Annotated in this window: 56 protein-coding genes, 12 tRNA genes and 1 riboswitch (2 of these 69 only partly in view); of the genes, 42 read left to right on the top strand and 26 right to left on the bottom strand. The window is 38.0% G+C overall.

Annotation, left to right across the window (positions count from 1 at the left end; genetic code table 11):
• From GVV22_RS04345 to GVV22_RS04325, 5 genes are all read left to right on the top strand, one after another.
• Positions 1-32, top strand: partial view of a hypothetical protein gene (locus GVV22_RS04345; protein ID WP_159648928.1) — the 3' portion only. The gene continues 304 nt to the left of window position 1, outside the view; only the last 32 of its 336 coding nucleotides appear in the window; the start codon falls outside the window, past its left edge; its stop codon occupies positions 30-32.
• 85 nt (positions 33-117) lie between these two features.
• The gene (locus GVV22_RS04340; protein ID WP_159648927.1) at positions 118-870 is read left to right on the top strand and encodes a type III pantothenate kinase; all 753 of its coding nucleotides are present in this window, start codon (positions 118-120) and stop codon (positions 868-870) included.
• On the top strand, positions 867-1,442 hold the full coding sequence (locus tag GVV22_RS04335; RefSeq protein WP_159648926.1) for an ECF transporter S component: 576 nt from the start codon (positions 867-869) through the stop codon (positions 1,440-1,442). The genes GVV22_RS04340 and GVV22_RS04335 overlap by 4 nt, the downstream gene beginning before the upstream one ends.
• Positions 1,439-2,224: a metallophosphoesterase gene (locus GVV22_RS04330; protein ID WP_159648925.1), complete on the top strand. Its 786-nt coding sequence runs from the start codon at positions 1,439-1,441 to the stop codon at positions 2,222-2,224. Before GVV22_RS04335 ends, GVV22_RS04330 begins: the two co-directional genes overlap by 4 nt.
• Positions 2,225-2,381: 157 nt before the next feature.
• Positions 2,382-2,729, top strand: a complete 348-nt coding sequence (locus GVV22_RS04325; protein WP_159648924.1) for an InlB B-repeat-containing protein — start codon at positions 2,382-2,384, stop codon at positions 2,727-2,729.
• Positions 2,730-2,760: 31 nt separating this feature from the next.
• Here the strand turns inward: GVV22_RS04325 and GVV22_RS04320 are convergent, their stop codons facing one another.
• On the bottom strand, positions 2,761-3,468 hold the full coding sequence (locus tag GVV22_RS04320; RefSeq protein ID WP_159648923.1) for an LrgB family protein: 708 nt from the start codon (positions 3,466-3,468) through the stop codon (positions 2,761-2,763).
• A complete protein-coding gene (locus tag GVV22_RS04315; protein WP_159648922.1) occupies positions 3,469-3,813 on the bottom strand; it encodes a CidA/LrgA family protein in 345 nt (114 codons plus the stop codon).
• A gap of 118 nt (positions 3,814-3,931) precedes the next feature.
• On the opposite strand from GVV22_RS04315, the gene GVV22_RS04310 reads away from it, so the two are divergent.
• The 3 genes from GVV22_RS04310 (at position 3,932) to GVV22_RS04300 (ending at position 7,017) form a co-directional block, all read left to right on the top strand.
• Positions 3,932-4,606 carry a response regulator transcription factor gene (locus tag GVV22_RS04310; protein ID WP_159648921.1) on the top strand — a complete coding sequence of 225 codons (675 nt, stop codon included), beginning with the start codon at positions 3,932-3,934 and terminating at the stop codon, positions 4,604-4,606.
• Between the two features lie 333 nt (positions 4,607-4,939).
• Positions 4,940-5,743, top strand: a complete 804-nt coding sequence (locus GVV22_RS04305; protein WP_159648920.1) for an alpha/beta fold hydrolase — start codon at positions 4,940-4,942, stop codon at positions 5,741-5,743.
• Between the two features lie 83 nt (positions 5,744-5,826).
• Positions 5,827-7,017: an acyltransferase family protein gene (locus GVV22_RS04300; protein WP_159648919.1), complete on the top strand. Its 1,191-nt coding sequence runs from the start codon at positions 5,827-5,829 to the stop codon at positions 7,015-7,017.
• Positions 7,018-7,026: 9 nt separating this feature from the next.
• On the opposite strand, the gene GVV22_RS04295 is transcribed toward GVV22_RS04300, so the two are convergent.
• Entirely contained in the window at positions 7,027-8,214 is a 1,188-nt protein-coding gene (locus GVV22_RS04295; protein ID WP_159648918.1) for an MFS transporter, read from the bottom strand.
• A gap of 362 nt (positions 8,215-8,576) precedes the next feature.
• On the opposite strand from GVV22_RS04295, the gene typA reads away from it, so the two are divergent.
• Together typA and GVV22_RS04285 are read left to right on the top strand one after the other, a co-directional pair.
• Complete coding sequence (gene typA / locus GVV22_RS04290) at positions 8,577-10,361, top strand: translational GTPase TypA (RefSeq protein WP_159648917.1); 1,785 nt, start codon at positions 8,577-8,579, stop codon at positions 10,359-10,361.
• A gap of 290 nt (positions 10,362-10,651) precedes the next feature.
• Positions 10,652-11,452, top strand: coding sequence for a Cof-type HAD-IIB family hydrolase (locus tag GVV22_RS04285; protein ID WP_159648916.1), 801 nt, complete (start codon positions 10,652-10,654; stop codon positions 11,450-11,452).
• A gap of 142 nt (positions 11,453-11,594) precedes the next feature.
• Here GVV22_RS04285 and GVV22_RS04280 read toward each other — a convergent pair.
• The 13 genes from GVV22_RS04280 to GVV22_RS04220 all read right to left on the bottom strand — a co-directional run bounded on the left by GVV22_RS04280 (position 11,595) and on the right by GVV22_RS04220 (position 14,931).
• Positions 11,595-11,668, bottom strand: a tRNA-Gly gene (locus tag GVV22_RS04280).
• A 17-nt stretch (positions 11,669-11,685) separates the two neighbouring features.
• Positions 11,686-11,761 (bottom strand) — tRNA-Lys (locus GVV22_RS04275).
• A 4-nt stretch (positions 11,762-11,765) separates the two neighbouring features.
• A tRNA-Thr gene (locus tag GVV22_RS04270) sits at positions 11,766-11,841 on the bottom strand.
• Position 11,842: 1 nt separating this feature from the next.
• A tRNA-Val gene (locus GVV22_RS04265) sits at positions 11,843-11,918 on the bottom strand.
• Positions 11,919-12,133: 215 nt separating this feature from the next.
• Positions 12,134-12,207: transfer RNA gene (locus GVV22_RS04260), tRNA-Gly, on the bottom strand.
• A 1-nt stretch (position 12,208) separates the two neighbouring features.
• Positions 12,209-12,284, bottom strand: a tRNA-Val gene (locus GVV22_RS04255).
• Between the two features lie 130 nt (positions 12,285-12,414).
• Positions 12,415-12,488 (bottom strand) — tRNA-Gly (locus GVV22_RS04250).
• Positions 12,489-12,511: 23 nt separating this feature from the next.
• Positions 12,512-12,587: transfer RNA gene (locus GVV22_RS04245), tRNA-Lys, on the bottom strand.
• A gap of 5 nt (positions 12,588-12,592) precedes the next feature.
• Positions 12,593-12,676: transfer RNA gene (locus GVV22_RS04240), tRNA-Tyr, on the bottom strand.
• 17 nt (positions 12,677-12,693) lie between these two features.
• A tRNA-Thr gene (locus tag GVV22_RS04235) sits at positions 12,694-12,769 on the bottom strand.
• Between the two features lies 1 nt (position 12,770).
• A tRNA-Val gene (locus tag GVV22_RS04230) sits at positions 12,771-12,846 on the bottom strand.
• 178 nt (positions 12,847-13,024) lie between these two features.
• Positions 13,025-13,999 (bottom strand): phosphate acetyltransferase, encoded by a 975-nt coding sequence (gene pta / locus GVV22_RS04225; protein ID WP_159636056.1) that lies wholly within the window; start codon positions 13,997-13,999, stop codon positions 13,025-13,027.
• 104 nt (positions 14,000-14,103) lie between these two features.
• Positions 14,104-14,931: a helix-turn-helix domain-containing protein gene (locus GVV22_RS04220; protein WP_159648915.1), complete on the bottom strand. Its 828-nt coding sequence runs from the start codon at positions 14,929-14,931 to the stop codon at positions 14,104-14,106.
• A 102-nt stretch (positions 14,932-15,033) separates the two neighbouring features.
• Between GVV22_RS04220 and GVV22_RS04215 the strand changes: the two genes are divergently transcribed.
• The 7 genes from GVV22_RS04215 (at position 15,034) to GVV22_RS04190 (ending at position 20,108) form a co-directional block, all read left to right on the top strand.
• Complete coding sequence (locus tag GVV22_RS04215; protein ID WP_159648914.1) at positions 15,034-16,134, top strand: ABC transporter ATP-binding protein; 1,101 nt, start codon at positions 15,034-15,036, stop codon at positions 16,132-16,134.
• A 187-nt stretch (positions 16,135-16,321) separates the two neighbouring features.
• A tRNA-Gln gene (locus GVV22_RS04210) sits at positions 16,322-16,396 on the top strand.
• 524 nt (positions 16,397-16,920) lie between these two features.
• Positions 16,921-17,358, top strand: a complete 438-nt coding sequence (locus tag GVV22_RS04205) for a hypothetical protein (protein ID WP_159648913.1) — start codon at positions 16,921-16,923, stop codon at positions 17,356-17,358.
• Positions 17,359-17,369: 11 nt separating this feature from the next.
• A complete protein-coding gene (locus GVV22_RS11110) occupies positions 17,370-17,504 on the top strand; it encodes a hypothetical protein (RefSeq protein ID WP_268890710.1) in 135 nt (44 codons plus the stop codon).
• 63 nt (positions 17,505-17,567) lie between these two features.
• Complete coding sequence (locus GVV22_RS04200; RefSeq protein WP_159648912.1) at positions 17,568-18,275, top strand: hypothetical protein; 708 nt, start codon at positions 17,568-17,570, stop codon at positions 18,273-18,275.
• Between the two features lie 375 nt (positions 18,276-18,650).
• On the top strand, positions 18,651-19,043 hold the full coding sequence (locus tag GVV22_RS04195; protein WP_159648911.1) for a hypothetical protein: 393 nt from the start codon (positions 18,651-18,653) through the stop codon (positions 19,041-19,043).
• A gap of 18 nt (positions 19,044-19,061) precedes the next feature.
• Complete coding sequence (locus tag GVV22_RS04190) at positions 19,062-20,108, top strand: DNA-processing protein DprA (protein WP_159648910.1); 1,047 nt, start codon at positions 19,062-19,064, stop codon at positions 20,106-20,108.
• A 19-nt stretch (positions 20,109-20,127) separates the two neighbouring features.
• On the opposite strand, the gene GVV22_RS04185 is transcribed toward GVV22_RS04190, so the two are convergent.
• Positions 20,128-21,174, bottom strand: a complete 1,047-nt coding sequence (locus GVV22_RS04185) for a hypothetical protein (RefSeq protein ID WP_159648909.1) — start codon at positions 21,172-21,174, stop codon at positions 20,128-20,130.
• Positions 21,175-21,363: 189 nt separating this feature from the next.
• On the opposite strand from GVV22_RS04185, the gene relB reads away from it, so the two are divergent.
• The 6 genes from relB to GVV22_RS04155 all read left to right on the top strand — a co-directional run bounded on the left by relB (position 21,364) and on the right by GVV22_RS04155 (position 27,338).
• Positions 21,364-21,585, top strand: a complete 222-nt coding sequence (relB, locus tag GVV22_RS04180) for a type II toxin-antitoxin system RelB family antitoxin (RefSeq protein WP_159648908.1) — start codon at positions 21,364-21,366, stop codon at positions 21,583-21,585.
• Positions 21,586-21,869: 284 nt separating this feature from the next.
• Positions 21,870-22,466, top strand: a complete 597-nt coding sequence (locus GVV22_RS04175; protein WP_159648907.1) for an RNA polymerase sigma factor — start codon at positions 21,870-21,872, stop codon at positions 22,464-22,466.
• A gap of 11 nt (positions 22,467-22,477) precedes the next feature.
• On the top strand, positions 22,478-22,873 hold the full coding sequence (locus tag GVV22_RS04170) for a recombinase family protein (protein WP_159648906.1): 396 nt from the start codon (positions 22,478-22,480) through the stop codon (positions 22,871-22,873).
• A gap of 191 nt (positions 22,874-23,064) precedes the next feature.
• The gene (locus tag GVV22_RS04165; protein WP_159648905.1) at positions 23,065-24,804 is read left to right on the top strand and encodes an ABC transporter ATP-binding protein; all 1,740 of its coding nucleotides are present in this window, start codon (positions 23,065-23,067) and stop codon (positions 24,802-24,804) included.
• A complete protein-coding gene (locus GVV22_RS04160; RefSeq protein ID WP_419178507.1) occupies positions 24,785-26,545 on the top strand; it encodes an ABC transporter ATP-binding protein in 1,761 nt (586 codons plus the stop codon). The genes GVV22_RS04165 and GVV22_RS04160 overlap by 20 nt, the downstream gene beginning before the upstream one ends.
• Positions 26,546-26,609: 64 nt before the next feature.
• Positions 26,610-27,338, top strand: a complete 729-nt coding sequence (locus GVV22_RS04155) for a class I SAM-dependent methyltransferase (RefSeq protein WP_159648904.1) — start codon at positions 26,610-26,612, stop codon at positions 27,336-27,338.
• A gap of 108 nt (positions 27,339-27,446) precedes the next feature.
• Here the strand turns inward: GVV22_RS04155 and GVV22_RS04150 are convergent, their stop codons facing one another.
• The 7 genes from GVV22_RS04150 to GVV22_RS04120 all read right to left on the bottom strand — a co-directional run bounded on the left by GVV22_RS04150 (position 27,447) and on the right by GVV22_RS04120 (position 35,188).
• Positions 27,447-28,433, bottom strand: coding sequence for a dimethylarginine dimethylaminohydrolase family protein (locus GVV22_RS04150; RefSeq protein WP_159648903.1), 987 nt, complete (start codon positions 28,431-28,433; stop codon positions 27,447-27,449).
• 248 nt (positions 28,434-28,681) lie between these two features.
• Complete coding sequence (locus GVV22_RS04145; RefSeq protein WP_159648902.1) at positions 28,682-29,212, bottom strand: GrpB family protein; 531 nt, start codon at positions 29,210-29,212, stop codon at positions 28,682-28,684.
• Positions 29,213-29,387: 175 nt separating this feature from the next.
• Positions 29,388-30,413 (bottom strand): alpha/beta hydrolase, encoded by a 1,026-nt coding sequence (locus GVV22_RS04140; RefSeq protein ID WP_159648901.1) that lies wholly within the window; start codon positions 30,411-30,413, stop codon positions 29,388-29,390.
• A 1,327-nt stretch (positions 30,414-31,740) separates the two neighbouring features.
• Positions 31,741-32,403, bottom strand: coding sequence for a hypothetical protein (locus GVV22_RS04135; protein WP_159648900.1), 663 nt, complete (start codon positions 32,401-32,403; stop codon positions 31,741-31,743).
• On the bottom strand, positions 32,384-33,763 hold the full coding sequence (locus tag GVV22_RS04130; protein ID WP_159648899.1) for a sensor histidine kinase: 1,380 nt from the start codon (positions 33,761-33,763) through the stop codon (positions 32,384-32,386). The genes GVV22_RS04135 and GVV22_RS04130 overlap by 20 nt, the downstream gene beginning before the upstream one ends.
• Position 33,764: 1 nt before the next feature.
• Positions 33,765-34,412, bottom strand: a complete 648-nt coding sequence (locus tag GVV22_RS04125; protein WP_159648898.1) for a response regulator transcription factor — start codon at positions 34,410-34,412, stop codon at positions 33,765-33,767.
• 8 nt (positions 34,413-34,420) lie between these two features.
• Positions 34,421-35,188 (bottom strand): polysaccharide deacetylase family protein, encoded by a 768-nt coding sequence (locus GVV22_RS04120; RefSeq protein ID WP_159648897.1) that lies wholly within the window; start codon positions 35,186-35,188, stop codon positions 34,421-34,423.
• A gap of 997 nt (positions 35,189-36,185) precedes the next feature.
• Between GVV22_RS04120 and GVV22_RS04115 the strand changes: the two genes are divergently transcribed.
• The 6 genes from GVV22_RS04115 to GVV22_RS04090 all read left to right on the top strand — a co-directional run bounded on the left by GVV22_RS04115 (position 36,186) and on the right by GVV22_RS04090 (position 41,773).
• The gene (locus GVV22_RS04115; RefSeq protein WP_159648896.1) at positions 36,186-36,719 is read left to right on the top strand and encodes a ClbS/DfsB family four-helix bundle protein; all 534 of its coding nucleotides are present in this window, start codon (positions 36,186-36,188) and stop codon (positions 36,717-36,719) included.
• 85 nt (positions 36,720-36,804) lie between these two features.
• Positions 36,805-36,901, top strand: a riboswitch (purine riboswitch).
• 416 nt (positions 36,902-37,317) lie between these two features.
• Positions 37,318-39,084, top strand: coding sequence for an adenine deaminase (gene ade, locus GVV22_RS04110; protein WP_159648895.1), 1,767 nt, complete (start codon positions 37,318-37,320; stop codon positions 39,082-39,084).
• 18 nt (positions 39,085-39,102) lie between these two features.
• Entirely contained in the window at positions 39,103-39,534 is a 432-nt protein-coding gene (locus GVV22_RS04105) for a GNAT family N-acetyltransferase (protein WP_159648894.1), read from the top strand.
• 12 nt (positions 39,535-39,546) lie between these two features.
• Positions 39,547-40,344, top strand: a complete 798-nt coding sequence (locus GVV22_RS04100) for a DUF3100 domain-containing protein (RefSeq protein WP_159648893.1) — start codon at positions 39,547-39,549, stop codon at positions 40,342-40,344.
• Between the two features lie 10 nt (positions 40,345-40,354).
• Positions 40,355-40,837 carry a hypothetical protein gene (locus GVV22_RS04095; protein WP_159636023.1) on the top strand — a complete coding sequence of 161 codons (483 nt, stop codon included), beginning with the start codon at positions 40,355-40,357 and terminating at the stop codon, positions 40,835-40,837.
• A gap of 3 nt (positions 40,838-40,840) precedes the next feature.
• Entirely contained in the window at positions 40,841-41,773 is a 933-nt protein-coding gene (locus GVV22_RS04090; RefSeq protein ID WP_159648892.1) for a nucleoside hydrolase, read from the top strand.
• 55 nt (positions 41,774-41,828) lie between these two features.
• Here the strand turns inward: GVV22_RS04090 and pbp4b are convergent, their stop codons facing one another.
• Complete coding sequence (gene pbp4b, locus GVV22_RS04085) at positions 41,829-43,985, bottom strand: penicillin binding protein PBP4B (RefSeq protein ID WP_159648891.1); 2,157 nt, start codon at positions 43,983-43,985, stop codon at positions 41,829-41,831.
• Between the two features lie 297 nt (positions 43,986-44,282).
• On the opposite strand from pbp4b, the gene GVV22_RS04080 reads away from it, so the two are divergent.
• From GVV22_RS04080 to yhfZ, 13 genes are all read left to right on the top strand, one after another.
• On the top strand, positions 44,283-44,492 hold the full coding sequence (locus GVV22_RS04080) for a hypothetical protein (protein WP_159648890.1): 210 nt from the start codon (positions 44,283-44,285) through the stop codon (positions 44,490-44,492).
• Positions 44,493-44,882: 390 nt separating this feature from the next.
• Entirely contained in the window at positions 44,883-46,355 is a 1,473-nt protein-coding gene (locus GVV22_RS04075; RefSeq protein ID WP_159648889.1) for an ABC transporter permease, read from the top strand.
• A 12-nt stretch (positions 46,356-46,367) separates the two neighbouring features.
• Complete coding sequence (locus GVV22_RS04070) at positions 46,368-47,057, top strand: ABC transporter ATP-binding protein (protein WP_159648888.1); 690 nt, start codon at positions 46,368-46,370, stop codon at positions 47,055-47,057.
• A gap of 198 nt (positions 47,058-47,255) precedes the next feature.
• Positions 47,256-48,476 (top strand): PASTA domain-containing protein, encoded by a 1,221-nt coding sequence (locus GVV22_RS04065; RefSeq protein ID WP_159648887.1) that lies wholly within the window; start codon positions 47,256-47,258, stop codon positions 48,474-48,476.
• A 196-nt stretch (positions 48,477-48,672) separates the two neighbouring features.
• Entirely contained in the window at positions 48,673-49,026 is a 354-nt protein-coding gene (locus GVV22_RS04060; RefSeq protein WP_159648886.1) for a PRD domain-containing protein, read from the top strand.
• A gap of 2 nt (positions 49,027-49,028) precedes the next feature.
• A complete protein-coding gene (locus GVV22_RS04055) occupies positions 49,029-49,388 on the top strand; it encodes a DUF2620 domain-containing protein (RefSeq protein WP_159648885.1) in 360 nt (119 codons plus the stop codon).
• Between the two features lie 17 nt (positions 49,389-49,405).
• The gene (locus GVV22_RS04050) at positions 49,406-50,701 is read left to right on the top strand and encodes a YhfT family protein (RefSeq protein WP_159648884.1); all 1,296 of its coding nucleotides are present in this window, start codon (positions 49,406-49,408) and stop codon (positions 50,699-50,701) included.
• A gap of 1 nt (position 50,702) precedes the next feature.
• Positions 50,703-51,716, top strand: coding sequence for an amidase family protein (locus GVV22_RS04045; RefSeq protein WP_159648883.1), 1,014 nt, complete (start codon positions 50,703-50,705; stop codon positions 51,714-51,716).
• A 10-nt stretch (positions 51,717-51,726) separates the two neighbouring features.
• Entirely contained in the window at positions 51,727-52,611 is an 885-nt protein-coding gene (locus tag GVV22_RS04040) for a phosphotriesterase family protein (RefSeq protein ID WP_159648882.1), read from the top strand.
• 1 nt (position 52,612) lies between these two features.
• Positions 52,613-53,719 carry an aminotransferase class V-fold PLP-dependent enzyme gene (locus GVV22_RS04035; RefSeq protein ID WP_159648881.1) on the top strand — a complete coding sequence of 369 codons (1,107 nt, stop codon included), beginning with the start codon at positions 52,613-52,615 and terminating at the stop codon, positions 53,717-53,719.
• The gene (locus GVV22_RS04030; RefSeq protein WP_159648880.1) at positions 53,710-54,864 is read left to right on the top strand and encodes an alanine racemase; all 1,155 of its coding nucleotides are present in this window, start codon (positions 53,710-53,712) and stop codon (positions 54,862-54,864) included. Before GVV22_RS04035 ends, GVV22_RS04030 begins: the two co-directional genes overlap by 10 nt.
• Positions 54,857-56,074, top strand: a complete 1,218-nt coding sequence (locus GVV22_RS04025) for a phosphopentomutase (protein WP_159648879.1) — start codon at positions 54,857-54,859, stop codon at positions 56,072-56,074. Before GVV22_RS04030 ends, GVV22_RS04025 begins: the two co-directional genes overlap by 8 nt.
• Positions 56,075-56,143: 69 nt before the next feature.
• Positions 56,144-57,067 carry a GntR family transcriptional regulator YhfZ gene (gene yhfZ / locus GVV22_RS04020; RefSeq protein WP_159648878.1) on the top strand — a complete coding sequence of 308 codons (924 nt, stop codon included), beginning with the start codon at positions 56,144-56,146 and terminating at the stop codon, positions 57,065-57,067.
• A gap of 25 nt (positions 57,068-57,092) precedes the next feature.
• Here yhfZ and GVV22_RS04015 read toward each other — a convergent pair whose 3' ends face one another.
• Positions 57,093-57,671 carry the 3' portion of a MurR/RpiR family transcriptional regulator gene (locus GVV22_RS04015; protein WP_159648877.1) on the bottom strand. It continues 210 nt past the right edge of the window, so 579 of the gene's 789 nt are visible here — the last part of the coding sequence; its start codon lies off the right edge, out of view; its stop codon occupies positions 57,093-57,095.

Here is a 57,671-nt window from a genome sequence, read left to right as displayed (position 1 = left end):
GGTACGCATATAACAGTCATGAGGCGCAATGAGCGCCTCTCCATAAATGTCGTATTAGTGGTAAAAAAGTGAAATATCGTGTATTGTAATATTGCAACAAACGCTAGGAGTGAATGTATGATTATTACGATAGACATCGGTAATTCCAATACGGTCATTGTCGGTTATAAAGATAACAAGCGAGTTTTAGAAGCGCGTATTGACACTTACAAAAAAGATGTAATTAAAAACTATACCATTAAATTTAAAGAAATTATCAAAGAAATTCCGGAGGATATCATCGTATCCTGCGTTGTCCCCATGATCAAAGATCAGTTTATTGAAATAATTGAATTACTATATCAAAAGAAACCAATTATGATTGACGCAACTTCCATTGATGGACTAACGATTAAGTTGGATAATCCAAATGATATTGGGGCGGATTTCATTGCAACATCATGGGGTGCAATTCAAAAGTACCAAACACCAGCGATTATTGCGGATGTCGGAAGTGCGACAAAATTAACGGTTGTTGATGAAACGGGTTCTTTTTTAGGAGGTGCCATTATACCAGGGATTGGGACATCCATGCGAGCTTTCGCTGAATATATTCCTCACCTACCAGAAGTTGCATTAGAATTTCCAAAAACAGTGATTGGCTCAGGGACTATTGATGCAATTCAATCGGGTGCCTTATATGGACTTGTTTCGCAAATCGAAGGATTGGCGATGCGAATGGAAAAAGAACTGGGAACATCTTGTACAAAAATTATAACAGGCGGTTATGCTTCAATTATTCATGGAGCAACAGAATCGTTTATATATGATGAATTTTTACTAAATGATGGACTCTACGAGATCTATCAGAAAGGAGCGTTTAAACGATGAAAGTTAGAGACATAACAATGAACGCAATGTTCATTGCAATCACACTTATCTTGGCATTAGTACCAGGTTTAGGTATGATCAATATTGGTTTTGTTTCGATAACTATAATGCATATTCCAGTTATTATTGCTGGGCTTGTGCTCGGAGCAAAAGCAGCGTTAATAAACGCAACTGCATTTGGTGTCGCTGCGATGTTTATTGCTGCAACACGGCCAGTAGGAGTCTTCGATGTATTGTTCGTGAACCCTTTAGTATCGGTTCTGCCGCGAATTATCTTTGGACTTAGTATCGTAGTGGTAGCTAGTTTGATGAAGCGGCTCACAAAAAACTTTGTGGTGGTAGCTTCTGTTACCTCAGTTGTGGCTACTCTTGTTCATACGGTCGCAGTATTGCTTGCGATGTATATTGCGGCAACAGGTTCTGCAAGTCCAGAAATTTTAGCTGCAGCACCAACAAGCGCACTTGTATTGATTGGATCTGTTCTCTTATCAAATGGTATATTCGAAATCATTGCCAGCGTGGTTATTGCAGTACCGACTTCAGTTGCTCTGAATAAGGTCAAAAACCATTGATTAAATATCTACTAATTGCGTTACTGGGAATATTCATTTATTCGTTTATCGAATATCGTTGGCTCAAGAATATATATTTGAAACCCATAGACTTTGATACAAAGCATAAGATTCCAGATGGATTAAAGGGAAAGCGAATTATTTTCATTTCCGATTTACAGTTTGATCACAAGAGACGTCCATTTTTGCATGGAGCTTCCCGAAATCTTGTTCGCAGAGTAAATGCTCTCAAACCGGATTTAGTGCTATTAGGTGGAGATTATATCCATCAAGAAGGGAAACAGAATACCCCTATCTTTGAATATATCAACAGTATCAATGCACCCAAGGTTGCAGTTCTCGGAAATCATGATTATCGAGAGTATGAAAAATCGGTCACGATGCTACAAGATATTGGTGTAACAGTGCTCGTTAACGAAATCTATAATTATCACGGTCTCGATATTATCGGGGTTGATGATGCAATTAAAGGTGTCCCAGTGTTTCCGATTCATGAAGACAATTTGTCAATTTTACTAACACATAATCCCGATTACTTTGAAAAATTGCCGAAGTCCACTTACGTCGATATGGCATTAGCTGGTCATCTACATGCGGGTCAGGTAACACTATTTGGCTTATATGCGCCAATTACAAATTCTGAATTTGACCAAACACTCGTTCATGGCATGATTCGTCGACCACAGGGTTCAATGTACGTATCGTCGGGCGTGGGAGGGACTGTTGGAATGTTACCCATCCGATTCTTTGCTCGTCCAGAAATTGTGATTTTAGATTTTTAAAAGGATACAACGTATCCTTTTAATTTGGTTATTATCATTCATAGTTTAATAAAAAGTTTATATTCATGACATGAATGCCATACTTAATGACAATATCCCCATCAAAAAACTACTTCGTGAGATAGTAAAATCACCAAGAACAGATGGAGGCTAAACTATGAATGATTATAAAGTTAAATTTGACGCAGGTAATGCTGTAACGCAAATATCGAGTATTCTTGTCACAGATGGAAATTATCTTCCAGAACCACAACGTCCGACACGTAATGACGCTATCTTCAAGGGATGGTTCCACGATGAAGCACTGAAATACCCTTGGAACTTTGAAAGTGACATTGTTATTGAAGATGTAACTTTGCACGCGAAGTGGGATCAAAAAGACATGTTCGCTGCAAACAAACAATCCTCAGTTCAAAGAGTAACTCACAATGATGAAAAATATATATACGCGGGTGGCATTCTTGCTGATTTAGATGAAAGTATCAATTATATCCATAAAAAATAAACAATGAAAAAGGTCGACATAAGTCGACCTTTTAGATACCAAGTAGTCCAAAAATTATAATCTTGGTAATCGGGGAAATGATAACCGTAAAAATTCCAGTCAATATTAAAGCGAGGGTAGACATAATTCCCTGCTCTTTTCCCATTTCAATAGCCTTCGACGTTCCAACAGCATGTGCAGCTGTTCCGAGTGCTAAGCCTTGAGCAATTGGGCTATCAATGCGGAATATTTTATTAAGCAATGGTGCAAGTGCAGCACCAAAGATTCCAGTAATAATAACAATGCAGACAGTAAGTGTTGAAATGCCACCTAGTGAGACTGCAACATCAGCAGCAATCGCCGTTGTTACAGATTTGGGGATTACTGTAGCAATCATCTGAGGTGATAGTTTTAAGATTGATGCTAGAACACCGATTGTAATGGCGTGAGCCAAGACCCCTGCGCTGATTGAAACGAGGATAACGCGTTTATACTTTGCGAGCATTCCAAGGTTCATATAAAGTGGAATTGCGAGTGCGACTGTCGCAGGGCCAATGAGTGCAGAGACAAATTGGCCACCAATATTGTATGATTCATACGAAATATTAAAAATCATGAGGAAAGCGATAATAAAGATACTCGACATGAGTAGTGGGTTGAACAAGTCTGACTTTAGAATTTTTTGTACTTTCGTCATCAGTACATATACTCCCATCGATAAAACTAATCCAAACAGTGGGCTTGTAAATATTTTATCCATCTATTTATCTCCTTGAACCCTGGTTGCTGTATAGGCACTCACAACATAGGTGACGAGGGTTGAGATAATTAAGATAATCACGAACTCTACCCATGTTGCTTGTAAGACATCAAAATAGATCATGATGCCTACAGTAACAGGAACAAAGAAAAACGCGAGATTATTTTTGAGCCAAGTGCCGACCATTTCGACTGATGAGACTTTAATGAGTTTAAATTGCAGTGCAGCAAATAACAAACATAATCCGATAATGCTACCCGGAATCGGAAGTTTGAATAATGCTGTAATGCTATCGCCGATAAACGTAAAACCAGCGATAATTAGAAATTGAGATACAATTTTCACAGACTTTTCCTCCAACAAACGTAGATATTTTACCATATAAACGTCAAAAACCCCAATATAGGAGCTTAATAATCACTTAATTAAATTTACGTGATATACTAGTGCAAAGGGGGAAAGCATGAAAACAATACTTATTGTCGAAGACAATCGTATGTTAGGCGTAGAATTATCACAAACTTTACGAGACCACTACCATACGATTAACGCATTCAGCGGCTATGAAGCGATCAATATTCTTGAAGCGCATACTGCAGATTTGATTTTACTCGATATGAGTCTTCCTGATTTGCCAAGTGCAAAGATTTTGGAAATGGTTCGAGACGAGAGTCCTGTTCCTATAATTGTTTTGACTGACGGGTTAGATCCGAGTCGGGTAATGGGGATGCTTTTAGCTGGGGCTAATGATTATTATGTTTATCCAATCGAAAATCCAGTTCTCATCAAAAGAATTGAAGAACAACTTTCATTGGATCATGAGTTGAGTGAAAATCGAGGAATACGATTCAAAAATATCCGATTCTTCCCAAACGAATACCGTTTCGAGTTGGGCGGGAAGGTCGTTGACTTTTCTAAAAAAGAAACAGAAATTATGAAGCTACTTTTGTCGAATCCAAATAGTACTGTGTCAAAGGAACAACTGTATGCCAGTGTGTGGGGCGACAGTGAAAACTTGGATGAGAATACCGTAAATGTACACATTAGCAGCATTCGAAAAAAATTACGTCGTATTGATCCTAGCGTTGAATACATTCAAACTGTATGGGGCGTTGGCGTTCGACTTGCCGAAAGATAGGGAAACCCTATCTTTTTTCATGTAAAACCTATCAAATTTATACAATTTGAACAAAAATATGGTTAATGGGACTAAAAATGGGGTAATATTATAACATTAACATCATAATTGTGGTAAATTAAAAGTACACAAGACATAATCCTTGTGTTAATAAGTCTTCTAAATACGGTGGGGTATTTAGAAAGACGGGGATGTAAGTGATATTTAATCACTTGCAGACATGCAGAGCAGAGAAAAGCAAGGGTGGGGATCCTTGCTTTTCTTATGGCGCTACAGTGGAGCATGAAGGATTATTGTGATAAGATACAGAAGTTAGAAATGAGGTCTTTTTATATGGATGGCACATTAAAAACATATGATAATTATGATATCTACTACCAATATCATGAAGTAGAGCATGCGAAAGCAACAATTGTATTCAGTCATGGATTTGTCGAATACAGTGCTCACTATTCACGGTTAGCACCAATGTTCAATGCTCATGGATACAATGTCTTCAAATATGACGTCCGTGGTCATGGCAGAACGACAGCCCCTCTTGGCGAATTAAAACATTTCCAAGACTTTGCAGATGACTTGAATGTATGCGTAACATGGGTTCAAGATCGTGACTCAAGTCTTCCAGTTTATACAATGGGATTTAGTTTGGGTGGTATGATTACTGCAGTCTATGGAATCATGTATCCTTATGCGATAGCAGGGCAAATATTATTAGGTCCTGGACTTTTGCCTCAACCACAATTTCGAGAGATTACAGAATCTTCAATTTCGATTCATGAGTTCTTAGAACTCATGGGAACATCGGGTGATGCTGGTATCAAGCAATTAGTGGCAATGGATTCGCCGTATGTACTGAAACGTGCTAGTAGGACGTTTATTGTAGAATCATTAGTTGAAGCTCAAGAGTTCATATGGGAACACACAAGTATGTATAAGCATCCAGTATTGATACTTCATGGTGAAAATGATCCTATTTTACCATGGCAAGGAAGCCAGAAGTTCTTTGAAGCCATTGGGAGCAGTGATAAGACACTCGAAGTGCTCCCTGGTAAAGAGCATGACTTACTAAGAATTCGCGAGGCAACAGCGATTGTTGCACGAATAGCATCCTGGTTGGATCACGAGATAGAGGCGTAAGCCTCTTTTTTAGTACATTTCTGTAAGGTTGATAAACGAGAAGTAAAATCATGTATAATAGAAAGAAGAGAAAGAGAATTATAATGACTAAAAAAGCGACGATTATCAGTGTGGTTGTATTTATTCTTGCAGTCTTGCTCAGGAATTATGAAGTGTTGACTGGCTACGAAAATAGTTTGACGTATCTCATTCCAATTGCTATTTCAATTGGACTCTTTTTTCATGCAATTGATCAATATGATACATACAATGATTGTGCAGAGAAGCCAAGATTTGAGAACTTAGATTTTCTTCGGTATTTTGGTGCGGTGTTAATTGTCATCTTACACTTGAGACCCTTTAAAGATATTTCATATCCGCTCGATCTATTGTTTAATAATATGATCTCGCGGTTGTTTGTGCCGTTCTTCTTCATAACATCTGGATATTTTGTCGCGAAAAAACAAAAACAAAACCCAGCATACTTCAAATGCTATATTAAAGGGTTGATTCCATCATATCTTATTTGGTGCCTGATCTATCTACCATTTGGACTCCAATATATTAAAGAAATGGGACTTTCGCCGATGTTGTATCCCGTAGGCCTTCTTGTAGGAATTCTCTATTCTGGTACATACTATCATCTTTGGTATTACCCTGCCTTGATTGTTGCACTATTATTCACGAATGCGTGGTTAAAACGATTCAAACTGAGTTCTCTACTGATTGTGTCGTTTCTTCTATTTGCATTGGGAGCTACTGAGACCTATTTTGGCCTACTACCCAAGGCAATTCAGACAATTTTAAACACATATTACTACAATATTTTCATTACAACACGTAACTTCTTATTCTTTGGAACATTCTTTGTCGCTATGGGATATGCGATGGAAGCAAAGAACATCGTGTTTGTAAAAGCATCTTTGACCAAACTTGTAGTTAGTTTTTTACTATTCTTAGTTGAAGTGATGTTGCTTCAAAAAGTAGATCGTTTGGACAGTAATTTGATGTTCATGACGATTCCGACCGTTTTCTATATGTTTACAACTGCATTACAATTACCATTTACAATTAGGATGCCGTTCAAGGAGTCGATACGTGAATACTATAAATATTACTACTTAATTCATCCTCTCATCATCTGCGGTGTGTTAGGGGTAATTAAGCAGCAAACAACGTTGTTGGGAGCATTACTATTGACGCTCATCACCCTTGTATTAACGCACATATCAAGTTGGTGTTTTATCCAAATTAATCGAAGATATAGATCATATAAAAAGAAAAACTCTGCATAGCAGAGTTTTTTAGTCATTACGTCCAGACAGAGAAGTCATAGCGATCATTAAGAGCGCTAAAATGATAAAGTACAACGGCATGACTAATAATGAACCGTTATGGATTATAGACATGATGTGTAACAACACACTTATTGCGAGATAATATCCGAGACTAAGAAGAGACCCAGCAGTACCATATACATCTTGAAAATCCTCAAGTGCTAAACTAATAGCGTTTGATAAGGAAATGGCCGTTCCGACACGAACAAGGAACATTCCTCCCATATACAGTGTCAGTGATAGGATTGTGCTCGTTGCGATATATCCAAAGAAGAGCATTAAAATAGATCCCGATATAAGTACATAGTTTCCAATCTGGAGCACTTGCTTCGGCGCATGGTTTCTAAGCAGTAATTGTGCAATTGATGCACCAAGAATTGTTGCAATTGCAAGGCTAATACCGAGACTACCAGTTGTAGCAAGTGATATTCCAAACCATCCGGGGAATAATAAAGGTGCTTCAAGATAGTAAATAGACATAATCACGTTCATGGCTGCAATAAAAAAACCATACATCCATACTCGTTTTGACCGAAGCATTCGCATAAGGACGGCAAAAAAATTAGCATTACGTGTTGTTGTGATGACATTTGTCTCGGGAAGACGTAAATACGTTAAAGATACTATAATAAGTCCGCAGACTAAGAATACTACTAAGAGAAATCGTAAACTATATGACTCAATCAGATAACCGCCGAGCAAGGGTCCGATTCCTGGAACAATTGCGAGTGCGATGGATACTTGCGAAAACAGTTTGCTCCGAATCTGTGTATCAAAACTCTCGCGTAAGATAGTCTGAGTGGTGACTGAACCGGTCGCTAAACCGAATGCTACGACAAAGCGTCCTATTAAGAAAGAATTGAACGATGAACTCGTAAGCATTACACCCGTTCCCAGGCAGTATATAACAAATCCCGACAGTAATGCGGGACGACGGCCAAACTTATCTGAGAAAAAACCCCAAAATAAGACGCCAATCGCAAACGCTACAAAATAAATGCTCAGGGTCGCTTGAGCACTAGCGACAGAAATGTCAAAATTAAGGGATATAGTTTGTAATGAAGGGGCAAACATTGCCTCATGAAGTTGAGGGAAGCCCAATAAAATAATTATAAGTATAAAACTTGGTTTTCTAAATTCGATGTTTTTAATCAAAAAATAATCCTCCTAACGATTAGATACCTTGAGTAAAAACATCAAAATCGGGTAGGGGAGCTATTTTTTTAATTATAGATGTAAAATTCATAATTAATCTCCTAACGACGTATACTATATCACAGGTAAATCAGAATATGCTACTTTTCATTTTTTTTGTAAACTATGATATAATGTGCGAAAGCGAGGTTATATCATGTCAACAAACGAACAAATTCTGGTCATGACACCTCCAATACCTATATTATCGAAATAAATAGAGCGTATTGAAGGTACTAAAAGATTATACATAAAACAGATCTTTTTAGTGTACCTTCCTGTACTTTAATTAAAAGATAAATAGGAAGCGAAGAAAATAAATAATGAAAAAAATAATAAATATTGCCATCATTGCCCATGTCGATGCTGGTAAGAGTACACTTGTTGACGGAATCTTATCCGCATCAGGTGTTTTCAATCATGCGCAAAAGTCAGTAGAGCGTGTGATGGATAGCAATGATCTCGAGAAAGAACGTGGGATTACAATCTACTCCAAAAACTGCTCGGTTATGTATAAAGATACGAAAATTAATATAGTTGATACACCCGGTCATGCAGATTTTTCGGGAGAAGTGGAACGCATCATTAAGACGGTGGATACCGTGATTTTGTTGGTAGACTCAGTTGAAGGCCCCATGCCCCAGACACGATTCGTTCTTCGAAAAGCATTAGAACAAAATCTTAAGCCAATCGTACTTATAAATAAAATGGACAAGACTGAACGCCGTCCAGAGGCGGTCCTTGAAGAAATATATGATTTGTTCTTGGAACTTGATGCAGATGAATCGCAGTTATTCTTTCCGATACTTTATGGCATAACCCGAGATTTCAAGGTAAGTCGCCATCAAGATGTACGGGATGCCTCGATGGATGTACTCTTTGATACAATCCTGGAACATACAGATATTTATCCGGATAAAGATACTCAACCACTACAGATGCAAGTATCGACACTGGGTTATGACACATATTTAGGACGTCTTGGGATTGGACGGATCCACCAAGGTGTTTTAGAACAAGGGCAAGCTATCTGTGTCATTGATAACTCCGGAAAGTATTCTCATGCACGAATCAAAAAAATGTTCGTTTATAATGGTGTAACACATAAAGAAGTTACGAAGACCCACAGTGGAGATATCGTTGTGATATCGGGAATATCGAATATCACTGTTGGAGATACACTCTGTTCTCTAGAGTCTCCATTGCCTATGGAGGCAATCATGGTAGAACAACCCACACTGTCCATGAACTTTTATGTGAATACCTCACCACTGCAAGGAAAAGAAGGTAAGTTTATCACCAGTCGTAATATTAAAGAGCGACTCGATCGCGAATTGGAGGTTAACGTGGGTCTGAAGGTAGAAGCGGGGTTATCCTCAGATTACTTTACTGTTTCGGGTCGGGGGGAGTTACATCTCTCGATTCTGATTGAAACAATGCGCCGTGAAGGATATGAACTTTCTATCGGAAAACCCCACGTAATTCTTGAAGAACGTAATGGCGTAACGTATGAACCAATTGATCGGGTGATTATCGAGACTCCTGAGAAGTATGGTGGAAAGATTATTGAACAAATGAGCTTACGTCACGGAAATCTATATAATGTTGAACAACACAATGACACGGTTCGACAATACTGGTACATCCCTGCACGTCTCATTTTAGGATTTAGAACAGATCTTATCAATATGACGCGTGGTAATGCGATCATGATGCGTCAGCATTATAAGTATGATGTGCAAGCTGGCGGTATGAATGTTCCCAAACGTGGGTCACTAATTTCCAATGGTTCCGGTAATTCAATGGCTTTTCCTATGTTTCATATTCAAGACCGAGGAAGTTTTTTTATCGGTGCCCAAACGGAAGTCTATCCGGGGATGATAGTAGGAGTTACGAACAAAGAAAACGATATGTGGGTCAACGTAATTCGTAATAAACGATTGAATAGTTACCGTGGTAATGGACGCGGTGGTAAAGAAGATGCATTGAAACTTGAGGATCCCATCGCACTTACCTTAGAGTATGCACTGGATTATATTAGTGATGATGAGCTTGTTGAGGTGACTCCTTTGAATATTAGATTACGTAAAAAAGATTTACGACAATAGGAAGAAAGGGATTTTGTATGAATTCTCTTTTAAGAGTGGTTTTAAGGTGTCGTGTCCTTTGGTTTGATTTATTAAATCTTGAGTTCGTGTGAAAAAAACAATAGAGTTTCTTCTAACTGTTCAACACTACTTGAGGCCTGTATAATGAATGTAGTTAGTTGATTGGAAACTTGCGAGAACTGCACGGATGATTGTTGCGGCACATCTTTGAGAATGGCAAAGAGGAGATGGAGTCTCGAAGATTAAGTTTACAAAATACTGAGTTTAGCTATAAGAAGGGTGACGAAAACATGATTAAATTGATTGCCGTTGATATGGATGGAACTTTTTTGAATGATATGAAAGACTACAATCGACAACGCTTTGATATGTTATTTGATATGATGAAAACGCAAAATGTCGAATTCGTAGTGGCAAGTGGAAATCAATACTACCAACTTCGTTCATTCTTTCCTCGCCATAAAGAGATGTCCTTTGTGTCGGATAATGGTGCTAACGTGATTCACCACTACCAAGACGTTGAGCACGAAGTGATGCCGTGGGATACCGTACATAAAGTATTTGATATCGTTGGGGGATATGAAGGTGTAAATATTTTGGTATGTGGAAAACAATCCGCATATCTAACGAAAGAACAAACACAGGAGTTCTATGACCTTGCTATTAACTATAATCATCGAATTCAGTGGGTTGACTCACTGGAAAATATTGCGGATGACATTCTCAAATTTGCGCTTATTGTGGAGCCTCAAGATTTAGAGGCAATACTTGAAGCTTTTCATCGTATCTTGGGAGATGGAATCACACCAGTCACGAGTGGACACACTGCAATAGATTTGATCCAACCTGGAGTTCACAAAGCTAAAGGGATAGAAAAAATTCAAAAAATATTGAACGTTAAAGATTCAGAAATTCTTGCATTTGGAGATAACGATAATGATATCGAAATGCTTAAAAAAGCAGGGATAGGTGTCGCGGTTGGTAATGCAAGACCAGGCGTAAAAGATATCTCAGATGTGGTATTAGAAAAAGACAATAATTCAGAAGCAATACTCGATTTTATTGAAGCTATTTTAGTGTCTCAACAATAAATAGAAAAGCAGCCACCATATGCATTCGTCATTTGGTGGCTTATTTTTAGATTTAAGTAGTGATGTTAATGAATATCCCATAACAATAAAAAAACGTCTCTAGAGTATATACTCACTGTAAGACGTTTAACGAAATTTATATTGGAGCGGGTGAGGAGAATCGAACTCCCGTAGCCAGCTTGGAAGGCTGGAGTTTTACCATTAAACTACACCCGCATTTTTATAATATGAAATGGTGTCCCGTGTAGGATTCGAACCTACGACCCACTGATTAAAAGTCAGTTGCTCTACCGACTGAGCTAACGGGACAACATGGTGCCGACTAGAGGACTTGAACCCCCAACCTACTGATTACAAATCAGTTGCTCTACCAATTGAGCTAAGTCGGCATGGTGGAGGATAACGGGCTCGAACCGCTGACCCTCTGCTTGTAAGGCAGATGCTCTCCCAACTGAGCTAATCCTCCGTAACGCTTACCTATAATACACCGAAACAGTACACATGTAAAGCCTAAAAGATAAAAAAAATATAAAAGCAGGACAATACAATCAAGTGTTGTTTTTAGAAAGCACGAAAAGTATTAATGCTTCAATATTACATACAGAAATTGATGGCAAAGTAATGTACATGATCAACGGGAATCAAAATAAAAACCACGATTACGTGGCCTTGTTTTCATATTGGAGCGGGTGAGGAGAATCGAACTCCCGTAGCCAGCTTGGAAGGCTGGAGTTTTACCATTAAACTACACCCGCATGGTGGAGGATAACGGGCTCGAACCGCTGACCCTCTGCTTGTAAGGCAGATGCTCTCCCAACTGAGCTAATCCTCCGTTTGCGTATAGTTATTATACTTCTAATTGAATTCAGAGTAAATAACTATTTCGAAATTCTGATGGTTTTTTTACTTTGGAGATCGATTTAAGCAAAAAAAAACATCTTAACGATGTGCAATTTTTGTATTGGAGCGGGTGAGGAGAATCGAACTCCCGTAGCCAGCTTGGAAGGCTGGAGTTTTACCATTAAACTACACCCGCATATTGATTGTTATAATAAGAAATGGTGTCCCGTGTAGGATTCGAACCTACGACCCACTGATTAAAAGTCAGTTGCTCTACCGACTGAGCTAACGGGACACGAATGGTGGGGAGAGACGGATTCGAACCGCCGAACCCTAAGGAGATGATTTACAGTCACCCGCGTTTAGCCACTTCGCTATCTCCCCATTCATCTTATTAAAACTGGTGCCGACTAGAGGACTTGAACCCCCAACCTACTGATTACAAATCAGTTGCTCTACCAATTGAGCTAAGTCGGCATGGTGGAGGATAACGGGCTCGAACCGCTGACCCTCTGCTTGTAAGGCAGATGCTCTCCCAACTGAGCTAATCCTCCATGACGTCTTGTTTCCTTAACGCCTTAATAATATACCATGACCCCCTAAGGATAGTCAACAGTAAATATGAATTATTTTGATTTAATTTATAAAATGCAAAATTACGGCTATTTAAGTGCGTTTAAGCAAATAAAAAACTATCTGAATACAGATAGTTTTATGTAATATTTGGTTGAATTATGAAAGCAAGGTTTGTGCTGCCGTGATGATTGCTAATTTGTAAACATCTTCCTCAACACATCCGCGTGAAAGGTCAGAAACTGGTTTGTTTAAACCTTGTAAGATTGGTCCAATAGCTTCGAATCCACCAAGACGTTGTGCAATTTTGTATCCGATGTTTCCAGATTGAATTTCTGGGAAAACAAATACTTTTGCTTGTCCAGCTACATCTGATTCAGGTGCTTTTAGTTCAGCAACTGTTGGAACGAATGCTGCATCAAATTGTAACTCACCATCAATCTTGAATTCAGGTCCAAGTTCTTTAGCGATACGTGTTGCTTCGATAACTTTTTCAACATCTGGACTTGATGCTGATCCTTTTGTTGAGAAACTCATCATTGCAACAACAGGGTCAATTCCGAACAATTCGGCTGTACGTGCTGATTCAACAGCAATTTCAGCTAATTCTTGAGCTGATGGGTTGATGTTAATTGCACAATCAGAGAATAGGTATGTTTCATTACGTTTTGACATAATGAATGCTCCACTTGTACGTGAGACACCAGGTTTTGTTTTGATAATTTGTAATGCAGGACGGACCGTGTCACCTGTTGAGTGAACTGCACCACTGACCATAGCATCAGCTAGGCCCATGTATGTTAACATTGTACCAAAATAGTTAACATCTTTAATCCAGTTAAATGCATCTTCGCGTGCAAGTTTGCCATTACGACGCTCTACTAATGCATCTACCATTGCATCTTTTTCTGAATAAGTTTCAGGGTTGATGATCTCCAAACGCTCTACCATAAATCCTTTTTCTTCAGCAATTTTTGCAATTTCTGCTGGATCACCTAATACAATTGGGTGTAGTAATCCATCAGACGCTAAACGGACAGCAGCTCCGATGATACGTGCATCTGTACCTTCAGGGAAGACAACTTTAATATCGCGTCCCTTAATTTTTGATTTAAGTCCTTCAAATAAATCCATATGAATCAATAATCCTCCTATAACCTTTTTATTATAGCACGATGAAAGTTCTATATTATAGTTATGCCAAAGATATGCAAAAAAAGAACACAATTTGTGTTCATTTAATGAATTATTAAGTAACAGAGCAATAAATCGTCCAGTTTTCGAAGCTGAAGTCCTGTTAATTCATAGAATTTATCGATGCGGTAATTAAGTGTATTTCGATGAACGAAAAGCGCTTGTGCCGTAGATGTTATATTTCCTTGTTCATTCCACATTGTTCGAATGAGTGTTTCCATGTCTTCAAAACTATAAATTTGTTGTTTGATAACTTGAACATAGGTAGAATCGACAAGACTTGATTTTAGGTAGTGGCGAATATATAAGGATTTAAAGGATTGAACTTTTTGACTTTGATAGTTCGAAGTGAAAATTGCGCGTTCCTCATCATATAGATAAGGAAATGAATTATCGGCCAGTGCATTGATCCCAATAAATAGTGATGTCTTTGTTCCAAAATCATCATCTAGCGTGGCAATAGATCCTTCTATTAGCTCTGAATTAGTGGTAGGGGCATTGACAATACAGACACCGTATCGGTCATCTACAAAGAAAGCTTCTTCGATATCTGGAATAAATGATGTAAACGATTCAAGCCAAAGGTCGTAGCTATCGTGAAGATTTTCAACCATGAAATGGATAACTTGAAAGTACTTTGTTTCAAATTGAGATGGTAAAATGTGGTGATACAAAAAGTCATACCATGGCGAGGAACGTTCTTGTCGGATTGTTAATGATTGTAATAATTGAACCTCGCTATTACTTAGCACTTCTTTGGGGATAATGAAATACTCAGCGCCATTATATAAGGATAGTACAGAAGTAAGATTACTCTTATGTTTTTGGATTGTTCCAATTGGATATAAAGTTTTTAACTGTTTGAAGTCCATAATCGTCTCCTTGCACATTGCACAAAATCATTGGTCATAAATACTATATCATAAATGTAACCGCTATATTATAATTGAATTACAATTTAGGAGGACTTTCCAATGGCAAGTATTTCGTTAAAAGGGATTCATAAAAAGTATGACAAAAACCCTAACTATTCGGTTACAGATTTTAATTTAGAGGTTGAAGACAAAGAGTTTATCGTCTTTGTTGGACCTTCGGGGTGCGGTAAATCTACAACTCTACGTATGATTGCTGGTCTTGAAGATATTACAGAAGGGGAACTCTATATTGGAGATCGTCTTGTAAATGATGTTGAACCAAAAGATCGTGATATTGCGATGGTTTTCCAAAACTATGCGCTTTATCCGCATATGACAGTTTATGATAACATGGCTTTTGGTCTGAAAATTCGTAAGACGCCAAAAGATGAAATTGATAAAGCTGTAAAAAATGCAGCTGAAATTTTAGGTCTTGATACATACTTAGATCGTAAACCATCAGCATTATCTGGTGGAGAGCGTCAACGTGTTGCGTTAGGACGTGCAATTGTTCGTGATGCACAAGTATTCTTGATGGATGAGCCATTGAGTAACTTGGATGCAAAATTACGTGTAGCGATGCGTGCTGAAATTACAAAACTACACCACCGTCTTCAAACAACAACAGTTTATGTTACCCATGACCAAACGGAAGCGATGACAATGGCTGACCGTATCGTAATCATGAAGTCTGGATTTGTACAACAAGTTGGTACACCAAAGGAAGTCTATAACACACCTGCTAACATGTTTGTTGCTGGATTTATTGGATCTCCTGCAATGAACTTCTTCCACTGTGTTGTTGAAAATGACCATATTGAATGCCATGGTTTGAACCTCCGCATTCCTGAAGGAAAACTAAAAATTCTTAAAGAAAAAGGATATGAAGGAAAACCTGTCGTGTTTGGAATTCGTCCAGAAGATATACATGATGAGTTGTTAGTTCTTGAATCAAACCCTGATTCAGTTGTTAAAGCAAAAGTTGTTGTATCTGAGTTATTAGGTGCTGAGACAATGCTTCATGCATCTGTTGGTGGTCATGAGTTTATCGCGAAAGTTGGTGTAAACCAAACTTATAAAGCTGATCAAGAAGTTGAATTATCATTCAACATCAACAAAGCACACTTCTTCGATCCAGAGACAGAAATCGTCATTAAATAATTGTAAAAGTGGTGACTTATTCACCACTTTTCTTCCTAATAAACATACTTTATGTAGTAGAAAATCGTGTGTTAAGTGGGTCTAATCCAAATTATAATAATTTTTGTATTTTAGGCTTGCATTGTACATGTCGTATGATATAATGAGTAAGCAATCAAGGGAATAGCCTTGAAAGCACTCAATATATTGGGCCATAGCCAAGCGGTAAGGCATCAGACTTTGACTCTGACATTCCCTGGTTCGATCCCAGGTGGCCCAGCCAATATAAAAATTACGAAGCAACATTTCTACGAGATGTTGTTTTTTGTATTCACTAGGGGTTGTTGTCAAGAATAACGTAATAACTTTGGAAGATTTGCTCAAGGCTTGTTTTCTTGACGGAATTTCTAAGTTAGATGGTTCAGTATTAGGATTTTCAAAAACAATAAAATGTCTAGGATTGTGGCTTTAAGGTTTCTATCAGGACAACACTCACTGCCCTTAGAAAAAGATGAGGAGTTTTTACAAGACAGAAACCTACAAAAATAGTAATCAATTTCAACAAGAGCATTTATTAAAATGGATGAACTTGCTGAAAAAATTGATAGAATCGACATATTGAAGAATTCCCCCCTACTAAGTTATCAAACTTAGTAGGGGGGGAATTAAAGAACTTATACAGGCTTATTGATAAGACAATATAGGAAGTGATATAAATTATGAAAGGGGTTTCTTTCTAATGAAGGTATGATAGAATAAGATTAATATAATTATAAAAGAGTAAAAAATGAAGAAAACGTGTATATTTTGTTTGTAGTTATATTTTTATTCTTAGTAATTACTCCAGAAAGTGCTGTAAAAGCAGCACATTTCAATGGATATGGGAACCAGTTTACATATAGAACGACTGAAAGGAATAATATAGCTATGTGGTACGGAAGTTCCACAAAAGGGACAGACTATGAGTCAGCCATGAATTCTGCCAGTTTAGGTTGGTATAAACCTCGTGTTGATGGAAATTATCAAGACCAAGGATCTCTACTCTGTACAGGATCAGAAAATACTTTATATTATCATGAAGTGAGTGATTATCAAGAAGCAGATGTAGAATTTTATGCCGAGTTTCTAGATCATTCATATCATTATATTAATGGTAGTGTTTATCCTAAAAAAAGTGGTTCAGAAAATAGAATGAATGTTTATGATGCGACGTTACATCCTATGATTATGCTGTTTTCAAGTTAAATAAAAGAATAATGGATGGAAAAAATCTATGGTATGGAGTTGGATCAAAACGAACTGTTGCAGCTCTTGAATTAGGACATGTTTTAGGGTTGGCGCATCCAAATAACGAGTGGCCGCGAGGAACTGTTATGGCACAGCAAGCATAAGGAAGAAATGTAATTGGTCCATCATGTCTCGATCATCAATCAGTAAAAGTAAGGTGGTAAAATATGAAAAAATTAGTAATTATGATTTTTGCATTGGTTCTGGTTACAGGTTGTACAAGTATAGAGGATAAAGTAATCAAAGAAGTAACAAAAACTTTATTTGTTTCTGATGTTGATATTAATTGTTCTGATATCTTTCCAATAATCGTTGATTATGCGATCGATGTATCAGACCCAGATGTATTGACTGAAACCTCTCCATTTATAGTCAGTGGTACAATAAAAAACGTGGAAAAAGTTGATATTAATAAAGAAGGTTTTATAGAAACAACATATTCAGTTGAGCTTGACGAAATCTATAAGGGAGCCATTAATACCGACGAAATTGCAGTTATTGTACCTGGAGGTCAAATGACTTTGGGTGAATACATTCAAAAACTTGATGAAATGGGAATATATGAAATGGTTTCTTCAACTAAAAGTGATGCGTTCTTAGAGAAAAAAGGAATAAAAAAAGAAGATGTAATTGACCCAAGAGAGCAAGACCCCAATAAAATAATTACACATAATTTTGGAACTAATCCTACAAGCAGAAGTTTCATTGAAACAAAAGAACCCGAAAAATATGTATTTTATTTAGTAGAGCATAAAGGTGTCTATGCAGCGTTATCATTTGACCATGGGATGAAGTATATAAAAAATGGGACTGTGTATAGCGTCATAGAAACAAATGAGGCAACAAAACCTTTTGAAGAAACAAAACTAAGATAACGTGCCAAAATTGATATGCTAAATCGTGTACAAAAATGCAGAAAGAGAAGTCATAATAACTACACATTCTCAATCAGGGTTGTCCAACATTCCTGATTCGATCCAATATAAAAATTAGAGCGAGTTTGGTTAACGAACTCGCTTTTCATTATATCTGTAGTAAATTATTGGCACTAGTATAACGTTAAAACGATCGGTGTAGCTAAAACCAACGTTTTATCATTTTTTCTAGAATAAAATCATATGTTATAATTGTCATCTTAGTACTAAAATTTCTAAAAAATTTAGCGTTTGTTCGAAAAGGGATACCATGATTTGATCGCAACGAAACGTAGTTATGATTACTTAAGCATCAAATGACCTGGGGGTGGGATTATGCATTATTCTAGAAATATCAGCACTGAGAACCTAATTAAGGTAATCGCTTTAGTTGACTCGGGATATTTACCGAAGACTGGAAGTAAACGCTGCTTTGTAAAGTACTATAATAAAATCCTTAGAGGCGAAGGCTTCTTTAACATCGAAATCGAGTGGAATATCGTAACCCAAGACTCTTTTACTCTCAATCTTTTTTGGGATAATCAGAGTGCTGATAATGATTTTGAAGTTGCGAACAAACGACTAATTTTTAAATCATTTGTCTCAGAAAAAACTGTTTTATCGTGGAGTCACGATGTCTTAACGATTAAGAACCGGGGCGGTAATGATTCTGTTTATCACGTATTATTCAATGATGACTTTGATCTTAGTGCGAATTATTATGAGTAGTTGACGGGAGGCAAATCTATGACAGATCATGAACATGCAATTGCCATTCTTATTCTTACCTTAAAGCAAATTAAAGGTATTGGAAACAAAGCGGTTATCCGTATTTTACAGAGAAACAAAGTTAAAATAGCTGAAGTCGAAGCGGTAGATGTGGAGTTTTTAGAAACACTGGATATGTTGAATTACCTCGATAAATCAGACATGAACGAAAATGATTGGGATCAATTCTTGAAGGTATCTCATCAAGTCGTTAATACTGCAATTTCTAATGGAATTCAAATCATTCATTGCTACATGAAGGAATACCCAGCGAGGTTAATGGTAAAGCGGAGTAAACCAGCATTATTATTTTGTAAAGGTGATGTATCGTTACTAAGTTCAGAAAAAAATGTAGCGGTTGTAGGAACGCGTCACCCAGATTCATACAGTTTTAAGTATGGCGTTCGCCTCGCGGAAAGACTTGCTTCGAAGGGCTATGTCATTGTAAGTGGTCTAGCAATCGGATGTGATTCAGCTGCACATCAAGGTGCTCTCAATGTATCTGGAAAGACCATCGCCGTATTACCGACACCTTTGGATGGAGAAATCTATCCAAAAGCAAATCGCGATCTTGCCGAGGGAATACTCGTCAAAGGAGGACTCCTTGTATCTGAGTATCCACCCGGCATTCCTTTGAAGGAGTATGACTTAATTTCTAACTTGAAGGCGCGTAATGAGTGGCAGGTAGGTTTGAGTAATGGTGTCATTGTTGTGGAGGCCAAAAGCAAAAGTGGTACGAGGGGTGCGATGCGGTTTGCGACGGAAAGTGGCACACCTTTGGCGGTAATTGATTATGAGCCTCATTTTGGTGCGGGTTTTCTATCAGAAGATCGATATAGTGCAAATGTTGAGTATATAAGGAATAACTTAGCGGATTCAATTTTTGAATGGAATGCAGTTGAGGTGTTTATGTCAAAGATGCAAGGTTACTATACCAATTTGGTTAAAGAATCTAGAAATAGCTTAGATGCCGAAACATTTGAAGATGTGACCCAATTTCAACAAATAAAATTTGAAAATATGTAACTATTAAGAAGTAATGTTATTATTCAAACGTAATCTCATTGGGATTGACGTATTCAATTGGATATATCGTTACGGACTGATCTTTAGACGAAACAATTGCATGTAAAATGCTGCTATATATTTTAATTGAATTTATAACAGTACATGATAAATGTGCTCCGAATTTTGAGTAGTACTGGATATGGTGTGATGAGTAAAAGACAAATTGTTGATCAATGTAAATCATTTCTGATTCGAGTGAATATACTTCTCTATCTAAGGTTATTTTTTCGATAAATTGTCCGGAATGTGAATAAATGTGTATTTCGTCTTGATTTGTAGGTGATTGAACGTCAATCCAGCCTTCCTCCTTTTCACGGTATAAGAATGCAACATTTTTCTGGTCGATAAAGCATGCCGGTCTATTCAAATGTTCAAGCATTGTACCAATACGAGTTTCTGCTTCTTTGGGTGCATTTGGGTACATTTCGACATCAATGACTTTTAATGAATCGATAGAACCCCAATCCCAACCACGACTCAAAATGTACTGATTATCAGAAGAAATGCTCAATTGACCCCAAAAATAGTCATATTCATCATTGTTCACATTTAGGGGTAGTTGTTGCATTGCATGAGTTCCCATATTCGCATCGAATAGATTTTCAATTTCCTGTAAATCTATAATATGCATTGAATTCCAGGCTGTAGTTGTCCCAATATAGTGTTTCTGTTCACGGTTGAAAAGGACAATAGGATATTTACAATGCTGCAGCTGATAGTCACTCCTTTGAAAATCATAGATATACTTTTTATGGATGTTTACAACGCGTGCAACGTCACCAAAATCATTTGCAATGACAAATACCTCGTCGTGTACATAGATTGTTGCTGGCTGCGAGCTATCCAGATTTCCACACGTAGACTTTCGAAAATCAGTATCGGTCATAACATTTATTCGTGTATGTGTTGTAGTATTATAGAGAAGAATCTGTCCGGATGTTGTAAATAGAATTGCAAGTTCGGGATTAATAAAGTTTAAACAAGTGATGGAATCTTCGATTTGAAAGTCTAAGGTTTTTTTCATTTGTGCACTCCTTAATGCTTTTGTTATAAATATTGTACACGAGTATAAAGAGCCCTGCAAAACATGTTGGAATGAAGAATTCATAGATTGTGTATTGAACGGATTCATAAACTATATGAAGGCATAGTGCCTCGAAAGATTATATAGAGCGTGACTAAACCGCAAATAGACATAGAAAGAGGTAGCGAAATGTGTATTATCGAAGTTAAAACAACTGCTAAAGAGAAAGAATTGATCGAAAAATATGCCAGTCGAAATGGTATGACCGTCAGTGCATATATCAAAGAAACTGTATTAGCAAGAATTGAAGATGCATATGACAATGAAATGAGTGATAGTGCGTATCAAGACTATTTAGAAAAAGGAAAAGAAGCGACATCACTTGAAGATTTGATGGACGCCAATGAGTAGTAGAAGATGCTGCAGTGCGATAATTTCCAATTAAGACAATAGAATTTATTCGTTTTATCAATGTTATGAATTTATGCTCGTAAAGTCAATTTTATGAGTTTTAAAAGATGGTGCTTGACTATAAAGTAACTTTATAGTTTATAATGCAAATCATCTGAAAAGATAACAAAGATAACATGGCACGTTACCCTTTCCTTTGACTAACGCGTGTAGTCAAAGGAATATTTTAGAGCCGCGAGTGTATGAGCACTCGCGGCTCTTTGTCATTTTTGGAGGTTAGGTAAGTGAAAAAAGAAGTTATTGGAACGCCGATTAGATATATACACGATGGCGATATTGATTTTGAATTTTTGTATGAAAGAAGTATTGAAGGACTTCGTCATATTGTAACGTCGAGTATGGGAGATACGTCATGGGTGGATGACATCGTACAAGAGGCATATATTAGAGCGTTCCAAAGAATAGAAGACTTAGATACGCTTGTTGTAGAAGTTTTTTGCAAGTGGATTCATCGGATTGCATTGAATATTGCGAATGACATGTATCGGAAGAGAAAAGTTTTAAGTTTTTCTGACATTGACGATCTCATGGTCTCAAAGACTTTGAGTAAAATGCCTGTGGAGTCTCGTGATCCATCAAAATTAGCAAGTACAGAAGAACGAAACAGAATGATTCGAAATGCTGTTAAAAGGCTTTCAAAAAAGCAACGTGAGGTTGTATATCTATTCTATTTTAGAGATTTGACGACTAAAGAAATAGCACGCAAATATGCAGTGTCTGAAAGTACAATTAAAAGTCGACTGCGATATGCGCGTGTTAATCTTGCCAAAACTTTTGAAAAGTTAAAAATAATGAACGCTATTGAATGGGATGCGTATTAGGAGGACGTAAAATGTATAAAAAAAATCGGACATTGATACGAAATGGCATTATTAAGGAATTTAATGAAGGTAATTATGCCAGCCCAGGATGTCCATATGGATATATAAAGAAGAATAGAAAACTCGTTGTTAATGACCATGAAGCAGTCATAGTTCGACTCATTCATTTCTTGTACTTAGAAGACAATGTCACTCAAAAGGATATTGCAATATACCTTAATGCAAACTTTAGGCAACGCAAATTTTGGACAATAAAGAGAGTTCATAAAATTCTTCAAAATAGTGTGTATATCGGAATTGTTGAACGAGAAGATTTACAGATGTCTTTTGCACTGCCGGATGCGAGAATTGTATCAAAATCCGTAAAAACCAGTGTAATGAAGAAGTTGACACGTAAATCGAAGTAAAGCAATAGTAACGATACAGTAAAACTAATTGAGGGGGCTGTACGTCTTATTAATGAGCCCAAGGATAGAAAGCACGCTTGAGGGAATCGATACATGTGCAAAAGAATTCGATATTCAAAAAATGGGTGTTGACTATAAAGTAACTTTATAGTTTAAGATGGCATAGCAATATTTTGCGAAGGAGGAATAATATGAAATTAATTATGCAATATATTAAAAAATACAAAGGATTATTCTTCTTCAATATTGTGGCAATTATCGCATATTCTGTAACTGAACTCGGTATGCCTACAATCATGGGGAAGATGATTGATGAAGGAATCACATCAGGAAGTATTGATTTAATTCGTCTACAAGGATTGCAACTCTTGGGAGTAGCACTGATCGGTGGCTTAGGAAATATACTACTAGTCTATACAGCAACACGAATTGCGACTCGTATGACAGAAGATATTCGAAACGATGTTTTTGAGAAGACACAGCAACTTTCCCATGCAGAGTACAATAGTATTGGTGTCTCATCGTTAATTACACGTATCTCTAATGATGCCTATCAAATTCAATTATTTGTGCAGATGCTACTCAGAATGGGTTTGAATAGTCCTATAATGATTTTTGCATCAGCGATTTTGGTGTACAAGACAAGTGTTCCGTTAGCGTTAATAGTTGCGATTAGTGTTCCGTTCATTCTATTCATAATAATTACAACAGCTATAAAGTCGAATGTTCTAAGTAAAATCCAACAACAACTTATGGATACACTGAATCGAATTACACGGGAAAATATTACCGGGGTTCGTGTCATACGTGCATTCCGTAAAGATGACCATGAAACCAAACGATTTAAGGATATCAACGATAAGTATACAGCAGTATCAAAGAAAATTTTTCTCCTTATGACAAGAGTCGAACCTCTCTTTTTCTTCGTATTAAACATAACTTCCGTAGTGACTGTTTTGATTGCTTCCAAAATGATTGATTTGGGCACGCTAGAAGTTGGTGATCTTGTTGCTTTTATAGAGTATCAATTCCATGCACTGTTCTCATTACTGTTGTTCTCTACAGTGTTTGTGATGTATCCACGTGCTATTGTGAGTGCAAAACGTATCCAAGAAGTACTCGATATGGAAATCTCTGTAAAAAATAATCCAAATTTGAATATCAAGGATCATGGTAATAAAATCGAATTCAATGACGTAAGTTTCGCATATCCAGATGGTAGTTCCAATGTTCTTTCCAATATCAGCTTTTCGGCAGAACAAGGCGAAACGGTTGCTTTTATTGGATCAACGGGTTCTGGTAAATCTACGCTTATTAACCTTTTAGTCCGATTCTTTGATGTCACATCGGGAAGTGTTGAAGTCAATGACAACGACGTTCGTGATTATGATATCTATGAGCTACGCAAGAAATTTGGGTTCATCCGTCAGAAGGCTCTTTTATTTAGTGGTAGCATTAGCGAAAACATCCGTTATGGAAGACCGTTGGCTACTTTAGATGAAGTCAAAGAAAGTGCAACACTCGCAGCATCAAGTGATTTTATTGAAAAGCGATCAGCACAATATGAGTCTTACCTAACAGAAGGCGGAAGTAACTTGTCGGGCGGTCAAAAACAGCGCCTTTCTATTGCTCGTGCATTGGTACGTAAACCAGATGTGTATGTTTTTGATGATAGTTTTTCGGCCCTAGACTACAAAACTGATGCAACAATTCGAAAAAACCTGAAAGCGATAAGTCATGATTCAATCGTTCTAATTGTAGCGCAGCGAATTAGTTCGATAATGGATGCTGACCAAATTATCGTCTTAAATGAAGGAAATATGGTTGGAAAAGGTACTCATCAAGAACTGATGAGAAACTCAACTATCTATAGAGAGATTGCGAAATCTCAACTAAGTGAAGAGGAGTTAAATGAATATGAAAGTATTTAATGGAATTTGGGCAATCATGAAGCCTTATAGAATTAAATTATATGCTGCACTTGTTGCAGTAATTATCGCAGGGATACTTACAGCTGCAGCACCTGCGATTGAAGGAATGATTACAACTCAACTATCAAAAGATATTATAGCTGCGAAATCAACAGTAAGTAGCATCCAAGTCAACTTCAGTTTTATTTACAAAGTGTTAGTGGGACTCTTATGTGTATACTTACTTAATACATTGGCCCGATTATTATTGCAATGGCTTCTTACTGAGGTAATTCAATCCTCAATTTATGATCTAAGAATGTCTGTGAAAATTAAAATGGGTCAGCTTCCAGTTCGATATTTTGACGCTCATGCTGCTGGTGATTTAATGTCTCGCATGACTTCTGACATTGAAGTTCTTTCGGGAGCATTGCAACAAGGTCTTGCTCAAGTGTTGCTAGCAATCCTCAGCCTTATCTTTGCAATCATCATGATGTTTGTGATAGATACGAAAATGGCATTAATCGGCATCACTATAATCCCTATTACAGTGTTTTTTAGCCGGCTTGTTATCCGTAAATCACAACCATTGTTTGAACGACAGCAACAAGCGCTTGGTGTTGTATTCTCAGTTGTACAAGAAAAACTTACTGGATATAATGAGATTAAGTTGTACAACTACCAAGAAGCAACGATTGAGTCATTTAATGCCGCTAATAATGATTTGTGTGAAGCTGGGTTCAAAGCAAATTTTGTTTCAGGTCTTATGAATCCTGGAGTTACACTTATTACTTACATTGTGATAGCCGTAGCTGTTTTTTTGGGTGCGATTAAAGTGGCACAAGGTGTGATGGTTGTTGGTGCATTACAGGCATTTGTTCGTTATATTTGGCAAGTTAACCAACCACTCGCACAAATGACGCAACTCGCTCCTACGTTGCAATCGAGTATGGCAGCCGCTAAACGTGTCTTTGATTATCTTGATGAAGCTAATGACATCGTTGATGTCCTTGACTATCGAGAAATTGAATCGTTCTCAGGTGCTGTATCCTTCAATGACATTTCGTTTGGTTATGGAACAAAACCAATTATCAAGAATGTTAGCGTAAACATTGAAGCAGGAGAAATGGTGGCGATTGTTGGACCAACTGGCGCGGGAAAAACAACAATAATTAACTTACTGATGCGTTTCTATGATGTTGATGCAGGTTCTATTTCAATTGATGGTATTGATATTCGTAATATGAAACGGGATGATCTTCGTTCGTTATTTGGTATGGTGCTTCAAGATACGTGGTTATTCAAAGGAACAATCAAAGAAAATATTGCATATGGTAAACCAAACGCAACAGATGCGTCTGTGGTTGATGCTGCAAAACGTGCAAATGTGCATCATTTTATAACGACACTACCAAACGGCTACGAGATGATTTTAAATGAGGAATCTTCCAATATCTCAAATGGTGAGAAGCAACTTCTGACCATCGCTCGTGCCTTGCTATGCGACCCGAAAATAATGATTTTGGATGAGGCAACCAGTTCAGTGGATACCCGACTTGATGCCATGATTCAAGAGGCGATGGCAACGCTGATGAAAGGAAGAACATCATTTGTTATTGCTCACAGACTTTCAACTATTCGCAATGCAGATAAGATTCTTGTTATGCGTGATGGTAACATTATTGAAGTTGGCAACCATGATGCCCTTATGCAACAAAAAGGATTCTATGCTGATTTGTATAATAGTCAATTTGAGAGTTAAAAGAGTTCAAGGGCAGCTGATGTGACGATTTAGTATGATAATTCGATGCGGAAAGGAAATAGTTATGAAAGAAAAAATATATGATGATATAGAATTTTATACAGCATATAGCTCCATGTTACGGTCGGAAAAGGGTCTTCTGGGTGCTGGTGAATGGCATGCATTGAAGCCACTTTTACCCGACTTTACGAATAAAAGCGTCTTGGATTTGGGTTGCGGATTTGGTTGGCATTGTCACTATGCAGTGCACATGGGGGCGAAGTATGTAGTTGGTGTCGATGAATCTGAAAAAATGCTGCGGAAGGCAGAAGTGATTAACTCGGACCCACGCATAAATTACAGGCAGGAGTCAATTGAATCGAGTCATTTTGACAGTGACACTTTTGATGTGGTGATGAGCTCGCTTGTGTTTCACTACTTGGCTGATTATGCAACGATTGTTGATCGAATCTATAATTGGTTGAAACAAAACGGAATGTTAGTCTTTACGGTTGAACATCCGGTTTTCACATCGCACGGCAGTCAAGATTGGATTTATAATGAAGATGGCGAAATTTCTCATTTCCCAATAGACAATTACTATTACGAAGGACTTAGAGAAACACAATTTCTGAGGAAGTCTGTAATCAAGTACCACCGAACAGTAGTGACATACATACAAACATTAATAGATAAGGGTTTTACGATTAAGCATGTTGTGGAGCCTAAGCCTGATCTAAATCTTATTGAAACAGAAGGAATGAAAGATGAAATGCGTCGCCCAATGATGTTCATAATTACAGCTCAAAAATAAGCGACACTTGAATCAGCACAGTCTGAATCAGATTCAAGAATATAAAAAAACCGAAAGTAAGTCATTTTTCGCCGCGTTTCGGTTTTTTTTTATTGTTTTTGCGTTGGACTAATCATACGAACGCTCTAAGGCTTGTGTAGAACATCTAAAAGAACCCCCTAAGCTTCGTGATATTTTAAAATCTATAAGTTCGACAGTAATTCCGTGGTCACGAAGTTGTCTTGCGATATACTCAAATTCTGGATCCATGATGTAAACTGATTCGGAGATAGGCAAGCCATTTACCGCAAGTTTCGCGACATCATCAAGGGGCACAATAATCTTATCAAAAGAATCAAAGTAAGCAGGAACACCATCCAAAAAGGCCTCTTCGCTTATAATGATTAGATGATCATTGACAATGCTTAGGGCACAATCAAGATGCAGTACATGAGGGTGAAGCTTGACGTGGATAACTTCGTAGTTGTCTTTTCTCAAATAGTTTTTAAGCCACTGGGCTCCGCCTTCGTTAGAAGCGAGTCCAGACTCCCCGACAAAAACGGTTTTGTTGTGGACCAAAACATCCCCACCTTCAAGAAACGGCCCTTTAGTTGAATGTATTCCATCAGACAAATCTGCACATGGAATTGAAAGGTAGGAAACTGTATTCTTCGATGAAAAGTCAATCAAAATATCACGTATCGGGAGGATTTCATGTTTACGATGTTGAAAACGCATGGATCCCTCGATGATGTGATTACCAACGGTGAAAAAAGGATCGCGAACAAAGAAGTTAGAAACACCATGTGTTGTATTGCTTTTTTCTGTGTCTGTGAGTTGTCGCGGTCTCTTAACAGTTACGCCATATTTTTCAAGAACATTGCAGAGATTTTCGCGTTCTTGTTCCCATTGTTTTTGTCGCATAGGAAATACATCAGCATAGTTACGACCATCGACGTCGTTTTGTGAATAAAGTTCAAGTATGTCTGATTCAAGGAAATCATCACCATCAGTTGAAGGGATTTGTGGGAAAATAAACTCTGATTGCGCTACGATGACTTGTTTTAAAGGAGCATACTCACTGGTTACATTGATTGCTTTTTCTAAGTTTTTCATAGGAAAACTCCTTGTCTATGAAGCAATTTTATCAAAGGTTTTTTAAAACTTCAAGGTAAATGACAGGGTATATTAAAGAGATAATTTGGTATGTTTAATATTGTGATTTTTATGGCCAAATGTAGATCTAAGACAGTGGTTAAACACGTCTTAAGGCCTATTTATACAGTTAATTTTTTCTTTTAAAAGCTACAAAAACCGCTTGGCGAGGAGCGGCTTTTGTTTAAGTGAAGCGCGGTGTATTTAGGCTATTTACCCGTACGAACATCCTGATAATACCATTGAAGTGCACGGTGTTCAATTGCCTTGACAAGATCGTCTTTTCCATCGCCGTATGAATCAATGTCGTTTGGAAATTGTGATGCCAAATGCTTCTTTAATTCGCCATAAGCATCACGATCATTTTTATGCTTTCGAAGGTAGTCTCTAAAAATCAGATGACGTTCAATATCATAAAGATTAGAGACATGGAATGCATGAATCTGATGTGTACGATTGTCGCCGCCTTTGCGATAGTAGCGCCGTCCAGGCATACCAAACTCACCCATTACCTCATACCCTAACTTTTCAAAATCTGTTTGCATCGAGTCCAAAGCATCCAAGTCGGATACAACAAGCAAAATATCAATGATGGGTTTAGCAGCGAGTTGGGGTACGGAAGTACTTCCAATGTGGTAAATTTGAACCAAATTGTCCTCCACAAGTTGTTTGATTTTGAAAGACTCCAGTTCATAGTCAACAGGCCATTGTTTATTATATGGTTCAATAATTATATTCATAAAGATCTCCTTATCGGTAGTGTCTCTGAATTAATGGATAATCTCCTTTCTATCATTAATTCGATTACATCATTATATCTTGTTTTGATAGAATCATGCAATTGATAATATTGTCATCTAAAACGATGTCATTAGAAATTTGTGTAGTCTCTAACGACATCGTTTGTTTGTGGTATTAGTGAGTATTTGTTTCAGAAAGGTTTTGCTGCATGAATTGCATCATCGTTTCAAACATCTCTTGCGATGGCTTTTTACTGAGGTCAAAGAAGTAATCATGATTCAGATTTTCGTGACTTCCTGTCCAATAGACACTTGTAACGGGGATCTTGTTGTCGCGTAATTTTAGATCGAATTCGAAGGATTGCGCTTCTAAGGGGTCAGCGTCTCCGGCTGTAATAAAGGTAGGCGGATAGTGGGCATCAATGTTGTAGACGGTTGATAACTCGCGAATACGGTCATATTCTGTATAGTGTTTCTTTCCAGTATAGCTCCACGCAAACATACCAAATCCTGGAAAACCTGCTTTGCCTACTGAATCAAAGTTATAGACTCCGTTTAAAAGTAAGAGTCCCTTAAGTTGTGACGGTTCGATATAGGATGTGACAGGAAAATTGCTTTGTAAATCAGGGCGTGTAGTAATCGCGGCAATCTGACTCGATAATTGTGCGCCTGCTGAGTTTCCACCTATAAATACATTCGCAGTATCAATGTTGTAGGATTCTGCGTTTTGGTTTAGATAACTAAGGGCTTCAAGAGCTTGATGAACCGGTGTTGGATAAGTATACTCAGGTGCCAGTGAATAGTCTAAAGACGCGACAACATATCCACGTGATGCAATAAGCTTCCCTAATGACTCGAGTTGTGTTGAATCGCCTAGAATCCAACCTCCACCATGAATAAAGAAGACAAGTGGCTTCGTTTGATTGTTGGGGATATCATAGATTGTTATTTTTGCATCTGGGAAGCCATCGACAGGAATTGATAGTGGTTCTTGGGCTACGACGTGAGCGATATCATTTTCGTAAGGTCCAAGAGTTATGGCATTTTTATTTTGACTGTTAAATGCACGAAACATCATGTCAAACGGCCAAGGTGTCACTTGATTCACGACGAAAACTGCAAGTATCATTGAGATTACGACTCCCCCAACGATGTATCGAACTTTTGGTTTCTTTTTTTGTTTGTTATCCATGAACTCCATGCTAAATCTCCTTTATGCCAATGACATGATATAAAACGTGAACAAATGTCCTTCAGTGCCCTTCTGATTACTTCAATATTCTTTATCATAATCTTATTTTAGTTAAAATACTATGACAATCCGATGAATTCACACTATTTGGATTGTATCAATTCATTTGATAAAAAATGGTTAAAGTGGTATTGACTCATTAAAATGTGAGTAAAATAAAAAGGCAACCTGTACTCGTACAATTGTCCATGGATAATAATTACAACTAAGAGGTGCTTTCTTTGTGAGTAAAAAACAAAGTATTCGCCAGAGGTGAAGTGGCAGGCAATCTAATTGCGAATGGAAGGATATAGTGTAAGAGAAATTCAAAAAGGGCTCAATATTAAGAATGGAAGTTAAGTATACACATGGTGGTATTAGTATCTTAAGGATGAAAAGCATCGATTTGATCAACTAATAGGAGAGCAATATAGCTATGGTCATGGACCTGAAGGGAAAAATTCAGAAGAAATGCTTAAGATTTAGAACAGCATTCTAGAAAATCAAATCAAGCTTTTAAAAAAGTACAACGAGATGGAAAGATTGTGGTCAAAGAAGTATTTATAGAACTCGTAGAAAATTATAAATCACAAATACCTATCAAGGATATTTTACGGCTATTTACTATTCCAAAGTATACCTATTATCAATGAAAACAATCAAACCTTTGAATGTTTCTTCTTCCAAGAACGAATTATTGGTCACCAATAAATGTAAAGATACAAACTTTGCATATGGTGATCGAAATGAACTTTAAAACAATGAGACCTTTAGAGAAACCAGTCACTGATGTTACGTACTTACCTTGGGGTGAAAAAACGATATCCGTATCGTCTACATGGATTTATATGTTGACGAAATAATTGCATTTATACATGAGGATAAACAGAATTTTGTTTTTGTATTAGATACATTACATCCATTACGAAACCATACGATTCTTATATCTTACATAGCGGCCAGGGATCCGCATATACATCTCAAAGTTATCAAACTGCGGTCTAAAGAAAAAGCATTACCATGAGTATGTCCAATAAAGGAACACCCGTAAATAATGCTTCAATCGAGTCGTTTCATGCCGCACTAAAGTCAGAAACGCTCTATAGACTTTTAGAACGCAAGAGTACTAATGAAACGATAACATAAACTGTGCTAGAACATATCAACCATTACAATACGAAAATAGACAAGACTGGGATTCATGCCAACAGTCCAATATAGTGAGTCAGAAATCCCAACTGAATACTTCTTTTTATCAAAGTCCAACTTATCTAGGTCACTTCCAAAAGATACCAGATTATTCTAACATAACTGGTATACTGCCATTAAACTCGAAATAGTTACGGTTGGAGTGGACTCTAATGTTTGTGTCATTAACACGGTATGTTCGTCCATATGAGTCTTCATCGGTGAATTTGTAATCTAAACTCAAATAGGACATTAGATTTGCAACCATACTTTCCAAATCCAAGAATCTAGTTTCTGAGGATGTAATTGACGTATATAAGGGGACATCCAACTCATCATCAATAACAATTGTACCTTGAACATCTTGATATACAAAGTTTACATGCCAGACTGTTTGCCCTTTTTTTGATGCTTGGATTGGCAAATTTATGACCGTTGCACTGTAAATGATGATTTCTTTTGAGTTCGTGACTTTTTCATTAATAATCAGATTAAGAATTTTTCCTACAGATATGGCAAAGAAATCCCGCATGCCCTTATTTGGTTCATCATACCAAAAATTTTGTGATACCATGTAGGACGTTCTATTGTCAACATCACGGTAGTTAGTCAGTTTATCGGTAAGTGAAAGCATATTTAATGGAGCCTGATTATCCACCTGGAAGTTAGTGTTCATTCTGGTTCTTGTCCAAATAAAATGGGGAGCATAAAACCCAATTCCGACAACACACACAAGAAACAAGAGTGCAATTTTAAACTGATGTTTCTTCATGAGATACTCCTTTCAAAATAATGGTGACCGTAGTTCCTTTACCAGGTTCACTGCTTGTAATAATAGTACCATTATGTGCCTCAACGATTTTTTGAACAATATATAATCCGAGACCTGTACTGGTTTCTTGGGATTCTAACTTTCTGATTTTGTAAAACGGTTCGAAGATTCGTTTGAGTTCTTTCTCATTCATTCCTATACCATTATCAATGAAGCGTAGTTCATATTGGTCCTTGTCTTTGTGAATTCCAATCATTCGAATTGTACTCGCGGCAGCTTTGATGCTATTGGATATTAAATTATGGTAACACATAAGTATGAGTTCATAGTCCGCGAGTATAAAGCCGTCCTCTAATTCCAAAATCATTTCACACTGCGGGTAAGGTTTTATAATTAGCGCTAAATCTTGACCAATCGTAGAAATATCAATTGGTTCAATTTTGAGTAAGTTTTGGTCGGTGCTTTGTAGTTTCATTAGGTTGACTGAAATATCTCTGAGTCGATATCCTTCTGTTTCAATATATCCCAACTCTTGAAGTGCTGATTTGTTGTCAGAGTACTTCAGTTGAATCAATTGTGCATATCCAATAATGGACGTGAGAGGAGTTTTAATTTCATGAGCAAAATTAAGCAAGAACAGTTCTTGCAGTCGTTGCTTCTCTTCGATATTTTCAATGTAAGTAGTGATTTCTGAATTCATTGTGTTGAATGCTTGGATAACTGGTGTGAACTCATCTTCGGTGTTAGATTCTAAGATAAAAGTACGATCCTTTCGAACATGTTCAATTCCTTTAGCAAGGGTATTGATTGGGTTTATTAAGAATTGTACGATTATGTATGAGACAATCATGGCAATTACGATAAAAACAATTAAGCTAATTCGATAATATTGGTTCATTTTTCCAATATAGTCATTCATGGGTTCAAGGCTATGAAAATATACTACTTTCAATTTTTGGTTACTCGTAAATTGTGAAACCATTATGTACGTTCCATCTTCTACTGTTTTCGCATGTTTCAATTCATCTGCAGGGATTTTCATAAATAAGTCTCGATAGTATGGTGACTTAAATTTTTCACTTGCATAGATGGTACTCCCTTCGATAATGGCAAGTTGTGATGCATTTTTGATGGTAGTATTGTTGCTAAAGAAATTTACATAGTCATCTTCAATGTTTGATACTTGAACCATTTGTGAATTTAGAACACTCAAAGCATTGTTAAAGTCAGTTTCCGCAAGAATCATTTCCTTTTGGATAGCGTTATGATTAATGAATACCAGAAAAACGGAACCAAAAACAACGAACCCGATAACGATTGCACTAGCAATTGTGAAAAACATTTTCTTAAAATACGTCATCTTATACCAACTTGTATCCTAATTTGTAGACAGATAATATATTGTTCTTAAGATCCAATTTCTTCCGTAATCGTTGAATATGGAGATCCAAGGTTCTGCTTTCATAGCTCAAATCATCACCCCATATTTGTTCATATAAGAAGCTTCGTTTTAACGTCATGTTTCTGTTTTGAATGAGCAGCACCAATAATTCAAATTCTTTGGATGTGAGAGGAATTGGGATTCCCTCCTTAAATACTTCATGAGCAGTAATATCAACACTAATTGTTTCGTACTGATAGATTTCTGCTTTTCCCTTTACACGCCGCAATAGAGCACTTACACGGGATTGCAATTCTATTACGTCGAAAGGCTTGGTAAGATAGTCATCTGCTCCAAGTTGGAGTCCTTTTGAAATATTTTCGCTCCCGATAATTGCGCTGACAATGATCACGGGAAGATTATTCATATCAATGTGTGAAAGAATATCCATTCCATTCATGTCTGGTAACATTAAATCGATAATCACTAAGTCAAGCAATGTGGATTGTAGTGTTGTAATTGCATCAGTTCCATTACTCACTGAAACGACTTCAAAGTTGTTGATTTTTAATGATTCCACAATCAAGCGATTAATGGATACATCGTCTTCTACCACGAGTATACGCATACTTTCTCCTATCTATTATAATAATTTTTTGCTTTCAAATCGGTCCCTAGTAGGTCATGCAAATCTATAATGCCATAGCCTTCCTCATGAAGAAGAGTAATCAAAGTGGGTATGGCTTCAACACTTTCTTTATGAATATCATGCATTAGGATGATGGAACCGTCTTTCACATCGTGCATTATTTTATCAATAATTCTCTTGGAGTCCCTTAAGTCCCAATCCATGCTATCTACGTTCCATAAGATGTTTGGTCTTCCAGCAATTCGCAAGACTTCTTTGTTGTTTGAACCGTAGGGTGTACGAACAAATTCAGGTTTTTTACCAGTTAGATCATAGATTAAGGCATCTGTTTTAGCAAATTCAGATTCAATTTTCGTATTATCTTCATACACAAGGTCCGGATGTGAAAATGTATGATTTGCAACAGTATGATTCTCGATATTTATGCGTTTTACGAGTGACTCATTTCCTTCTATATTTTGGCCCAGAAGGAAAAATGTAGCTGTAACTTGTTCGGCTTTCAAAGCGTCCAAAAGCACAGGGGTATATGCCGAGCTTGGACCATCATCGAAAGTAAGTGTGACATGTTTATTATAATGTGTAAGCTCTTTGGTACTTGAAGGTGACAAAGATGATTGCTCCGATGAACTTGTAGTCTCTTTGTCATTTTGAATGAGATTGACACTTGCTTTTATAACTACAACTATACTTAAAATTAGTAATACCACTACAATGAAACATTGTTTGTTTTTACTTTTCGCTTTCTTTGTATTCATAGCTAACCTCCATGTGTAGGTAAACTATAAATCATAAATGTATCATTATTGTATCATGGTTTTTTATATTAACGACAATTTTACACTAACCAATTGATTGCTTTGTTTAGAATTATGTTGATAGTCTTAGTCTTAGGAATGTCTATACGTAAAGGATTGATGAATTGAGATAAGAATTATAAATAGGCATTTTTTTGGTTCAATCCTAAACGCATTCATTCTACTGGGATACTTAACCCCAGTAGAATACCAACAAAGACTATCTAGTAATTTTGTCTAAAAAGTGTTGTCATACCAGTAATCCCTGTTTATTTAGATAACTATATATAAAGTTTGTATCTTTACATTTGTTGATGACCAATTATGCGCTTTCCGAAGGAGAAGCATTTGAGAGTTTCGATTGTTTCCACCGATAATATAGAGACTTTGAGATATTAAATAATCTTGAAATAACTTTGCTGGGTATTAGTAATCTACAATTTTCTACGAGATCTATCAATATTATTTAACCGCAACCTTTCCATCTCGCTGTACCTTTTCAAGTTTGATTTGTTTTTCTAGTAGGGTGTTCTGAATCTTAAGCGTTTCCTCTAGATTTTTCCCTTCAGATCCATGATCATAGCAATATTTCTTTCCTATTAATTGATCAAACCTTTGTATTTTGTCACTAATAAAGTACCACCATGTATACATTTGATTGCCTATCTGCATATGAAGCTCTTTTAAAGTTTCTTTACACTAAATTCTTTCTTTTGCAATTAAACTGTCTGACACTTTACTTCTGTCGAATGCGGTTGTTTCATACTCACAAAGAATGGACCTCTTATTTGTAATTATTATCCATGGACAGTTGTACGAGTACAGGATTTGTTTTTTATTCCCAAATCATCAGGCTAATCCTAAATTGGGAGTTATATTATTCTAAGATTGAATGCATTAAAATTGCTGCTGATGTATAATTTGCATATATTGATTGTTAATCTAAAAGGAGAATAGAATGGCAAGACCAACAACCAAGAAAGATTTACAAAGTGCTGCAGAAAACTCATTTCAAAAATTGCTGGCGTCTATCAATGCTATGCCCGAAGCGATGATTCTGACACCATTACAATTTAATGACGACAAACTGAAGGAGGCACATTGGCGCCGAGACAAGAGTGTAAAAGATGTCCTCATCCATCTATATGAGTGGCATGAACTACTGCTCCATTGGGTTCAAAATAATCTTGAGGGGAATGAAGTTCCATTTCTTCCCGAACCATATAATTGGAAAAGTTATGGTGCGATGAATGTGACGTTCATTGAAAAGCATCAGCTGACATCTTTTGAAACCGCAAAAGCAATGCTCATTGAAAGCCATACACAAGTAATGACTCTAATCGACACATTAAGTAATGACGCTTTGTTTTCGAAAGCTTACTTTAGTTGGGCCCCAACTTCAACAGTGGGAAGTTATTGTGTTTCTGCTACCTCTAGTCATTACGAGTGGGCATTTAAGAAACTGAATAAACATGTCAAAATGAACTCGTAATACGTTATGTGCCATAAGTTGATTTTTCTTTAACAAATTATGAAGACGAATCTTTGACATAAATATTGTATGTCCCTTTGAGTATGGTATACTGTCTGTATTCCGTTATATAATGTCCAAATTGGTGGACAGTCTCTACACTTAACCGTAAATTAAGTACTATGACGTATTCTACGTTTGAGATATCGGAATTAGAGTAAGGAGATACTGATGAATCAGATATCTTGTTTTTCTTGTTTCTCAAACAGTGAAACACTAAACCTACATCAAGGCAATCAGTTTACAGAATTCATTTCTAATTCTGATTTTTTTGTTGTGAGTAACAAGATATTGCAAACATCAGTTTTTATCAACTTTGACACAGTTGCATGTGTGGCAATTCAATCGCTTTTATCGACACAGAGAATTAAAAAACAAAGAACCTTATTCGAGGCATGCTTAAAAGCGCGCTTCATGATGCAAACTAAGCATCAAAACGGTTCTTTTTTCGTTGCGGTAAAAGCACCCATGTTCGTTTAAAATTACGGGATTAAACAACATCGGATATTATAAGTGTTAAAGATGCTGTCCTTGCTGAGTTTTAGTTGGGAGGCTCGTTATGAAGCTAAAATACATAAATAAAAGTAAGCTGATTGCGACTGCACGTGGGGACGTGCAAGCGGATATCGTGCTTAAAAATGCTCAAGTTCTAAATGTTTTTACTGGAGAGATTCGTTTAGGCGACATCTATGTTTCAGACAATGCGATTGCGCACGTTGAATATGAAAATCGCGACACGGTTGATGCAAAAGAAATCATCGATGTAGAAAACAAATTTGTTATTCCAGGATTGATTGATGCACATATGCACATCGAATCTACAATGCTTACGCCGCGAAACTTCACAAAGGCAGCATTACCGCATGGGACAACAACGATTATTACGGATCCGCATGAAGCTGCAAACGTTACAGGTGTTCGCGGCGTTCAATATATGCATGATAGTGCAGAAGGTCTACCGATGCGCCATTTTGTAGATATTCCGAGTTGTGTTCCGTCAGTGCTCGGACTTGAAAATTCTGGTGCAGAGTTTGGGGTTTCAGAAATTGAGACACTTGCATCGTTGGATCGTGTTATCGGGCTTGCAGAGGTTATGGATTATTTGGGTGTCATTAATGGTGAAGCACGCATGATGGACATTATTGCAGCATCTGAACAACGTGGCCTCTTTATCCAAGGCCACGCACCATCAGTGTCCGGCCGTGATTTGTCTGCATATATTTGTGGCGGACCACGTAGCTGTCATGAGTCCCGATCTGGTGCCGAAGGTTTGGAAAAACTACGTTCGGGTCTGTTTGTGGATGCACGTGAAAGTTCAATTACGAAAAATGTCAAAGACATTTGGGAAGCTGTAAAGGGTTCACGCTATTTAGATACCTTGTGTTTATGTACAGATGATAAAGAAGCCGAAGATGTTTTAGTACATGGTCATATGAATGAGGTTGTGAATGCAGCAATATCTTATGGGATGGATCCAATAGATGCGATTCGTTGTGCATCATTTAATACAGCACGCGAAGTCCAAATTGATAATCTCGGAGCTATCGCACCAGGTCATATTGCGGATATGCTTGTTGTAGACTCATTGGAAGCAATTCATCCATCACGTGTTTTCTACGAAGGAAAACAAGTTGCATCTGAGGGTTCATTAGATGTCGAGATTCCAACACATATGGATCCAATTGAGTTAGAAAACACAGTATTTGTAGATAAACTAAATCTGAGTGATTTTGAAATCGTAGCTCCGATTGAAAATGGAACAATCATGATGCATGGTATCGAATACCATTCACCACATTCTTCAATCACAACGGTATCTCAGTTTGAAATGGAAGTGGTTGATTCAAAAGTTATACTACCTGAATGCTTCAATTTTGTGGCTGTTGTGAATCGTCATAAGAATAATAACGGTATCGCATTAGGCATTGTAAAGAATTTTGGCATGCAAGGTGGTGCATTAGCATCCACAGTATCCCACGATTCGCATAACCTTACGATTGTATACAACAATGCGGAAAACGCACTCTGTGCAGCAAACGCATTAATGCACCAGGGTGGCGGTATGTCAGCCGTTAAGGATAATGAAGTCCTACACACATTGGATTTACCAGTCTTTGGTTTGATGTCACATCTCGAAGCTGAAGCATTGGCTATCGAAAATCGAAAGATGAAAGATGCAAATCGTTCATTGGGAATGACCGAGTTTGTGAATCCATTGATGCGTATTACGACTTTATCACTAATCGTGATTCCTGAAGCGAAGATGTCGGACTTAGGTCTCGTAGCAGTTAGCGCGAAAGAGATAAAACCATTATTTATAGGATAAGTTGAGGATTAAGAGAGCATGAAAATGATTATTCAAAATGTCAGAAATATGCCCGAATGGAATGCTCTAAAAACAATTCGTAAAGAAGTCTTTGTCTTAGAACAAGGTTTGGATGAATGTGTCGTTGAAGATATCCATGATGAAACATGCATCCATATACTTTATGAAGATGCAGGTAAAGTTGTGGCGAGTTGTCGCGTTCGCCAAGAGGGTGATGTTGCCTACATTGAACGTGTCTCCGTAGCCAAGGATTATCGCAATCAATCACTAGGAAAACAACTCATTCATGAAGCGGTTAAATTTATTCAGTCAAGCAGTGCACTATTGATATCAATTTTTGCACAAACACAAGTCAGTCCGATGTATGAAAAACATGGTTTTGAAGTGAGTGGAAATAACTTCCAAATCTATGGGACATCGCACATCAAGATGATTAAACATATAGTCTAAAGGGAGAAGACAATGAAAAAGGACAGTAACATCTTATTTATAGTTTATATCATGATTGTTATTGCAATATCGGAACTAATCGGTATGCAATTCGTCAAAGTGGGAAATCTTACAATTCTCATTCTGCCATTGGTTTTTGCGGTACTCATTACAATGATTGTTGGAATACCAGCATGGCGTAAAGGAATCATCCAAAAGATTTATTCTGATGCAAATATCAAATTTGCAGGGAGTAATTTAATTTTTATTATGTTGCCGTTGATGGCTCGTTATGGAGCAGATGTAGCACCCAAGATTAACGAAATTATGCAATATGGATGGGTATTCCTACTACAATCTGTAGGAAATATTGGAACAGTAATCTTAGGATTACCTATTGCACTGTTATTAGGTCTAAAACGTGAGGCTATTGGTGCAACTTTAGGAATTGGTCGTGAAGGCGAGTTGGCTTATATTTCAGAAAAATTTGGACTAAATGGTGAAGAGGGTCGTGGTGTCTTATCCATGTATCTTGTTGGAACACTCTTTGGTGCATTATTCTTCAGTTTCATTCCACCAATTTTAAATGCGGTAGGATTTGACTATCGTGCACTAGCCATTGCTTCTGGTTTAGGATCTGCAAGTATGATGACTGCAGCATCCAGCTCAATTGTTGGACTACACCCACAGTTTGCGGATACCATTACATCATTTGCCGGTGCAAGTCAGCTCGTTACGAGTTTTATGGGAACCTATATCATGGTATTCCTCTCGATTCCATTGATGAACTTTATGTATAAAATTTTAAAAAAAGAAAGAGCTATAAACTAGGAGGCCCATCATGATTACAATTATAAAAGAACAATTACCACGTTTGAAAATGCTTTTAGTGGGGGCGTTTTTAATTCTATTCACACAGTCGATTAAACTGATTAAAAACCCTGCATCAACACCAATCACAAAAGAGACGTTCATGGGATTAGGAGTCCTTGTACTTTTCTCATTTGCAGGTCTAATAATTACTGAACTTATGAAGAAAACGGGCATTAAGATTCTTGCGGATTTCCCTGTTCTTGGTTGGGTATCCATTACCTCTTTAGTCTTTTGCCTTATTTCACCATTTTTTATTACGGCAATTGGAGGTGTTGATTTCTTATCAATTACAACACCGGTTTTGGCTTTTGCGGGAATTTCAGTAGCGAATAACTTGGGCGATTTATCGAAGAACTCATGGAAATTTATTATTGTTGCATTGTTTGTATTCTTAGGAAGCTATCTTGGTCGTGCAATTATTGCGCAACTGGGATTATGGATTATCGGCTAAGTGATGAAGAAACTAATCTTAGATGTGGATACAGGAATTGATGATAGTATTTCACTCGCTTATATTTGTGGACAACACGATGTCGATCTCTTGGGTGTTACAACAGTTTACGGTAATGTTGATTCAGATACTGCAACACATAATACGAAGAATCTTTTAAGTTTACTGGGTAGAGATGATGTTGGTGTTTATCAGGGCGCGGAACACGCATTACATACTGAAGGATTTACACAACAGCGTGGGGGTGCAGTTTTCCATGGACTGAACGGTGTCGGCGACGTTGCGTTAACACAAAGTGGTCGTGCAATTGAGACAGTGTCGGCTGTCGACTTTCTTCTTAACATGGCTCATATCCATGATGAAAAGATTACGATTGTTGCAAGTGGTCCACTGACAAATCTTGCGCAGGCGATTAAAAAGGACCCATCGACGATGCAACGGTACCAACGAATTGTTTTAATGGGCGGAGCGCTAACTGTTGCAGGAAATGTTAGTCCGGTTGCTGAAGCGAATATTTTTCAAGAACCACACGCTGCGAAAGTGGTTTTTGAAAGTGGTATCCCGATTACAATGATTGGGTTGGATGTCACCTCTCGTGTGATTTTAAGTCGCGATGATTTGAAGCAATGGGAATCAAAGAATGATGTGTCAAAAGTGTTGTTACAAATTATGGATCATTACTTCAAGGCACACGAACTTATTTATCCCCAATGGGGTGGTGCTGCGATGCATGACCCGCTCGCAGCAGTCGTCGCATTGCATGAAGAGGTCGTTCGTACAATTACGGTTCCCGTAACCGTATTAACGGAAGAGAAACAATTCGGTCGAACCGTACTCGATTTAGCAAATATTGAGGATGTGCAGGCGCATTCTGTAAATGTTGCCCTTGATGTGGATGTTGAATTGTTCAAAAAACATCTTCTTTCTGCCATCTAATCACAAAAAAAGGTACTGATTCGTCAGTACCTTTTCTTATCGAAATAATGTAATTCTATTTTTGTCGCAAACTGTATTTTCTCAAAATGACGCCAAGAACAATAAAGGCAGCAGCGACGAATGCGAGATTGCTTGCTTGCATTCCAGTTGCAGGAAGTGTCCCTTCTGGAGTCGTTGGTGTTTCTTTGTTCGTGGTAAATTTTAGATTACGAATTGCATTATTTAAAGCTAGGGTTGTTTGGTCTACTGTACTTTGTGTTGCAGCATCATCTTTGAAGATGGTTTGTGCTTGTTCGAGTGCAGCTTTTAGGGCATCGATCGTGTCTTTTGTGTAAAGTGTTGTGTCAATTGCTGTGGCTCTTTCGATAGCTTCTTTTAAATTTGCTTTGTCGATAGTTGGAATCACCTCTATATCAACAAGGTTATCAAGTGCTCCTTGTAATTTCAAAATGAGTGCATCGACTGCTTCTTGTGTATAATTACCGGTTGCAAGCAATGTCGTCGCTTCTGTTGTTGCATCTGTTAAGACAGCAACACTTTCTGGCGTATAAAGATTTGTATCCAGTGCCTTTGCTTGTTCAATGAGTGTTTCAAGTCCACTGACATCAACGCTATCCTCAAAGATTAAATACTTCGTATCTTCTGCGAATGTTGGTTCTAAAAGTGTAATCATATTTTGAACTTCATCACTTTGTAGATAAACACTGGCTTGTGTATCATGTGGAGCTCGTGTTTCAAGGACACTGATAAGTGCTCTTAAGGCGTTACGTTTGCTTGGTGTTGAGGTTGATGTTAAGGTGCTGAATTCAGATTGAATCATACCTACAAGGTATTCGTGAGCTGTTGTATCATCCCCCAAACCTAACGCTTGGTACACTAATTCAGAGACCATACCATATGCATTAGTGTTGAAATTTTTAGTATAGAAATCGTTGTCCCCAGGTCCCATGATAGGTGTGTTTCGAGAGTTGGTCATCAGTGCCAATGTTACGTTATTATCAGGGTCGATGAGTGTTAATGTTCCAGTCCATCCAGTATGTCCAATGGTGTTTTTGCTTGCAAAATTGGAGAATGCCCAACCATAACCATTAGCATCACCTTGACGACGCCATCCATAACCGTATGTATCATTGAGGGCACTTGGTGCTACAAATTTATCAATAGTATCTTGAGTAAAGAAAGTCTGACCATCGACAGTTCCTTGACTTAACATTGCTGTTGCAAGGATTGCGACATCTTGCGCTGTTCCAAATAACCCAGCATGTCCTGAAATTCCGCCCATTGAGTAGAATGCTTTCTCATCGTGAACTTGTCCAGTAACAACCTCTGTTCGCTCATTTTCGAATGAAATTCGCCCATCACGTGTATTTCCGTGCAGTTCGGATGAGACGGTGTCATTTATTGTAAAACCATGGTCTAATGGATTAAAGACTAATGAGTTAAGGCCAAGTGGTTGATAAAAGTTTTCGTACACATAGGTGTCTAAGCGTTGTCCGCTAACTGCTTCAACGATAGCTCCAAGTAACATAAAGTCAACATCAGAGTATTTAACAACGGATCCTGGTTCCGAAAGTAAAGGCGTTTTCAACATCATCTCTAAAGTTAAGTCTCGGTTTTGCGAGAAGAGATAGTTTGATCCATCACTTTCAAGGTTTCCAGTGTAATTTTGGTTGTGATATTGTGGATCCGGGGTGAATCCCGCATCATGTCGGAGTAAATGGCCAACAGTGACGAGGTGTTTCGATTGCACGCCACGTCCATCATTTACAAATTCGGGAAAAATTGATACGACGGTTGTATCAAGTGTAATTTTTCCTTGATCAACAAGTCGTTGCATTGCATAGACCGTTGCGTACATTTTAGTATTGCTTGCAAGGTCGAATAGCGTGTCGGGTGTAACTTTGGTTCGTTGTGCCAAAGGTAAAACCTCGATTTGGTCGAGAATGCTTGCGCCATTTTCGTCGTAAACATTTTTGTAATTGTTCGTGTATCCATAGGCTGAGTTTTTGACTAATGACCCATCTTTAGTTACGGCAACTTGGACTCCTGTAAGTCCATATCGCGTTTCAGCTGTGATTATTTGATCAAGAAGTTCGAACATTTCAGGTTTTGCAACAGGTGCTGATGCTTCAGCATTTATAGGTGTTACAATCGTTAAAAGCATTGCGAAAACGAGTAATGTGCTCGACACTACTTTACTTACATATTTCATAATTTCCTCCTCTAAAATTATAAAAAGAGCCCAAGGTAAAATCCCTGGGCTCTTGCTTAAGTTGCAACTTAATGGCACGCCACATGCATAGATTAGCCTATATATTTTCGATTGTCAATCAAAAAAAGGAATTTATGAAAGTGCATACAATCCACTAATTAGTGGATATCCGCGGTATGAGTGGGTTTAACAGCAAAATAATTTCTCGAAAAAATATAAAAGATAGAAATAAAATTTCATGCGGATTTTTTAGCACAATCTCAAATTATTGCGGATTTGTGGCCGGAGGATCTTGTAATGATTTTGCCACTTCTAGAAGAAGTCCAAGATCGAGGTGTCGCCGTGTATTTATCTACATTTGAATCAGTTTCAATCACACTCAACAATCTAATTGTGGATGAAGATAACCGTAAAGAAGGAGAGTATCATATTTTTTTCGATTCTCTGCGATGGTCAAAAAGTTGTCGTGGGAAGTTTGGATCATCGACTTCGAGCGAGTGGGATTGAAACGCATTATCCGACCATTGTTCAATTGGTTCAAACTGCCTTTAATCATGATGTTATCATAACAATTGATGCATGAACATCGGGATGTCTTAGGATCCGATTACCTTGATGGGCTTCGGGAACTTGTGCCTCAATATCATAAAAAAATCGTTAAAGTACCTAAGGTGCTTTGTTAATATTTGTCGTTTTATACACAATAACTTCATACAATTATCGCCTCAAGATGTGAATTATGTTTTCTGCAAAAGATGTTCAATGGTATAATAACGGTACATATGTATGAATGTATGGGTGGGCATAATTCATAACGGGTTCAGCAGTAATATAGCGCTGGCATATTACATTGGATGATGACTTTCCTGTAGATAATTACGATTAAGGAGAGATACAATGAATCATTTTAAAAGAGCATGGCTTAGTGTCATTCGTCGTAAGGGCAAATCATTAATTCTTTTAGTCCTTATCTTTGTGTTGGGAAATGTCATTGCTGGTGCATTTTCGATTCAACAAGCTTCGAAGAATGTTGAAAAAACGATTAAGTATCAGTTAGGGTCAATCGCCACAATTACGCTTGATAATGATGCCATCATGAAAGAAATGGAAACAAACCCTGATTTTGATTTCTCAATTAAAGGACTCAGTGTTAAAGATATTGAGACGATTGGAGCCACAGATAGCGTTAAATATTACGACTATTCAATCATGGCAACACTTCAGTCAGATAGCATAAAAAATGTTGAATCGAATAATCCTGGAGTGCTTCGTCAAAGTCCAACGGAAGGAACACAACGCGCTATGTTTGAACTTCGAGGCATCAACAATCCGAATGTGACGTTGATAACGGAAGGGAAAATGAGCCTTACCAATGGTCGCGTTTTTAATGCAGATGAAGTCAAGGCTGGGAAATTAGTGGTTATGGCATCAGAGCCGTTTATGAAAGAAAACAATCTGTCTGTTGGGGACATGTTAACACTCAGCAACATCATTACTGGAAGTAGTGAGAACGGTGAAATGACAGATGTTGTAAAACGTGACGTGACCTTTGAAATTATTGGAACCTTTACATCAGAAACCCTTAAAGAAGAAAAAAAAGAGAACGATATGAGTACGCAATTCTTCCAAGGTCAGTATGATAACTTACTACTAACACCGAACAAAGTTGCTTATGAAGAAGCGGCGTATGCATTAGAAGGATTCCAAAAACAATATCCAGAAATGTTTGAGAATCAAACACTAACGACGGAAGAGTATATTATGCAATATGTATCACCTGTTTTTGCCTTAAACGACCCTAAGGATGTAGAATCCTTTAGAGCAGCAGTTGATCCAACCTTGCCAAAATTCTATAAAGTCAATACATCAAGTGATGCGTATGATTCAATCGCAGGCCCGGTAAAAACTATGGATTCGATGGCCCAGATTACGTTAATAGTGGCAGTCAGTGCAACGATTCTCATTCTAAGTTTAGTCATTGTCCTATTCTTAAGAGATCGAAAACATGAACTTGGGGTTTACCTATCGCTTGGTGATCGGCGTGGACGTGTTGTGGGTCAGATTGTCATGGAAGTGATGATGGTTGCAGTTGTGGGGCTGACCTTGTCATTGGTCACCGGAAATTACTTGGCAAAAGGGCTATCATCCAATCTTATGAAACCATCGGATGATCCGATGTTTGGGATGCCAATGTACAACGAATTCGCATCAGATCTCAACGAAGGCGATGTGCTGGAAGCATATAAAGTTCAGTTAACGCCGGAATATGTTGGTCTTTTCTATCTTATTGGATTATCTGTAACAGCAGCAAGTACCATCGTACCGACGGTATATATCACACGACTTAATCCAAAGAAAATCATGATGTAGGGAGGGTAAATTATGTCATTAATCGAAGTTGATAAAGTAGAGTTTTATTATCAAGACGGGGATCAACGCCGCTATATTCTTCGGGATGTGGATGTCCGTTTTGAAAAAGGAAAATTTTATGCAATCCTAGGTCAATCGGGTTCAGGAAAAACAACGCTGTTATCGCTAATTAGTGCGATGGAAGAACCTGCTGGGGGACGAATTTTGTATGAAGGGGACGATCTCAAGACGATTGGCTATGAGTCTTATCGCCGTAACAATGTTGGGATTATATTCCAAAGTTACAACTTGATTCCTCATCTCACTGCGCATGAAAATATTTTACTGGCAATGGGGATTACGGATAATGAACTGCCAGATGGTGAAAGTATGGTTGCTTATAATCTGCTGGATTATATTGGTATTACAAAATCGAAGGCGGATCGTTTAGTTACGAAACTGTCAGGTGGGGAACAACAGCGGGTCGCGATTGCCCGATCACTAGCAACGAATGTTGATCTTATTCTTGCGGATGAACCAACCGGTAACCTAGATGAAGAAATGGAAATGGAGATTATTAATATCTTCAAATCACTCGCACATGAGCATAATAAGTGTGTTGTTGTCGTTACACACTCAAACGAGGTTGCATCGCAAGCCGATGAAGGATTTTACCTTCGAAAAGGAACGATGCGTCCGATTCAAGTAGGCAGCAATGAGTGACTTCCTCAAAAGTTTAGTCAAGAGAATTATGAAAAAACGACGAATCAGGAAAAAGAAACACACGCTAATGATGAAAAGCTCGATGACGACACTTTAAATTCAACACCTACAAACTCAGAAATTGAACAAAGATACGAAGATACTGCAGAAATCGGGATCGTAAAACCAGCTCTCGAAACAGAAACAACTCGCAAATCGTTGGATGACTATAAACGTGAGGATGCGAGTGATTCGAAGGGTGACGAAGAAGTCGAAATTGATGATACCTACAAGGCACGAAAACGAAAACAATACATGATGATTGGTGCAGGCGTTGCGACGGCATTATTCCTCGGTTTTATACTCTTCTATTTTATGACCACGGTGAAGTACCCTAATTTTATGGGAAAACCAGTGACAGAATTCCAACAATGGGCTAAAGAGAGTAGTATTATAGCAGCGATCACTGAAGAATACTCCCTTGTAGACGATACCGGAATTATAATGAAACAAGTGACTTCTGAAGGCAAACGTGTTAAGAAAGGGAGTACACAAGAACTTGTTGTGAGCAAGGGTGCAGACCCGCAACAAGTTGTACCACTCCCTGATCTTACTGCAATGAACGAATCGGAAATCAACACATGGGTTAAAGAAAACAAAATGGAGAACATTAAAGTTGTCCAAGAATACAGTACCGATGTGGCAAAAGGAAAGTTTATTCGGCAAGAAATTCGTGATAAAGACGTAAACCCAGAGACTTTGAAACGTAAAGATACCGTAACGATTTTTGTATCAAAAGGTGCAGAAGTATACACCAAAGATATTAAAGTTTTAGACTTTAAAGGCAAAACAAAAACGGATGTCGAAGCGTGGTATAAAGATAAGAAGTTTATTTCCGAGTTTGTATATGAAGAAGGCTATGATGACAAGCTGGAAGTTGGCATGATTATTTCCCAGGGAACAGCTCCTGATACTCAAGTGGGTAAAGACGATGTGTTAACGTTTGTTGTTTCAAAAGGTAAGGCAATTTATGTTCCGGACTTTTCCCAAATTTCTATGGGTGAGTTTAAGGAAAACCCTCCAACGGGAGTTAATGCAATGTTGAAAGAATGGTACAGTGGATATGCTTATGGAACCTTCTTGGAGCAAAGCATTCCTGCTGGAACAAATATTGCTGGAACGCAAGATGCATCTGTTAAAGTATATTATTCGATAGGGAAACCTTATGTAGGAGACCTTATCGGCATGAAAGAGAATGAACTTGCTGCCTATTTCTATGCATTTAGAGATCGAGGCGCAAATATTAGTTATGCTGTCTCATATGTGTCACCTGCTGGATGTGAGCCGAAAGGTACGGTAGTTGGTGCAAGTAAGTACAGTCAGTATGTGGCGATGGAGGATCATGTATCTGTGACTGTAAGCAATGGAAGTTGTAACTAAATTGATGATTTTAAGGAGAAACAGTGGTTACCGCTGTTTCTTTTTTTTATGTGATTTGGAACAAAAAATGCAAATCGAATAATGATAGCGCTTAAATTATTGAAGTAAACGATTACATTTCGATTGACAAAGCATTTTTGACTGAATATAATGAAATTATAGTTGAATATACAATATTTTGTACATAGGAGGTTTTGTGGAAACGAGATTGAACATTTTGCTTGAAAATAATGTCATTGATATCGAGGTTTACGAGTACGCAATGAAGATATTTCAAGAGTATGCGCTGGAACATAACTGGAATGAAACTGCTACTGAGGTTTTCTTAACACATCTTGCGATGGCATCACAACGGATACGAAATGATGACGTAGTTGCGCCAATGGATGCTTTCATTCTTGATGAAATAAAAGAAAGTAATCATTTCGAATCAGTACTTGAAGTCACCGAAAAGATTCTCGAACACTCACAAATTCCGTTCCCGGAATCAGAAAAGCAATACATTTGGTTACATCTAACCAATGTACTTAATAGTCAACAGGAGGACTAAATATGATTAAAATTGTCGTTGGTGGACAAATAGACAAACAAGCAATTGCGGAGTTAGCAAAAAAGATAGGAGGAGATAGTGTTTCGATTGATGTAAAAAGTGATCTTGATGCCGCTATGGCAATGAAGAGTGGTCAATACGACTATTACATAGGTGCATGCAATACTGGAGGCGGTGGCGCCCTTGCTATGGCGATGGCATTGCTTGGTTCAGATCTGTGTTCAACAGTATCCATGCCAGGATCAATCAAGGATGAGTCATTCATGCTTGAAGAAATACAAAAAGGGAAAAAAGCATTTGGTTTTACTGCACAACACGCTGAAGTGGTTGTGCCAATTCTTATTCGAGAATTCATCAAATAACCTAAAGGAGAAGAACTATGGAATATATTATTATCATGGCAATTGGTGCTTTGGCATCAATTCTTGCCAATAAAGGTATTGCAGTCTTTAACGACGGATTTAGACCCGTTGTACCACAATATTTTGAAGGTAAAATTAGCCGTAAAGAATTAGCAGCGACCAGTTTTGCAATTAGCTTTGGACTTGTCGTCGGATTTGGAATTCCAACGTCAATTGCTGCTTCAATTATCCTCATACACTCCATCTTATTGGCAACTGATATTATTGGTACAATCTTTAAAGATGATGTAACAGGATTAATTCTATCTGGTGTTGTAGGTGCTATTTATGGCGCAGCAATCCTTGGTGGATTACAGTTTGTTGTTGATCTTTTTGCAGCGATGCCATTTAACTTCTTAACGGCACTTGGAAGTGTGAGTGCCCCTGTCACCGTCGCTTTCGCAGTGTTCCCAGCAGTAGCAATTGCGATGCAACACGGATTCAAAAAAGGAATGATTACAGGAATGATTACAGTTCTTGTGTGGTTCGTCGTTAAAAAATTTGGAATCTTCACACTTGGTGGCGCTAAAGTTGCGTTAAATGCTGAAGGAATCTCAATGCTTGTTGGAACAATTCTTATGGTTGTTTTCGCAACACAAAACAAACAAGACACCAGTACTTCCAATCAAGATTTAACCAATGTATTCTCAGGCCAAGTTGCACGCATCCAAAAAAACTGGTGGATTCTTGGAATCATGGGTGGACTTATTGCCGCAGGGACAAGCCTTCTTATCATTGCGGGGGATCCAACATCCTTAGCATTAATGTCTGAAGGTCAAATGACCAGTGCAGCGATGGCAGCCTTTGCACGTGCGATTGGGTTTGTGCCACTCGTGTTTACGACGGGAATCGTTACAGGCGTTTATGGTCCTGCTGGAGCAACATTCGTCTTTGTAGTGGGTATTGCATTACATGGTAATCCACTGCTTGCATTTGTCGTGGGTGCAGCCGTTATGGTTTTAGAAGTATTCTTAATCAATATCTTTGCGAAAGCAATGGATAAATTCCCAGGTGTTCGTGAAATGGGTGAACATATTCGTACTGCAATGAGTCGTGTACTTGAAGTTGCATTGCTTGTTGGTGGGGTTATTGCTGCCGATAAAATGGCTTCAGGGATTGGTAGTTTATTCGTTATCGGATTCTACTTGTTAAACAAACAATCGAAAAAGCCTATTGTGGATCTTGCAGTTGGACCGGTTGCGGCGATTATCTTTGGTATTCTCTTGAACATTTTACTACTTATCGGACTATGGGCATTACCGGTCGTAGCGTAGTATGACAAACAAAGTTTCTTCATTTGCATTACGTACCTATCAAGCGCTCGGTGAAAAGGCTGTTGTCGAAACCAATGTACAAAAAATTGTAGATTGTGAACAATGGCTCAATCGTGAAGAAACATGTTATTACGTTGGTGTGAAAAACACCAACGTAATTCCCATGGAATTCTTAGAAATGCTTGAGACACATGGGTATTTAATGCATACTCGCGATGCTATGGCTCTGAATGGACGTGCAATCGACCTAGAGCTGGTTAATCCAATTACAGGTCGCTATATGACGGGATCATCAAGTGGTACAGCGATTAATGTTTTTAAAGGAATCAATGACATCGGTATCGGAACTGACGGGGGTGGCTCCGTTTTAGCACCAGCAGCAGCGCTTAATTTGTATGGATTTATCAGTCCCTTAATTTGTAATGATGCATTGTCAAAATATTCAAAAAAATCAACCGACAACATCACATTTCAACCATCGATTGGGTTTATGACTCGGGAGTTTGGGGTATTGCGGGATGTGGTTTCGTTGACGTTATCAACAGATAGCCAAGCATTGTGTAACGTTGTCGTAAGTACATCAGATTTTGAACCGTATCAACAATGTTTACGAACCGTCCAACATCATTTGGATGTGTCGGATTATACGAACCTACACTATATCAATACCAATCGATCCCTGATGATCGAAGAGCTTCGTCATTTTGACTTTGATACATCGGTGTTAATTACGTTTGAAGGTCCAATTGATTTTATTGAATATGGTGATTCTTTATCAGGACACTATGATGCACTAACCACTGCTAAGCAGTCACAGTCACATAAAAATTATCTGAAAGTGATTAACATGTTAGGACTCAGTGCAATTAGCATTCCAACATCGCAACTCAGTACCAGTATTTTAATGATTTGCAAAAGTGACCCTACTTACATTCGGGCGATGATGGCTTTTGCGCAACAAATTCCTTTTGAGCGATCTGCGCTTGAAAGTCGCTATTTTACACCACAAGAGTAAGGAGGCTTATATGACATTACTTAAAGATGGCATCACACTAATTCATGAACATACAACAATTGATTTATCAAAGGTGAAAAACAATCCGGATTGCTTCCTCGATTGTTTTGACGAAACAGTTCAAGAGTACAAAGAATTGTACGATTTGGGTGTTCGCAACATCATCGATGTAACTGCAAACGGAATGGGCCGCAATGTTGAGTACGTTAATAATGTTGCTGCGGCAACAGGCATTAACATTTTACAAGCAACTGGTTTTTATAAAGAACCTTTCCTTCCAGATTTTGTCTACACAATGAGTATCGAGGAACTGGCAGATTTTATGGTTTCTGAAATTGAGTCAGGAATTGATGGGGGAACAACACGTGCAGCTTTAATTGGAGAAATCGGAACGAGTAAAGACGTCTTTGAACCGATGGAACGCAAGGTTTTCAAAGCATCCGTGATTGCAGCAAAACGTACAAACACAGTTATTTCGACACATACTTCGTTAGGAACACTCGCCCTCGAACAAGCTTCGTTCTTTATTGAGAATGGTATTGATCCGTCACGAGTTATCATCGGGCATCAAGATCTTTCAGGAAATCTTGATCAAATTAAATCTCTCATTAATCAAGGGTTCAATGTTGCGTTCGATACAATCGGAAAAAATAATTACTTTCCAGATGCAACGCGTGCAGATTTTCTCTTTGAACTTCAAGAACTGGGGAAATTGGATTCCATTACGTTGTCCCTAGACATTACCCGTAAATCAAATTTTAAGTACCAAGGTGGTATTGGTTATACATACCTCTTTACGGATTTTTTACCAATGCTACGAAAAAGGGGCATCACTGAGGCTTCAATCCACAAGATGTTAGTGGAGAATCCGCAACGAATATTTGGAGGTCAATAACATGAAAGCATTTCCGTTACAAAGTATGAATCTTGAAGCAGCGACTAAAATGCAATTTAAACTCGTCGATAGCATTACAAAATATTTTAATGGGTATGAAATTCTACAACAAGGGGACTTGGGGGTTCATCCATCAGGGAACCAACCGGAAACAACTCGCAAAGTAGAGCGCGTTCTCGCAGAATTTTTTGGGGTCGAAGATGCATGTTTCGTTCGCGGTGCAGGAACTGCAGCAATACGAGAAGCCTTTGCAAGTGTCGTGAAAGCGAACGATACGGTTTTAGTACATGAGGCACCAGTTTACTCCACAACCATCACAAGTTTTGAGATGCTTGGAGTTCAAACACTATCCTGCAACTTCAATGATTTAGAGGAACTTGAAGTGACATTGCGAAAGAACCCAACGATTCAAACAGTCTTAGTGCAGTACACACGCCAACAACTATCGGATAGTTACGACATGAAGCAAGTTATCACAACCATCAAGAATGTTAGCCCTGATTGCGTCGTTATCACCGATGATAATTATGCAGTCATGAAAGTGCCCTTTACAGGTGCACAATTAGGTGCTGATTTGTCATGTTTCTCAATGTTTAAACTATTGGGTCCTCAAGGTATCGGATGTGTGATTGGAAACCAAGCATACATCGAAACGATACGAAAATTTCATTATTCAGGGGGAAGTCAAATTCAGGGATTCGAAGCATTGGATGCAATGCGTTCGTTAGTTTACGCCCCCGTATCTCTTGCCATACAGGCAACGCAAATAGAAGCACTTGCAAATCACATCAACACAATCGGTCTTAAAGGCGTTGCGGAAGCTGTCATCGTGAATGCTCAGTCAAAAGTAGTGTGTGTTCGCTTTGATCAACCGATCGCTAAGGCTGTTCTGGAAGCAGCGGCAAAACGAGGTGCTGCAGCATATCCGGTAGGGGCTGAAAGTAAGTTTGAAGTAGTTCCGATGTTTTATCGCGTTTCCAAAACAATGCTTCAATCCGATGATCAATTTGAAGCATATTGGATTCGAATTAATCCAATGCGTAGCGGTCATGAAACTGTATTACGTATTTTAGAAAGTGCAGTTGAGCAGGTGTTATCATGTTTATAGATGTTTTAAAACGCCGGAATCCTGAATTTTTAGATACCGTACGGAAGATGCACCAAGCAGGACAATTAGAGCCAGATACCTACGTTGTCGATATGGACATCTTACGCCAAAATGCGCAAAAAATACGCACTGAGGCTTCTGCTTCAAACATTGATTTGTACTTCATGCTCAAACAATTGGGACGTAATCCCGTAATTGGACAAGAACTTGTCGCAATGGGTTATCGCGGGGCGGTCGTTGTAGATTTTCGTGAAGCAGAAATTATGATGCGCCATAATATTCCTCTTGGAAATGTTGGTCATCTCGTGCAAACACCCAAACATATGCTTGAGCGTGTTATGGCCTATGGAACTGAGGTTTTTACCGTCTTTTCTTTGGATAAGGTTAGAGAAATAAATGAAACAGCACAAAAACTAGAAATGATCCAAGATGTGATTGTGAAAGTGGCATCAGAAAATGATTTGTATTACAGCGGTCAAATGTCAGGGGTAGACTTAACGGAACTTGATGCATTCATAGCAGCGACACGACAAATGACGCATATTCGTATTGTTGGAGCTACTGCTTTTCCCTGTTACCTTTACGACACCCAAACACATAAGACACACGCAACACCAAACTATCAAACTGTCATTACCGCAACTGAGATGATGGAATCTCAAGGACTTGAAATTAAGCAAATTAATGTTCCTTCCACAACCTCGGTCTCAACATTAAAAATTATGGCTGAAGGAAAAGGGACAATGGGCGAACCAGGGCATGGATTAACCGGTACCACTCCAGCCCACGCATATCGTGATTTGGAAGAGTTGCCAGCTGTACTTTACCTAAGTGAAGTCTCACATAATTTTAGACATAAAGCCTATGCTTATGGCGGGGGACATTATCGTCGTTCGCATGTCAAAAATGCACTTGTTTATCACCGTGATCTTGAAGTCATGGATACAGTGATTCCTGTAGATGATGATAGTATTGACTACTATTTTGAATTAGAACATGAACATGAAGTGAGTGCGACGGTTATCATGGCCTTTCGTTTTCAAATGTTCGTGACACGTAGTAAAGTTGCGCTTGTTGAAGGCATTCATTCAAATTCACCACGCATCATGGCTGTGTATGATGGATTGGGGAAACTTTATGAGTAAGAAACGCTTCATCGTAGTAGTTTTGGATAGTTTTGGAATTGGTGCGATGGACGACGTTGCGAAAGTGCGTCCGAATGACATTGGTTCGAATACATGCCTTCATTTGCTTGAATATCCTTACTCTAAGACATGGCCTCATTTACAAAGTCTAGGACTCATGAATGCATTAGAAATAGATGTAATTGGCTTTGAGAAGAGTTCGAATGCTATTTTTGGACGGAGTGAATTGAAACATTTTGGTGCTGACTCCTACTTTGGGCACCAAGAAATATCCGGAACAAACCCTAAAAAACCTCTGTTTACACACATTCAAATCCATTTGGAAGATATCGAAAAAGACTTAACAGCATCAGGATTTAAAGTTAGTCGCATTGAACAGGATGGATTACAAGTTCTCAATGTCAATAATATGATTATTATTGGCGATAATATGGAAACGGATTTAGGACAAGCGATTAATGTTGTGGGAGCGATGGATACCTGTGGATTCAAAATGATACAAGAAGTGGGACATATTGTCCGAAACCATGTTAAAGTTCCTCGTGTAATTGCTTTTGGTGGGTCTGATGTGACGATTGAGCGCATTAAAGCAAACATCATCACGAAGGATGGGTTTATTGGTGTTGATGCACCAGCTTCTGGGGTCTATGACTCAAACTATCATGTTGTGCATATTGGGTATGGTGTGGACCATACCAAACAGGTACCGCTTGCACTTGCACGTATTGGAATTGAGAATCATTTCTACGGTAAGGTTGAAAATATTGTTCACAACCCACTAGGTACAAACTATCCGTGTGTCGATACTGCGGATACACTTAATGCCTTAATTAATGATTTGGATACATATGATGAAGGTTTCTTTTTCTTAAACATCCAGGAAACAGACCTAGCGGGGCACGGGGAAAATCCGGAACGCTATATCGATGTCTTAAACATTGCAGACGAGCGACTGGGTGTTTTAATGTCCAAACTAACACCTGAAGATATTCTAGTCGTCATGGCGGATCATGGAAATGATCCGACCATAGGTCATAGTAAACATACACGGGAAAATGTACCACTACTCATTAAACGAATCGGTCACGAAGGTCTGACAGATATCGGGACGCGGCGAACAATGGCGGATGTTGGTCAAACTGTTGCTGATTATTTTGGCACAGAAATCGAGTTTGGATTATCCTTCTTAACTGAAATTGAAAAGCACTGAGAAAGTGCTTTTTTTAACATAGGAAGCATCAAACATATTTGTTATAATATATTAAAGAAAGGAAGTTTTATGACACCAAGAAGAAAATTGATGACAAAAAACGCCTTAGCAATTGAATATCTAGCAAAGGACTTCATAAGTAGAGATATTGGTTCTAAAATTCTCACAATTTCTGAGTATGAAAAAATGATTGATGTTGCCCGAGGTACAATTCAAAATGCAATTAAACAGTTGGTAGATAGTGGTGCCATTGCGGTAGAATCCCGTGGACAATTAGGAACATACTTATCTCAAAAAGATTTGAAGTTGCTACTCGAGTTTGCTGGAATTTCATTTTTGGTTGGGGTTATGCCGCTGCCATATTCTCGAACCTACGAAGGGCTGAGTACCGCTTTATTAACAACGATGGAAAATACGCTTAATATTCCTGTCAATATGGCGTATATGCGTGGTGCACAACAGCGGATTGAAATGATGCTTAATGGTCGATATGATTTCGCAATCATGTCAAAATATGCAGCCCTTGCCTTTCTAAAACACGATACTAGCATTGAAATCATTAAAGAATTCTCTGACCGAAGCTATTTATCCGGTCATATAATTTTGTTTTCGAAAGATTCGTATCGTGATATAGAGGATGGAATGCGTATTGGGATTGATCATGACTCCATCGATCAATCGTCATTTGTCCGTGAAATATGTGCAGGCAAGCATGTGGAGTTTGTAGAAATTAAATATAATCAGTTGATAGAGTCTATTCAAAATGGCGTTATTGACGCAACAGTGTGGAATGAAGAAGACCGTGCTATTGAACTCAATGCGCTCAATACCATTCCGCTCAATCTTAAGAATAACGATAACCGGATCGCGGTAGTCGTTATTAATCGCAATCGAAAAGAGTTAGGAGCGGTCATGAATGCCCTAATTAGTGTCGAGGCCGTTACGCGGATCCAACAAGATATTATTAATGGCACATTGATTCCTAGTTACTAAAAATAGCACGAGAAGTGCTATTTTTTTATACGTAGTTAAACTGCTGTTGATTTTTCTTCCGCTGGATGGCGAGGTACATCATATCAATAAAAAGAAGATATGGGGTGTACATCGTTGTAGAATACTTAACCACGGTATCATCTTCATGTGGATAAAGCTTGATGACTTCAGCATAGTTTTGATTGTCAACCTGAGCCGACAAGGTCACAACAATTATTGGAACAAACCGCTGTTTCGCAATCATGATGATTTTCTCTAGGTCGTCGCGAAAATACTCGTGTTGATAAAAGATGACTAATACGTGTTCATAACTCATGACGTTCGTAAGTGTGTACATAAGATGTTCGAAGTGAGGAATACTACGAATGTTTTGGATTAGATTCTCAATCCGATAAATCATCATGTTCGTTGTTTCTTGTGTTTTCCCAAACCCAAAGGTGTAGATCATTTTGCTATTGATAAATCGATTTGCAAGGTAATTCAAATCAATCGTTGCAACACTTTCATATAACGATTTATAGTAAGTGTTGTGGACATTCCATAAATCTCGCGCTTCACTATTGATGGCGATGCCATCACTTTTATTGGACTCCAGTGACTTTTG

This window comes from Erysipelothrix aquatica (assembly GCF_009828825.1).
Taxonomy (GTDB): Bacteria; Bacillota_I; Bacilli_A; order Erysipelotrichales; family Erysipelotrichaceae; genus Erysipelothrix; species Erysipelothrix aquatica_A.
This window is presented reverse-complemented; position numbering and strand designations above follow the sequence as displayed.

Coding starts and splice junctions, on each gene's coding strand:
- GVV22_RS04340 (WP_159648927.1), top strand. CDS start 118: ATGATTATTACGATAGACATCGGTAATTCCAATACGGTCATTGTCGGT.
- GVV22_RS04335 (WP_159648926.1), top strand. CDS start 867: ATGAAAGTTAGAGACATAACAATGAACGCAATGTTCATTGCAATCACA.
- GVV22_RS04325 (WP_159648924.1), top strand. CDS start 2,382: ATGAATGATTATAAAGTTAAATTTGACGCAGGTAATGCTGTAACGCAA.
- GVV22_RS04320 (WP_159648923.1), bottom strand. CDS start 3,468: ATGGATAAAATATTTACAAGCCCACTGTTTGGATTAGTTTTATCGATG.
- GVV22_RS04310 (WP_159648921.1), top strand. CDS start 3,932: ATGAAAACAATACTTATTGTCGAAGACAATCGTATGTTAGGCGTAGAA.
- GVV22_RS04305 (WP_159648920.1), top strand. CDS start 4,940: ATGGATGGCACATTAAAAACATATGATAATTATGATATCTACTACCAA.
- GVV22_RS04300 (WP_159648919.1), top strand. CDS start 5,827: ATGACTAAAAAAGCGACGATTATCAGTGTGGTTGTATTTATTCTTGCA.
- typA (WP_159648917.1), top strand. CDS start 8,577: ATGAAAAAAATAATAAATATTGCCATCATTGCCCATGTCGATGCTGGT.
- GVV22_RS04285 (WP_159648916.1), top strand. CDS start 10,652: ATGATTAAATTGATTGCCGTTGATATGGATGGAACTTTTTTGAATGAT.
- pta (WP_159636056.1), bottom strand. CDS start 13,999: ATGGATTTATTTGAAGGACTTAAATCAAAAATTAAGGGACGCGATATT.
- GVV22_RS04220 (WP_159648915.1), bottom strand. CDS start 14,931: ATGGACTTCAAACAGTTAAAAACTTTATATCCAATTGGAACAATCCAA.
- GVV22_RS04215 (WP_159648914.1), top strand. CDS start 15,034: ATGGCAAGTATTTCGTTAAAAGGGATTCATAAAAAGTATGACAAAAAC.
- GVV22_RS11110 (WP_268890710.1), top strand. CDS start 17,370: ATGGATGGAAAAAATCTATGGTATGGAGTTGGATCAAAACGAACTGTT.
- GVV22_RS04200 (WP_159648912.1), top strand. CDS start 17,568: ATGAAAAAATTAGTAATTATGATTTTTGCATTGGTTCTGGTTACAGGT.
- GVV22_RS04195 (WP_159648911.1), top strand. CDS start 18,651: ATGCATTATTCTAGAAATATCAGCACTGAGAACCTAATTAAGGTAATC.
- GVV22_RS04190 (WP_159648910.1), top strand. CDS start 19,062: ATGACAGATCATGAACATGCAATTGCCATTCTTATTCTTACCTTAAAG.
- GVV22_RS04185 (WP_159648909.1), bottom strand. CDS start 21,174: ATGAAAAAAACCTTAGACTTTCAAATCGAAGATTCCATCACTTGTTTA.
- relB (WP_159648908.1), top strand. CDS start 21,364: ATGTGTATTATCGAAGTTAAAACAACTGCTAAAGAGAAAGAATTGATC.
- GVV22_RS04170 (WP_159648906.1), top strand. CDS start 22,478: ATGTATAAAAAAAATCGGACATTGATACGAAATGGCATTATTAAGGAA.
- GVV22_RS04165 (WP_159648905.1), top strand. CDS start 23,065: ATGAAATTAATTATGCAATATATTAAAAAATACAAAGGATTATTCTTC.
- GVV22_RS04160 (WP_419178507.1), top strand. CDS start 24,785: ATGAATATGAAAGTATTTAATGGAATTTGGGCAATCATGAAGCCTTAT.
- GVV22_RS04155 (WP_159648904.1), top strand. CDS start 26,610: ATGAAAGAAAAAATATATGATGATATAGAATTTTATACAGCATATAGC.
- GVV22_RS04150 (WP_159648903.1), bottom strand. CDS start 28,433: ATGAAAAACTTAGAAAAAGCAATCAATGTAACCAGTGAGTATGCTCCT.
- GVV22_RS04145 (WP_159648902.1), bottom strand. CDS start 29,212: ATGAATATAATTATTGAACCATATAATAAACAATGGCCTGTTGACTAT.
- GVV22_RS04140 (WP_159648901.1), bottom strand. CDS start 30,413: ATGGAGTTCATGGATAACAAACAAAAAAAGAAACCAAAAGTTCGATAC.
- GVV22_RS04135 (WP_159648900.1), bottom strand. CDS start 32,403: ATGAAGAAACATCAGTTTAAAATTGCACTCTTGTTTCTTGTGTGTGTT.
- GVV22_RS04130 (WP_159648899.1), bottom strand. CDS start 33,763: ATGACGTATTTTAAGAAAATGTTTTTCACAATTGCTAGTGCAATCGTT.
- GVV22_RS04125 (WP_159648898.1), bottom strand. CDS start 34,412: ATGCGTATACTCGTGGTAGAAGACGATGTATCCATTAATCGCTTGATT.
- GVV22_RS04120 (WP_159648897.1), bottom strand. CDS start 35,188: ATGAATACAAAGAAAGCGAAAAGTAAAAACAAACAATGTTTCATTGTA.
- GVV22_RS04115 (WP_159648896.1), top strand. CDS start 36,186: ATGGCAAGACCAACAACCAAGAAAGATTTACAAAGTGCTGCAGAAAAC.
- ade (WP_159648895.1), top strand. CDS start 37,318: ATGAAGCTAAAATACATAAATAAAAGTAAGCTGATTGCGACTGCACGT.
- GVV22_RS04105 (WP_159648894.1), top strand. CDS start 39,103: ATGAAAATGATTATTCAAAATGTCAGAAATATGCCCGAATGGAATGCT.
- GVV22_RS04100 (WP_159648893.1), top strand. CDS start 39,547: ATGAAAAAGGACAGTAACATCTTATTTATAGTTTATATCATGATTGTT.
- GVV22_RS04095 (WP_159636023.1), top strand. CDS start 40,355: ATGATTACAATTATAAAAGAACAATTACCACGTTTGAAAATGCTTTTA.
- GVV22_RS04090 (WP_159648892.1), top strand. CDS start 40,841: ATGAAGAAACTAATCTTAGATGTGGATACAGGAATTGATGATAGTATT.
- pbp4b (WP_159648891.1), bottom strand. CDS start 43,985: ATGAAATATGTAAGTAAAGTAGTGTCGAGCACATTACTCGTTTTCGCA.
- GVV22_RS04080 (WP_159648890.1), top strand. CDS start 44,283: ATGATTTTGCCACTTCTAGAAGAAGTCCAAGATCGAGGTGTCGCCGTG.
- GVV22_RS04075 (WP_159648889.1), top strand. CDS start 44,883: ATGAATCATTTTAAAAGAGCATGGCTTAGTGTCATTCGTCGTAAGGGC.
- GVV22_RS04070 (WP_159648888.1), top strand. CDS start 46,368: ATGTCATTAATCGAAGTTGATAAAGTAGAGTTTTATTATCAAGACGGG.
- GVV22_RS04055 (WP_159648885.1), top strand. CDS start 49,029: ATGATTAAAATTGTCGTTGGTGGACAAATAGACAAACAAGCAATTGCG.
- GVV22_RS04050 (WP_159648884.1), top strand. CDS start 49,406: ATGGAATATATTATTATCATGGCAATTGGTGCTTTGGCATCAATTCTT.
- GVV22_RS04045 (WP_159648883.1), top strand. CDS start 50,703: ATGACAAACAAAGTTTCTTCATTTGCATTACGTACCTATCAAGCGCTC.
- GVV22_RS04040 (WP_159648882.1), top strand. CDS start 51,727: ATGACATTACTTAAAGATGGCATCACACTAATTCATGAACATACAACA.
- GVV22_RS04035 (WP_159648881.1), top strand. CDS start 52,613: ATGAAAGCATTTCCGTTACAAAGTATGAATCTTGAAGCAGCGACTAAA.
- GVV22_RS04030 (WP_159648880.1), top strand. CDS start 53,710: ATGTTTATAGATGTTTTAAAACGCCGGAATCCTGAATTTTTAGATACC.
- GVV22_RS04025 (WP_159648879.1), top strand. CDS start 54,857: ATGAGTAAGAAACGCTTCATCGTAGTAGTTTTGGATAGTTTTGGAATT.
- yhfZ (WP_159648878.1), top strand. CDS start 56,144: ATGACACCAAGAAGAAAATTGATGACAAAAAACGCCTTAGCAATTGAA.